The 56,313-nt window shown below is 69.2% G+C and carries 52 protein-coding genes and 5 tRNA genes (2 of these 57 only partly in view); 20 read left to right on the forward strand and 37 right to left on the reverse strand.

Going from position 1 to position 56,313, the window contains the following annotated elements; all coding sequences use genetic code 11:
- The 9 genes from cas2e to gluQRS all read right to left on the reverse strand — a co-directional run.
- Window positions 1-107 carry the start of a type I-E CRISPR-associated endoribonuclease Cas2e gene (gene cas2e, locus H7347_RS08480; protein ID WP_152823084.1) on the reverse strand. Its footprint begins 235 nt before the window's first position, so only the first 107 of its 342 coding nucleotides appear in the window; it begins with the start codon at window positions 105-107; its stop codon lies off the left edge, out of view.
- On the reverse strand, window positions 104-1,078 hold the full coding sequence (cas1e, locus tag H7347_RS08485; protein WP_152823085.1) for a type I-E CRISPR-associated endonuclease Cas1e: 975 nt from the start codon (window positions 1,076-1,078) through the stop codon (window positions 104-106). Before cas1e ends, cas2e begins: the two co-directional genes overlap by 4 nt.
- On the reverse strand, window positions 1,075-1,704 hold the full coding sequence (gene cas6e / locus H7347_RS08490) for a type I-E CRISPR-associated protein Cas6/Cse3/CasE (RefSeq protein ID WP_152823086.1): 630 nt from the start codon (window positions 1,702-1,704) through the stop codon (window positions 1,075-1,077). The genes cas1e and cas6e overlap by 4 nt, the downstream gene beginning before the upstream one ends.
- Window positions 1,701-2,402 (reverse strand): type I-E CRISPR-associated protein Cas5/CasD, encoded by a 702-nt coding sequence (gene cas5e / locus H7347_RS08495; protein WP_152823087.1) that lies wholly within the window; start codon window positions 2,400-2,402, stop codon window positions 1,701-1,703. Before cas5e ends, cas6e begins: the two co-directional genes overlap by 4 nt.
- A complete protein-coding gene (gene cas7e, locus H7347_RS08500) occupies window positions 2,402-3,550 on the reverse strand; it encodes a type I-E CRISPR-associated protein Cas7/Cse4/CasC (RefSeq protein ID WP_152823088.1) in 1,149 nt (382 codons plus the stop codon). The genes cas5e and cas7e overlap by 1 nt, the downstream gene beginning before the upstream one ends.
- Before the next feature lie 26 nt (window positions 3,551-3,576).
- A complete protein-coding gene (casB, locus tag H7347_RS08505) occupies window positions 3,577-4,176 on the reverse strand; it encodes a type I-E CRISPR-associated protein Cse2/CasB (protein ID WP_152823089.1) in 600 nt (199 codons plus the stop codon).
- Complete coding sequence (gene casA / locus H7347_RS08510) at window positions 4,177-5,841, reverse strand: type I-E CRISPR-associated protein Cse1/CasA (protein ID WP_152823090.1); 1,665 nt, start codon at window positions 5,839-5,841, stop codon at window positions 4,177-4,179.
- Window positions 5,841-8,576, reverse strand: a complete 2,736-nt coding sequence (gene cas3, locus H7347_RS08515; RefSeq protein WP_152823091.1) for a CRISPR-associated helicase Cas3' — start codon at window positions 8,574-8,576, stop codon at window positions 5,841-5,843. The genes casA and cas3 overlap by 1 nt, the downstream gene beginning before the upstream one ends.
- 186 nt (window positions 8,577-8,762) lie before the next feature.
- Window positions 8,763-9,707: a tRNA glutamyl-Q(34) synthetase GluQRS gene (gluQRS, locus tag H7347_RS08520; RefSeq protein ID WP_152823092.1), complete on the reverse strand. Its 945-nt coding sequence runs from the start codon at window positions 9,705-9,707 to the stop codon at window positions 8,763-8,765.
- Between the two features lie 115 nt (window positions 9,708-9,822).
- Here gluQRS and H7347_RS08525 point away from each other — a divergent pair, with 115 nt between their 5' ends.
- The gene (locus H7347_RS08525; protein ID WP_186337413.1) at window positions 9,823-10,482 is read left to right on the forward strand and encodes a queuosine precursor transporter; all 660 of its coding nucleotides are present in this window, start codon (window positions 9,823-9,825) and stop codon (window positions 10,480-10,482) included.
- Here H7347_RS08525 and H7347_RS08530 read toward each other — a convergent pair.
- The 8 genes from H7347_RS08530 to H7347_RS08560 all read right to left on the reverse strand — a co-directional run bounded on the left by H7347_RS08530 (window position 10,460) and on the right by H7347_RS08560 (window position 17,602).
- On the reverse strand, window positions 10,460-12,166 hold the full coding sequence (locus tag H7347_RS08530) for an MFS transporter (protein ID WP_370513947.1): 1,707 nt from the start codon (window positions 12,164-12,166) through the stop codon (window positions 10,460-10,462). The two genes, H7347_RS08525 and H7347_RS08530, sit on opposite strands and share 23 nt — an antisense overlap.
- Window positions 12,167-12,203: 37 nt before the next feature.
- Entirely contained in the window at window positions 12,204-13,451 is a 1,248-nt protein-coding gene (gene tgt, locus H7347_RS08535; protein WP_152823093.1) for a tRNA guanosine(34) transglycosylase Tgt, read from the reverse strand.
- A complete protein-coding gene (locus tag H7347_RS08540; RefSeq protein WP_186337414.1) occupies window positions 13,448-15,835 on the reverse strand; it encodes an MMPL family transporter in 2,388 nt (795 codons plus the stop codon). The genes tgt and H7347_RS08540 overlap by 4 nt, the downstream gene beginning before the upstream one ends.
- 248 nt (window positions 15,836-16,083) lie before the next feature.
- Window positions 16,084-16,171 (reverse strand) — tRNA-Ser (locus H7347_RS08545).
- Window positions 16,172-16,218: 47 nt separating this feature from the next.
- Window positions 16,219-16,419 carry a CsbD family protein gene (locus H7347_RS08550; RefSeq protein WP_152823095.1) on the reverse strand — a complete coding sequence of 67 codons (201 nt, stop codon included), beginning with the start codon at window positions 16,417-16,419 and terminating at the stop codon, window positions 16,219-16,221.
- A gap of 1 nt (window position 16,420) precedes the next feature.
- A complete protein-coding gene (locus H7347_RS10820) occupies window positions 16,421-16,555 on the reverse strand; it encodes a hypothetical protein (protein ID WP_255476854.1) in 135 nt (44 codons plus the stop codon).
- 73 nt (window positions 16,556-16,628) lie between these two features.
- Window positions 16,629-17,117, reverse strand: a complete 489-nt coding sequence (locus H7347_RS08555; RefSeq protein WP_152823096.1) for a nucleoside deaminase — start codon at window positions 17,115-17,117, stop codon at window positions 16,629-16,631.
- On the reverse strand, window positions 17,117-17,602 hold the full coding sequence (locus H7347_RS08560; protein WP_152823097.1) for a tRNA adenosine deaminase-associated protein: 486 nt from the start codon (window positions 17,600-17,602) through the stop codon (window positions 17,117-17,119). Before H7347_RS08560 ends, H7347_RS08555 begins: the two co-directional genes overlap by 1 nt.
- A 20-nt stretch (window positions 17,603-17,622) precedes the next feature.
- Between H7347_RS08560 and H7347_RS08565 the strand changes: the two genes are divergently transcribed.
- The gene (locus tag H7347_RS08565) at window positions 17,623-18,654 is read left to right on the forward strand and encodes a prephenate dehydrogenase (protein ID WP_152823098.1); all 1,032 of its coding nucleotides are present in this window, start codon (window positions 17,623-17,625) and stop codon (window positions 18,652-18,654) included.
- 102 nt (window positions 18,655-18,756) lie between these two features.
- On the opposite strand, the gene H7347_RS08570 is transcribed toward H7347_RS08565, so the two are convergent.
- The 4 genes from H7347_RS08570 to H7347_RS08585 all read right to left on the reverse strand — a co-directional run bounded on the left by H7347_RS08570 (window position 18,757) and on the right by H7347_RS08585 (window position 20,480).
- A tRNA-Arg gene (locus H7347_RS08570) sits at window positions 18,757-18,829 on the reverse strand.
- A 69-nt stretch (window positions 18,830-18,898) separates the two neighbouring features.
- Window positions 18,899-20,230, reverse strand: a complete 1,332-nt coding sequence (gene mgtE, locus H7347_RS08575; RefSeq protein WP_152823099.1) for a magnesium transporter — start codon at window positions 20,228-20,230, stop codon at window positions 18,899-18,901.
- 81 nt (window positions 20,231-20,311) lie between these two features.
- A tRNA-Arg gene (locus H7347_RS08580) sits at window positions 20,312-20,387 on the reverse strand.
- A 1-nt stretch (window position 20,388) separates the two neighbouring features.
- Window positions 20,389-20,480 (reverse strand) — tRNA-Ser (locus H7347_RS08585).
- Window positions 20,481-20,545: 65 nt separating this feature from the next.
- Here H7347_RS08585 and H7347_RS08590 point away from each other — a divergent pair.
- On the forward strand, window positions 20,546-21,625 hold the full coding sequence (locus H7347_RS08590; protein WP_152823100.1) for a histidinol-phosphate transaminase: 1,080 nt from the start codon (window positions 20,546-20,548) through the stop codon (window positions 21,623-21,625).
- Window positions 21,626-21,923: 298 nt separating this feature from the next.
- On the opposite strand, the gene H7347_RS08595 is transcribed toward H7347_RS08590, so the two are convergent.
- Window positions 21,924-22,008: transfer RNA gene (locus tag H7347_RS08595), tRNA-Ser, on the reverse strand.
- 62 nt (window positions 22,009-22,070) lie between these two features.
- Here H7347_RS08595 and H7347_RS08600 point away from each other — a divergent pair.
- The gene (locus H7347_RS08600) at window positions 22,071-23,039 is read left to right on the forward strand and encodes an NAD(P)H-quinone oxidoreductase (RefSeq protein WP_152823101.1); all 969 of its coding nucleotides are present in this window, start codon (window positions 22,071-22,073) and stop codon (window positions 23,037-23,039) included.
- On the opposite strand, the gene H7347_RS08605 is transcribed toward H7347_RS08600, so the two are convergent.
- The gene (locus tag H7347_RS08605) at window positions 23,036-24,235 is read right to left on the reverse strand and encodes an aminotransferase class V-fold PLP-dependent enzyme (protein ID WP_152823102.1); all 1,200 of its coding nucleotides are present in this window, start codon (window positions 24,233-24,235) and stop codon (window positions 23,036-23,038) included. The genes H7347_RS08600 and H7347_RS08605 overlap by 4 nt on opposite strands.
- Window positions 24,236-24,357: 122 nt before the next feature.
- On the opposite strand from H7347_RS08605, the gene H7347_RS08610 reads away from it, so the two are divergent.
- The 4 genes from H7347_RS08610 (at window position 24,358) to H7347_RS08625 (ending at window position 28,192) form a co-directional block, all read left to right on the forward strand.
- Window positions 24,358-25,233, forward strand: coding sequence for an ABC transporter permease (locus tag H7347_RS08610; protein WP_152823103.1), 876 nt, complete (start codon window positions 24,358-24,360; stop codon window positions 25,231-25,233).
- 21 nt (window positions 25,234-25,254) lie between these two features.
- A complete protein-coding gene (locus tag H7347_RS08615) occupies window positions 25,255-26,040 on the forward strand; it encodes an ABC transporter ATP-binding protein (protein WP_186337426.1) in 786 nt (261 codons plus the stop codon).
- Between the two features lie 405 nt (window positions 26,041-26,445).
- Window positions 26,446-27,309, forward strand: a complete 864-nt coding sequence (locus tag H7347_RS08620) for a DUF559 domain-containing protein (RefSeq protein WP_186337416.1) — start codon at window positions 26,446-26,448, stop codon at window positions 27,307-27,309.
- Complete coding sequence (locus H7347_RS08625) at window positions 27,284-28,192, forward strand: glycosyltransferase (RefSeq protein ID WP_152823106.1); 909 nt, start codon at window positions 27,284-27,286, stop codon at window positions 28,190-28,192. The genes H7347_RS08620 and H7347_RS08625 overlap by 26 nt, the downstream gene beginning before the upstream one ends.
- Before the next feature lie 214 nt (window positions 28,193-28,406).
- Here the strand turns inward: H7347_RS08625 and H7347_RS08630 are convergent, their stop codons facing one another.
- The 3 genes from H7347_RS08630 to H7347_RS08640 all read right to left on the reverse strand — a co-directional run bounded on the left by H7347_RS08630 (window position 28,407) and on the right by H7347_RS08640 (window position 29,760).
- Entirely contained in the window at window positions 28,407-28,808 is a 402-nt protein-coding gene (locus tag H7347_RS08630) for a GtrA family protein (RefSeq protein ID WP_370513948.1), read from the reverse strand.
- Window positions 28,809-28,894: 86 nt separating this feature from the next.
- Window positions 28,895-29,344, reverse strand: coding sequence for a hypothetical protein (locus tag H7347_RS08635; RefSeq protein WP_152823107.1), 450 nt, complete (start codon window positions 29,342-29,344; stop codon window positions 28,895-28,897).
- Complete coding sequence (locus tag H7347_RS08640; RefSeq protein WP_152823108.1) at window positions 29,341-29,760, reverse strand: hypothetical protein; 420 nt, start codon at window positions 29,758-29,760, stop codon at window positions 29,341-29,343. Before H7347_RS08640 ends, H7347_RS08635 begins: the two co-directional genes overlap by 4 nt.
- 29 nt (window positions 29,761-29,789) lie before the next feature.
- On the opposite strand from H7347_RS08640, the gene H7347_RS08645 reads away from it, so the two are divergent.
- The 5 genes from H7347_RS08645 to H7347_RS08665 all read left to right on the forward strand — a co-directional run bounded on the left by H7347_RS08645 (window position 29,790) and on the right by H7347_RS08665 (window position 37,841).
- Window positions 29,790-30,008 carry a hypothetical protein gene (locus tag H7347_RS08645; RefSeq protein ID WP_152823109.1) on the forward strand — a complete coding sequence of 73 codons (219 nt, stop codon included), beginning with the start codon at window positions 29,790-29,792 and terminating at the stop codon, window positions 30,006-30,008.
- 86 nt (window positions 30,009-30,094) lie between these two features.
- Complete coding sequence (locus H7347_RS08650) at window positions 30,095-31,510, forward strand: FAD-binding oxidoreductase (RefSeq protein WP_152823143.1); 1,416 nt, start codon at window positions 30,095-30,097, stop codon at window positions 31,508-31,510.
- Between the two features lie 19 nt (window positions 31,511-31,529).
- Window positions 31,530-32,291, forward strand: coding sequence for a decaprenylphospho-beta-D-erythro-pentofuranosid-2-ulose 2-reductase (locus H7347_RS08655; RefSeq protein ID WP_152823110.1), 762 nt, complete (start codon window positions 31,530-31,532; stop codon window positions 32,289-32,291).
- Between the two features lie 198 nt (window positions 32,292-32,489).
- Window positions 32,490-34,466, forward strand: a complete 1,977-nt coding sequence (locus H7347_RS08660) for a galactan 5-O-arabinofuranosyltransferase (RefSeq protein WP_152823111.1) — start codon at window positions 32,490-32,492, stop codon at window positions 34,464-34,466.
- 6 nt (window positions 34,467-34,472) lie between these two features.
- Complete coding sequence (locus tag H7347_RS08665; protein ID WP_186337417.1) at window positions 34,473-37,841, forward strand: arabinosyltransferase domain-containing protein; 3,369 nt, start codon at window positions 34,473-34,475, stop codon at window positions 37,839-37,841.
- A 201-nt stretch (window positions 37,842-38,042) separates the two neighbouring features.
- Here H7347_RS08665 and H7347_RS08670 read toward each other — a convergent pair whose 3' ends face one another.
- Entirely contained in the window at window positions 38,043-38,936 is an 894-nt protein-coding gene (locus tag H7347_RS08670; protein WP_152823112.1) for a MaoC/PaaZ C-terminal domain-containing protein, read from the reverse strand.
- The gene (locus H7347_RS08675; RefSeq protein WP_152823113.1) at window positions 38,937-40,271 is read right to left on the reverse strand and encodes a 3-oxoacyl-ACP reductase; all 1,335 of its coding nucleotides are present in this window, start codon (window positions 40,269-40,271) and stop codon (window positions 38,937-38,939) included. It abuts the gene before it with no gap.
- Between the two features lie 160 nt (window positions 40,272-40,431).
- Here H7347_RS08675 and H7347_RS08680 point away from each other — a divergent pair, with 160 nt between their 5' ends.
- The 3 genes from H7347_RS08680 to ybaK all read left to right on the forward strand — a co-directional run bounded on the left by H7347_RS08680 (window position 40,432) and on the right by ybaK (window position 44,583).
- Window positions 40,432-41,727 carry an acetyl-CoA C-acetyltransferase gene (locus H7347_RS08680; RefSeq protein WP_152823114.1) on the forward strand — a complete coding sequence of 432 codons (1,296 nt, stop codon included), beginning with the start codon at window positions 40,432-40,434 and terminating at the stop codon, window positions 41,725-41,727.
- Window positions 41,728-41,747: 20 nt separating this feature from the next.
- Window positions 41,748-43,796 carry an acyl-CoA dehydrogenase family protein gene (locus H7347_RS08685; protein ID WP_152823115.1) on the forward strand — a complete coding sequence of 683 codons (2,049 nt, stop codon included), beginning with the start codon at window positions 41,748-41,750 and terminating at the stop codon, window positions 43,794-43,796.
- Between the two features lie 295 nt (window positions 43,797-44,091).
- The gene (gene ybaK / locus H7347_RS08690; RefSeq protein ID WP_152823116.1) at window positions 44,092-44,583 is read left to right on the forward strand and encodes a Cys-tRNA(Pro) deacylase; all 492 of its coding nucleotides are present in this window, start codon (window positions 44,092-44,094) and stop codon (window positions 44,581-44,583) included.
- Window positions 44,584-44,592: 9 nt separating this feature from the next.
- Here the strand turns inward: ybaK and H7347_RS08695 are convergent, their stop codons facing one another.
- Window positions 44,593-45,435: a PrsW family intramembrane metalloprotease gene (locus H7347_RS08695; RefSeq protein WP_152823117.1), complete on the reverse strand. Its 843-nt coding sequence runs from the start codon at window positions 45,433-45,435 to the stop codon at window positions 44,593-44,595.
- Window positions 45,432-45,944, reverse strand: a complete 513-nt coding sequence (locus H7347_RS10890) for a hypothetical protein (protein ID WP_186337418.1) — start codon at window positions 45,942-45,944, stop codon at window positions 45,432-45,434. The genes H7347_RS08695 and H7347_RS10890 overlap by 4 nt, the downstream gene beginning before the upstream one ends.
- 23 nt (window positions 45,945-45,967) lie before the next feature.
- Here H7347_RS10890 and H7347_RS08705 point away from each other — a divergent pair, with 23 nt between their 5' ends.
- Entirely contained in the window at window positions 45,968-47,896 is a 1,929-nt protein-coding gene (locus H7347_RS08705; protein ID WP_152823120.1) for a M13 family metallopeptidase, read from the forward strand.
- A gap of 23 nt (window positions 47,897-47,919) precedes the next feature.
- Window positions 47,920-48,801, forward strand: a complete 882-nt coding sequence (locus tag H7347_RS08710; RefSeq protein ID WP_152823121.1) for an alpha/beta hydrolase — start codon at window positions 47,920-47,922, stop codon at window positions 48,799-48,801.
- A gap of 129 nt (window positions 48,802-48,930) precedes the next feature.
- Here the strand turns inward: H7347_RS08710 and H7347_RS08715 are convergent, their stop codons facing one another.
- The 5 genes from H7347_RS08715 to H7347_RS08735 are packed head-to-tail and all read right to left on the reverse strand — an operon-like array spanning window position 48,931 to window position 52,416.
- Window positions 48,931-49,809, reverse strand: a complete 879-nt coding sequence (locus H7347_RS08715) for a hypothetical protein (protein WP_186337419.1) — start codon at window positions 49,807-49,809, stop codon at window positions 48,931-48,933.
- 37 nt (window positions 49,810-49,846) lie between these two features.
- Complete coding sequence (locus H7347_RS08720; RefSeq protein ID WP_152823122.1) at window positions 49,847-50,665, reverse strand: VOC family protein; 819 nt, start codon at window positions 50,663-50,665, stop codon at window positions 49,847-49,849.
- A complete protein-coding gene (locus tag H7347_RS08725) occupies window positions 50,665-50,961 on the reverse strand; it encodes an RNA-binding S4 domain-containing protein (RefSeq protein ID WP_152823123.1) in 297 nt (98 codons plus the stop codon). The genes H7347_RS08720 and H7347_RS08725 overlap by 1 nt, the downstream gene beginning before the upstream one ends.
- Window positions 50,962-51,016: 55 nt before the next feature.
- Entirely contained in the window at window positions 51,017-51,673 is a 657-nt protein-coding gene (locus H7347_RS08730; protein ID WP_186337420.1) for a LysE family translocator, read from the reverse strand.
- Window positions 51,670-52,416 (reverse strand): SDR family oxidoreductase, encoded by a 747-nt coding sequence (locus H7347_RS08735; protein ID WP_152823125.1) that lies wholly within the window; start codon window positions 52,414-52,416, stop codon window positions 51,670-51,672. The genes H7347_RS08730 and H7347_RS08735 overlap by 4 nt, the downstream gene beginning before the upstream one ends.
- Before the next feature lie 133 nt (window positions 52,417-52,549).
- On the opposite strand from H7347_RS08735, the gene H7347_RS08740 reads away from it, so the two are divergent.
- Window positions 52,550-54,904, forward strand: a complete 2,355-nt coding sequence (locus tag H7347_RS08740) for an ATP-dependent helicase C-terminal domain-containing protein (RefSeq protein ID WP_186337421.1) — start codon at window positions 52,550-52,552, stop codon at window positions 54,902-54,904.
- Window positions 54,905-54,908: 4 nt separating this feature from the next.
- Here the strand turns inward: H7347_RS08740 and H7347_RS08745 are convergent, their stop codons facing one another.
- Window positions 54,909-55,208, reverse strand: a complete 300-nt coding sequence (locus tag H7347_RS08745) for a hypothetical protein (RefSeq protein ID WP_152823127.1) — start codon at window positions 55,206-55,208, stop codon at window positions 54,909-54,911.
- Window positions 55,209-55,227: 19 nt separating this feature from the next.
- On the reverse strand, window positions 55,228-56,022 hold the full coding sequence (locus H7347_RS08750; RefSeq protein ID WP_152823128.1) for a TSUP family transporter: 795 nt from the start codon (window positions 56,020-56,022) through the stop codon (window positions 55,228-55,230).
- 25 nt (window positions 56,023-56,047) lie between these two features.
- On the opposite strand from H7347_RS08750, the gene H7347_RS08755 reads away from it, so the two are divergent.
- Window positions 56,048-56,313 carry the start of an AbrB family transcriptional regulator gene (locus H7347_RS08755; protein WP_152823129.1) on the forward strand. 448 nt of this gene lie beyond the right edge of the window, so 266 of the gene's 714 nt are visible here — the first part of the coding sequence; the start codon lies at window positions 56,048-56,050; the stop codon falls past the right edge of the window.

Below are 56,313 nucleotides of genomic sequence, written 5' to 3' on the forward strand. Positions count from 1 at the left end.
CGCGCGGTGGGACGCCCCACAAAGACACCGGGGGAGATTTCCAGCAGCCATTTGGTGAGGTCGCCGCGCAATCCTGCGGGGCAGGCGGTGACCACGAGAACCATCATGGGTGCTCCTCGATGTCCTGACCCCAGTTCACACCGGCGGCGATGACTTCTAGTTCGCTCCACAGGTGGAGTTCTACGTCGAGGAGATCTTCTTTCTCCGTGATTCCCATGAGGGCGTAGAGATCTTTGACCATGCGTTCCATGAGGTGTAGACGCACAACACTGTCGCGTACGCGCCGTCGCACGTCGGTGCTCAGCGTGATGCCGAGCGCGGTGGGGTCGGCACCGCCCTCGCGCAGGAGGTCGGCCACGGCGTCGAAGGCGGCGGGGATGGTCACCTCGGCCTTGTACAGATCCGCGATGTCGTACACGAAGGAGCGGTCGGTGCCGGTGTGCACTACGCCCAGGCCGGGGATGAAGCCGAGGCCTACGATCACGGCGTGGGCGATACCGTACAGCGCGGCGTTGGCGGCGGTCAACGCCCGGTTGATGGGGTCACCAGAGTCAAAATCCGCAGGGTCGTAGTTGCGCCCCGTCCACGGCACGCCGGTACGCACGGCCTGGGCACCGTAGATCTTTTTCATGCGCGCGCCCTCGCGGCCACGCAGTTGCGCCATGCTCATGGTGCTCACGTCCTCGCCGGGGAATCTCATGGCGTACATGGCGCGGGCGCAGTTCAGGCGGGCGCGTTGGTTGCTCACGATGCGCGCCTGCACCTGCGCCATGCGGGCGGTCTTGGCCGGGGAACGGCCGTGCGCGTAGTAGCGCACACCGTGCTCGCCCACCCACACGACGGAACAACCGGCATCGCCAAGCAGGGCCATCGCCTTGTGCGTCACCCGGGTACCGGGCCCCAACAACACCACGGCGAGGGAAGTGGCCGGAACGTGCGCCACGCCGCGTTTGTCGGTGATGGTCAGCGCGTTATCGGCGCGGTGCAGCGTGGCCTGCTCCACGTAGAGGAAGGAAAGTCGATCCTCCATGCGGGCGAGTTCCTGGCGCTCCAGCGGCACCTCGCTGGGGTTGGTCATGGCCGGGCGAGGGTGAGCAGACCGCAGCCGTAGGCCCGGGCGCGCCCGATGCCGTGGGTGAGCGTGGCGCGCAACTTATCGACGTCCTCGACCTCCAGCACCCCGCTGAAGCGCGCGGTGCGCAGGGTCACGTGGTTGCTCCCCCGGCCGCGCCGGAAGCGCAAGGTCTCCTGGCCAGTGGTGGCGGCGTCGAGAAGCCTAAAGCCCGCTCCCGGCGCGCGTTGTGCCAACCAATCCAGCTGTCCCTCGCCCACCAGGGGGGTGATCAGGCCGCGCTTGCCCGGCACGGGGGAGGACTTCACTGGGTTGGCCACCAGCTCGAAGCGCCACTGCTGGCCGCGCATGAGCTTGCCCAGGAGAAGGGCGTAATCGGCGCTCTGCGCGGGGCGGGTGTCCCAACCCGCCTGCTCGATGATGTTCGCGGCGTCCGGCTTTTCCGACCCCACGATGTAGAGGACGTGCTCGTGACCGCGGTGATCCACGCGCCACAGCACGCGGGCGTCCTCCTCCGAGAGGTCGGGTGGGAACGCCGAGCGCACGGCGGCGTGCATGGCCTGCGGGTTGAGCAGCAGGGTGCGCGCACCCCGGCGCTGCGGGTTGAGCAGCACCTTGGTGAATGTGGTCATGCGAACATCACCGCCTCCATGTATGGGTCCGTGGCGGTGCCCTGGGGGTTATCCAGGCGCAATTCCTCTTCCACCACGGTGCGCCACCCGTAGCGGCGGTGCTCCTGGGAAAAGGAGATGGGCACGTCCTGGCGCTGCACGCCAGGCTCGGTGGGTAGGCCGTCGCGGAAGATCGGCAGGACGATCTGGGAGCCGCGCTGTTTGCGGTGGGCTTCGGTGGCCTGCCAGTCCAGCGCGCGCAGCGCCTCCACCGCGCCCGTGTCCCTGATACCGATCACCAGATCCGGCGGGGCGGGGCAGGAGCGACGTCCCAGGAACAGCGGGAAGCGTGGCCGACGCAGCGCCTCCTCCAAGCCCTCCAGCACCTCCCGGCGCGGGCTTTCCACGGCGGCGATAAAGAGAGCGTCGCTGAGGTAATAGCGGGTGACCAGGCTGGCGGCGGCGTTCGGCTTCTCCTGCCAACGCTGCGCCGTCTGATAGTCGCGCAGCAGGTTGCCGGGCTGATCTACCCGCACCGCGAAGGTCAGCTCCGCGAGGTCGGCCACCGGATCGGTGCGCCTGCGCCCCTCGGCGGCGGCCAGCAGCCCGATCACCCCGGACTTGCTGGGCACCTGGCCGGTGGCCCGAATCTTGTAGCGGCTGCGATCGCCCCAGGACTGCATGGGGCCCTTCAGCTTGAGCAACAAAGTGGAGGGCATTAAGCCCCCTCGGCGTTCAGCGCCGCGCGCAGGGAATCTCCCAGCTCCGGCAGGGAGACCTTCTGCGCGATGGCCTCGAAGGCCTCCGGCAGCGTTCCCAAACCGGTGACGAAGGCCGCCAGGGGCTTGAAGCCGTAGACCTCCTCGATCTGCTGGGCCTCCGCCGCCAGGCGCGCCGCGCCCTCCTCCCGGCGGCCTGTGGGGTTAGCCACACCCACCTGCACTGGGTTTTCGAAGGCGTTGACCAGGGACACCGAGCGGGTGTCCCGCACCGTCACGTACACCAGCTCCGGCAGGGTGTTATGGGCAAAAGTGTTCTGCTTGCCGGTGGGCAGGGCCTCCACGAAGCTCGTGAGAAACTGCACGGCACCGATCACGGCGGCCTCCCGGTCCCCCAGGTTCTCCGCCAGGGAGTCCAGGTCGATGGTGGCAAAGCGGTACAGGGTGGAGGACATCATCTGCACCGTGCCCATCATGCCCGCGCCGGTCTCCTGATCGTCCTCCACCAGGTCGTCCACGGCGGTGAAGAAGTCGAACTCCGGCTCCGAGGCGTGGATGCCCAGGGCGTGCGCCACCTGCACGGAGGCGTCCACGTTGTAGTGGGCGTCGTCGGCCACCATACGTCCGAACATGGCGATGTCCACGCTGTGCTCCTGATTGAACAGCGCCTGGGCCTTCCCCTTACGGATTTTAGTGCCCTCGGCCTCCGCCGCGATGATCGCCTCCGCGATGTTCTCCACCTGGCGCGGGCTGACAAAGAGTAGGTAGCCGGTCTCGGCCAGGCGCCGGCGCTCCTCGGGATCGGCCTCCTCCGGGTCGGCTTTGGGCTCGGTGAGCTTGATCTTCAGGGTCTTGAATACGGCCTCCACGGCGGCCGCGGCGCGTTCCTCCGGCCACTCTTCCTTACCCGCGCGCTCCTGGATGGCCGCCACGATCTTGGCCACCACGCGCTTGGTGCGGTACCCGACCTGGGAAGCGTCCCAATGCTCCTCGAAGTCCTTGCGTATGGCCCGCTTCCAAGACTGAGAGGACACCCGCTGCCGCGGCACCCCGCCGAAGATCGCGGACTTGGGCGCGCCGGTGTCATCGCGGTTGATGAGGCTGGGCGGGAGGGTGTGCAGGGCGTGAATGTCGATAGTGATGGGCATGGTTCCGGGTGCCTTTCTTGTCTTGTCTAGGAGTTGTGATCGGTGGTTTCCGGCGGGATACGGGCGAAGTCTCTACCCCAGCGCATCAGCACGCGCTGACGAACACGGGGGTTATCCAGGGCGCGCAGATCGGCGGCGAGTTGGCCGTAGTCAAAACCCAAGCCCTTCCCGCGCAACAGGGCGACGAGGCTGCGCAGGAGTTGCAACCGGGAATGGGTGGATCCGGCAAGCACCATCGCATCGAAGCGCGGCTTAAAGGAATCAGAATCCGTGTGCCGGTACAGCGTCCCGCAGGCCGTCGCGAAGGACCGCCCCGGCACGTGCATGGGTTCCCGCGCGCTCTGCATGTGCCAGGCAAACAGCGTGAGCGCGTGATACGCGGCGGTTTCCCCCGGTGTGGCGGCATCGCTTCTTCCCAGTAACCCCCGATCCAGCGGCGGGTCAAGGGTCAAAAGCACCCTGGACAGCCCCAGGGGATCGCTCTCGATGGGTCGGCCCACCCCGCGCCGCAGCTGCGCCAGCACGCCGCGGGCGCGGGCCTGGGCCCGCTCGCCGCGCCGACCCAGTACCTCGTCCTGGAGCCGCCTCACGGTGGCGCCCACGGCTTCCTGCATGTTGTTGTCCATTTATTCCTCTCCCTCTGTCGCCTTGGGCCGCGCAGTGGCAGGCAGGGCATCGTCGAGTTTTTTGTGCAGCCGACGCACCACCGTGGCCGCGGATTCGATGCGCGAAATACCGTTGTCCGTCTTTTCCCTGCCCACCAGCGCCTGCGGGCTCAGCCCCTGCAACAACACCTCGGCCTCCGTGAGCACACGGCCCCGCACGTAGCGCTGCCACCTCTCGGCGTGCTCGTGCAGTTTCCCCTCCTCCAGGCCCGCCAGCCAGCGGCTAAAGGGCTGCTCCAGGCGGGCGAGCAGCGTGTCCGTGGGGGCGGAGTGGAACTGATACTCCCCGCCCGCGGCCGTGGCCAGCTGCCCGGCGAAGGAACCAAGCGCGATGGCGGCGTCCATCGTGGCCTGGGCGTTATCCAGCAGCAGGCGACGCTGGCGGCGGGACTCCTCGCCCAGCAGGCGCACCGGGATCTCGATGGAGCCGGCCACCACCTCCGCGATGGAGGAGGCCTGGGGCCCGTAGGCCACGGACACGATCTGGATATTTGCCCACTCGGGGATCACTCCCTTGGCGCGCAGCTCAGCCAGCTGGGTCAGGGTCTGCGGGCGCTTGGGCGCCCTCTTTTTTTCCGTGAACCCGGGATCGCCCTCCAGCACGAGGAGGGGTTCCAGGGACTTCCACATCGTGCGGTCGGTGTCGAAGGGGCGCGGGTAATACACGTCGTGCCCTTTCTTCGACTTATTGGCGCTGTAGCGATACGGGGTCATGGGGTCGTCCATAATGTTGGCCCCGGCCTCCGGGATGCGATCGCCGTTGCTCACCAGCACCTCGGTGACCCGCTCGCCATCGTGAAAGAGCCGCACCCGGCGCGATTGCCAGGTGGCCAGATCGGCGGGCCCGGTGGGATAGACTGCCTCCGCACTGGGTCGGCGCTGCGCGGGGGTATCCGGGTCGCGTTCCCACACGGTCCGATCCGCTCCCGCCTCGTCCAGCAGGCAGTCCGGGGTGGTATTAAGCGCCAGGGTCTCGCGCAGGGTGGCGCCCACGATCACGGTGCCCCCGGTGCTCCCCGTCCACCCGGTGCCGATGGGATAGCCCCTGCCGCCCTTGACGCGCGGGTCGCCCACCGCACCGGATTTGATGCCGGAGTAGTCGTAGGCCTGGGCGTGGATCAACCAGCGGGCGGCCTCGGCAAAGGCCAAGGTGCCGCGCGCCGCACCCGCGCGCATGGTGAAGTATTCGTCTTCCGCCTCGGGCACGATGCGCCGGGCCTCCAGCCGAGTGTCTTTCTCCGTGTGCAGGTCCGCCACCTGCATGAACGGGCTCTGCGGGTGCAGCAGGTCAAAGCGCTCGCGGTATTCCTCCAGGTAGTCGAGCACGGTGCTATCCGCCTCGCCCACGCGGGCCACCTCCCGCTGCTCCTCGAACCAATCTGCGTGCTCGTAGTCCTCGCCCTGGTCGCGGTGGATGGCCTCGCTGTGGGCCCGCCAGTAGATCGCCAGCAGCAGCCGGAGTACGGCGTAGTCCTGCGCCGGGGAGTCCCCGCGCAGCCCCACCACGGGAGCCTCGCCGGCCTCGACGACGCTAAAAATCCGACGCAGGCTCACCAGCTCCTGCGTGCCGCCGCCGCGCACGCAAGCGATCCAGGGATCGTCGATCAACGAAAAGCTCTCCGCCATTACCCTTCCTCTCTTCCCTGCTCTAGGCCCAACTCCAGGGAGTAGCGCAGCCTAATTCCATTGATGGTCGCCTCGCAATTCTCATCGAGCAGCAAGGCCACCTGCCCCTTAAGCAGGTAACTTTGCGCCCACCCCACGGGGGTTTCCTCTTCCAGCTGGGTAATGACAGCCTCAAAGTCACTATATCGTGCGGTAAGTCTCCCCGGAAGCCTCACCGTGCTGGATGCCAAATGCAGTGCCAGGGGGTATTCGGGGGTGGCGCCCTCGGCGATCGGTGCTCCCCCGTATCCCAGGGGCCGATAGCCATACTCGCCGCCCACGATCGGGATCACCTCCACGCTCGGGTCCGCGTCGCGCACCTGCGCCGCCCCGGCCTCCTCCCCCGTGCGCGCCGCGTTGCCCTCCGAATAACGCGCGAAGAGCGAGGCGAAGCTGCCCCTCGCCCGCACCAGCCTCGGCAACTGATACGTCGCGGCCCGCCGCTCGGAGCGCTCCCGCGCCGCCGCGCTCTTCTCCCGGGCCTGCTCCCACGCCTCCCGCCAGGGCCCGGGTACCTCCCTGTCCTCCGCGTAGGCGGCGTGGACGAGCGGGGCGATGTCGTCCGGGCGGTGCAGCCCCTCGGTCAGCACCCGCTCCTCGAGCACCGCCATCGTGGCCAGCAGCACGGCGGGATCGTAGATCGCGGCGGTACCCCGCTCGAACACCGGTACCGGCTCGCGTTTCTCCACCCCGCGAATAAACACCTGCGGTTGCCGCAGGTGCGCGGGGCGGTCCTCCGGCGGGCGGCGGTGTCGGTGCAGGCGGCCCACGCGCTGAATCAACAGATCCATCGGCGCGATGTCGGTGACCAGCAGATCCACGTCAATGTCCAGGCTCTGCTCCACCACCTGCGTGGCCACCACGCAACGCCGCTCGGGCCGCCCGGCCCCCCGATGCGCCCGCGGCCCCAGCGCGGCGCGCAGGGCATCCTCCTTGGCCGCGCGATCCGAGGCCATGAAGGCCGCATGGTGCAGCTCCACCTCCCCCGGGAAGCGCCCATCAAGCAGCCGGTACGTCTCCTGCACGCGCCGGATCGTGTTGCACACCACCAGCACGCATCCGCCCCCTTCCACCAACGCCGCCAGGGCCTCCGGGGAATCGTCGAGCAGCCCCACGCTCGCGTGCAGCTCGGTGGGCCGCGCGGGCACCGGCACCTCCCGCGTGCCGCGCTCATCGACGACCGTGAGCAGCGGATAGGCCGTACCCTCCGCGCCACCGCCCCCGTAGGCCTGCGCCAGCGTGCGCTTCTGCCCCACCGGCAGGGTGGCGCTCATCAGGATCACCGAGGCCCCGTAGTGCCGCAGCCACTCCAAGGCCCTGCGCAGGTAGGAACCCATGTAGGCATCGTAGGCATGCACCTCATCCACCACGATCACCTTGCCCGCCAACCCCAGGTGGCGCAGCATGGAGTGCTTGGCCTGCAGGGCCAGCATGAGCACCTGATCCACCGTGCAGACCACGAAGTTCGAGAGCATCCCCCGCTTCACCCCGCGCAGCCACTGGGTGGCCACCACCGCACCGTGCTCCTCTCCGCGATCCTCCTGGATATGACGGTACGACGCAGACAACCCGCTCTTGGAATGCCCCAGGTACATGGAGGCCACCTCCCCCGCCGCCGCCCCTTCGGCCCACTCCAACACGCGCTCGAAGAGGCCGTTGGCGGTGGCCATCGTGGGCGCGGCGAATACCACGCCCTGCGCGCCGGTACGCCCCGCAATGATCTGGGCGGCGGCCAGCGCCGTCTCCGTCTTTCCCTCCCCCGTGGGGGCCTCGACGATCAGCAGGCTCGGCCCCTCCACCTCCCCCAGTGCCTCCACCACCGCCCGCTGAATGGGGCGCGCCCCGAACTCCTCCGGCCAGCCGAAGATCTTGCGGTAATAGGCGTCGATGAGATCCTCGGTGGCAAGGTCGCCCGGGGACTCCGGGCGCCACGGCGGGGTCAAGGCTATCTCCGCCATGCCCCGACGGGTGCGCTCCTCCTGGGTGGTGTCCGTCACCATCGGGAAAGCCTCGGCGTTAGAAGCGATCCAATCCGCCATGATCACCAGGCCGGTGAGGAGCTGCTGGGCGGGGGCCTGGATCCTCGCGACCCGCCGCAACAACTCCGTGGTCATGCCCGTGGCCTGGTTGATCATGGCGATCAGTTCCGCGTGGGCGCGGTGCCAGTGCTCGGCGTGCTCATCAAGGAGATCCTCGGCCCGGCTGAGCATCACCGGATCGGTAGCCTTGCCGTGGTGTGCGCCCGCCACCTGGGCGAGGGATAGCGCCACCCTGGGGTTGAGGCCCTGCCGCCGGAGCCAGCGGTTGAGGATCACCTCGGAGGCCAGCTCGTGGCGCAGCCTCTCCCGCGTGAGCCGCCGAGTCACCGGGAACGCCTCTCGCACGCCCGCCACGATGTGCGCGTACTCCGGGCGCGACTCGATCTGACACTGGAACTGGGTGGTGGCCTTGCCGCAATCGTGCAGACCGGCGAGCCAGGATACCAGGATCCGCGCGTCGCCCTCCCCCAGGCCGGTGGCGGAGGTGAGGTACCCCTTAACCGAATCCGCCAGCCATGTCTCCCAGAGACACTCAGCCACGCAGGCGGCATCCACCATGTGCTGCGGAAGGGAAAGCCAGCCGGTTTCGTCCCCCGATTTGGCCCAGAGCGCCGCGACCTGGGGATTCGATGTGGGGAACACGTATCCTTCCTCCATACCACGAGAGAGTATACCTTAAAAAAAAATTAAATATAGAGCTCAAGTGTTGATAATATTATATTCACGCCCGGGTCCCGACATCATTGCGCTCGTCGGGGTGAGCCTACTTGTGCTCTGTGCGAACCGCCATGGAGCACCCCTCCCCGCACCCGCGGGGTCTATCGGCTCCCCGGGCCTCCCTTTTCACTTCCACACCCACGCCTCCCTCGGCACCGCCCCCGGCTCAAACTCCTCCAGCAGCCCCGCCAGGGAGTCGCAGTCCTCCACCCCGACGGAGGCCGCGAGGCGCGCGACTACCTGGGCCACGGGGGCGTCGGCACGCATCTGGCGCAGGGTGACGGCGCCGTCGCGCTTGGCTAGCCGCCTGCCCTCGGGACCGAGCACGAGCGGCACGTGCACGTAGCCGGGGGCGGGCAGCCCCAGCGCGTGCGCGAGGTAGGCCTGTCGGGGCGCGGAGGAAGCGAGGTCGTCGCCGCGCACCACCTGGTCGATGCCTGCGGCGGCGTCGTCCACCACCACCGCGAGGTTGTAGGCCCAGTCGGGCTGCTGCCCGCCGCGGCGCAGGATGAAGTCGTCCACCTCCCCCTCGTAGTCACCCAGGAAGCCGTCGCGCACCCGCCACCGCCGCGCCTCCGCGCGCAGCCGCAGCGCGGGGACCCTGCCCTGCGCCATGAGCTCCCTGCGGCGGCGCTCGCGCTCGTCGTCGGGCAGGTCGCGGCAGGTGCCGGGGTAGCGCCCGGGGATCGCGTGCGGGGCGCGGGCGGCCTCCTGGATGTCTTTGCGCGAGCAGTAACACTCGAACACGTGCCCGCGTTCCGTGAGCGCGCGCAGCGCCGCCTCGTAGGCGCTGGTGTTATCGGACTGGTAGGTGGGCTCCCCGTCAAAATCCAGGCCCAGCGCCTCAAGGTCCTCGATCTGGCGCCGCGCGCTGTCCACCGAGGAACGCTGCGTATCAATGTCCTCCACCCTCAGGTAGAACCGCCGCCCCGTGCGCCGGGCAAAGAGCCACGCCAGCACGGCGGTGCGCAGGTTGCCAAAGTGCAGGTCCCCGCTTGGCGACGGCGCGTACCGCCCCGCACCCCGCGCATTGTGCTCCAGGGGGCTCGGCTGTGGTTTCTCTGGTCCCATATCGGATAAGGATACGTCTCCCCACCCGGCGCCCCCGCGCCCCAAGGGGTGCCACCTCCCCCGGCGCGGCCCGCCCATCCACCGGCACTGGCACCCCTATGGCAGCATGTAACCCGTGACCAGCTCCACAGAAGCCAGATTCATTCCCATCCAGCGCTCCCTGTACCCGGTGATCGTGACGCTCTTCGTGGCGGTGTTCCTCATCTCCAACATCACCGCCACCAAAGGCGTGGCGCTCGGCCCGCTGATTACGGACGGCGCGTTTTTCCTCTTCCCCGCCGCCTACATCCTGGGCGACGTGCTCGCGGAGTGTTACGGCTTCCGGGCCTCGCGGCGGGCCATCCTCACCGGTTTTGCGGTGACGCTGCTGGCGGTGGCGTCCTTTTACCTCGCCATCGCGCTGCCGGCGGCCGATTTCTACGAGAACCAGGCGGAGTTCTCCCTCGTCCTGGGCCTGGTGCCGCGGATCGTGCTCGCTTCTCTGGCCGGGTACCTGGTGGGACAGCTCCTCAATTCCTACGTGCTGGTGGCCCTGAAGCGCCGCACCGGGGAGGACCGCCTGTGGGCCCGTCTGCTCGGCTCGACCGTGGTGGGCGAGTTCGGAGATACCCTGTTGTTCTGCCTGATCGCCGCCCCGGTGATCGGCATTACCACCTGGGGCGACGGGTTGAACTACCTGATCGTGGGCTTCGCCTGGAAGACCGGCCTGGAGGTGGTGCTGCTGCCAGTGACCTACGCGGTGATCGGGTGGATCAAACACCGCGAGAATTATTGAGCCGCTGGCGGGCCCGCGCCACCAGCTCGGCGCGGTCCACGGGATGACCGGCCGCCGGGGCGAGGGCGGGAACGGGGGCCGGAACCCGAGCGGCCGGCTCGGCGGCAGGCACCTCGGCCGGTTCTTCCTCGGGCACCCGGATGTCCTTTTCCCGGATGAAGGCCAGGCAGGCCACCGCGCCCACCACGGCAAAGATCGCGGCCATGATGAAGATGCCGTGCAGGCCCTCCACGAACACCTCCCGGGCCAGCGCGCCCAGCTGGGGGGCAAAGCGATCCACGAGGTCGAAGCGGCCGCCCTCCGTGGCAGCGACGATCTGCTCGGGGGCGCCCGCCATGCCGTCCTCGACGTGGTTGGACAGGTAGGCCCCGTAGAGTGCCACGCCGAAGCTGGTGCCCAGCGGCAGGGAGGTGTTGGCGATGCCGGAGGCGGTGCCGGTCTTTTCCCGGGGCACCACGGAGACCGCGAGGTCCATCAGGTGCGGCAGCATGATGCCGGTGCCGATGCCGATGACCACGTAGGAGGGCACCAGCGCGGGCCAGCTGGAATCCGGTTGCACCATCAGGCCCAGCAACAGGCCCCCGGCCACGATGAGCATGCCGAGCGCCTGCACGAAGCTCAGGCGCATGACCTTGCCCAGGCCCAACCCCACGGCGGAGAAGAGCACGATCGGCCCGGCCAGGGTGGTGGAGACGTAACCGATCTCCAGGGCGGAGAGCCCCACGTGCCCGGAGAGCCACAGCACGATGAAGGGCATCATGCCGAAGCTAAAGAGGCGGGCGGCGAACGCGGAAAAGGTCACGGTGGAAAAGGAGGGGATACGGAAGAGGCGGATGTCGATCATCGCGTTATCGCCCTTGGCCGTCTGGATCCAGGCCAGGATCACGCCCAGCTGCAGGGCGGCGGCGAAGCTGAGCACCACCAGCCAGTCCGTCCAGCCGCGATCCGGCCCGGAGATGATGCCGTAGTTGAGGCTAAAGAGCATGCCCGCCGCGACGATCGTGGAGGGCACGTCGATGGGCGGCATCTCCGTGGCCCCGGCCTCGCGCGCCCGCTTGTGCAGGTCCGGGATGAACAGCAGCGTGGCCACCAGCACGAACAGACCGATGGGAACGTTGATGGCAAAGATCCACTCCCAGCGCCCGTTTTCCACCAGGACGCCGCCCACCAGCGGCCCCACCGCCGAGGCCGCCGCGGACAGACCCATGAGGATCGCGATGGCCTTGGTGCGCTCCTCCTTCTCGGCGGGGGTGAAGGCGTCGGACAGCAGCGGCACCGAGGTGCCAAACACCAGCGCGCCGCCGGCGCCCTGCACCGCGCGCGCCGCGATGAGCATGGACTGCGAGTCCGCGCTCAGGCAGGCGATCGACGCCCCCAGGAACAGCACGTGCCCGATCAGGAAGATCGAGCGCCGCCCGATGAGGTCGGAAATGCTGCCCACGCTGAGCATGAGGGAGGCAAACGCCAGGGAGTAGGCGTTGATGACCCACTGGCCACCGGAGAGTGTGAGGCCGAGGTCCTCCGAGATGGCGGGCAGGGCCACGAGCACGATGGTGATGTCCAGCGTCATCATCACCGCAGAGATCGTCGATACCGCGGTGGACCACTTCTTCGGCGCCTTGGCCCTCCCGTCGGCGCGGCGGTGCTTGCCGCCCTGGGCTATACTCATCTGCTGCTTGGCCACCAGCGCATTTTCTCACACGGCGCGGGGTCCTGGGTAATTAATGGTGGTAATAACGGCCCAAAAATTCGTCCCGGAAATCCTCGTAATCGCCGCGCTCCATCGCCGCCCGGATGTTATCCACCAGCCCCACCATGAACGCCAGGTTGTGCATGGTGCACAGCGTCCCGGCCAAGAACTCCTTGGCCTTGAGCAGGTGGTGGATGTAGGCCCGCGAGTAGTTGTCGGAGACGTAGCCGCCGAATTCCTCGTCGATGCCCCGGAAGTCCCGCTTGAAGCGGGCGTTGGTGAGGTTGCGCCGCCCGTCGAGGGTGTAGACGCCGCCGCGGCGGCCCAGGCGAGTGGGGGCCACGCAGTCGAAGGTGTCCGCACCCGCCTCGATGGCGGTAAAGAGGTCGTCCGGCTCGGAGATGCCCAGCAGGTGACGGGGCTTGTGCTCGGGCAACTCGTCGCACACCCACCCCACGATGGTGCCCAGGTTGTGCTTCTCCAGGGCGCCACCGATGCCGAAGCCGCCGAAGCCGCGCCGACCCTGGACCTCGGCGGCGTCGGAGAGCGCCACGAGGTCGCGGGCCGCGCGCCGCCGCAGGTCCTCGTACTGCGCGCCCTGCACCACCCCCCACAGGGACTGCTTGGGCCGGTGACCCCGCTCCCGGGTGAGCCGATCGTGCTCGTCGAGGCAGCGCCGCGCCCAGCGCGTGGTGCGCACCAGGGACTCCTCCTGGTAGGCGCGGCTATCGACCAGGGTGGTCAGCTCGTCGAAGGCGAACATGATGTCCGCGCCCAGGTGGTGCTGGATCCACATGGAGACCTCGGGGGTGAAGCGGTGCGCGGAGCCGTCGATCACGGACTTGAAATCCACGCCGTCCTCGTCCACCTTGGCCAGGCGCTCCCGCTTGGCGGCGCGGACGTCGGCGGTGGTCAGCTGCGCCACGTCCATGGCCAACACCTTCTTAAAGCCCACGCCCAGGCTCATCACCTGGAAGCCACCAGAATCGGTGTAGGTGGGGCCGTGCCAGTTCTCGAAGGCGGCCACGCCCCCCGCCTCGTCCACGATCTCCGGACCGGGCTGAAGGTAGAGGTGATAGGCGTTGGAGAGGATCGCCTGGGCGCCGGTCTGCCGGATCTGCTCCGGGGTGAGCGTCTTGACCGTGGCCTTGGTGGCCACCGGGATGAAGGCCGGGGTAGCGATGTCCCCGTGCGGGGTGCGGATCACCCCCGTGCGGCCGTGCTTGCCCGGCTGCTGGCTGCTCAGGCGGGTGCGTACGTCGAAGGAAAGATCAGTCATGCGTTACCTATTATCTTCTTTTCCAGGGCGGAGCCCTCCACGTCTAGGGAGGGCAGGATCGTATCGAGCCATCGCGGCATCCACCAGGTGGCCCGGCCCAGCACGAACATCGCCGCCGGGACGAGGGCCATGCGAACGAAGAAGGCGTCGAAGAGCACCCCCATGCCCAGCGCGAAGCCAAAGATCTGGATGAACGGCAGCGGCTGGTCGATGAACGCCACGAACACGGCGATCATAATCAGTGCCGCCGCCGTGACCACCCGCGCGCCCCGGGCGAAGCCCTCGATGACGGACTCCTCCACCGCCGTATACCGGGAACCCGCCGCCCCCGCGGAGTGGGCGTAATGCTCGCGCATGCGGGTGACCAAAAAGACCTGATAGTCCATCGCCAGGCCGAAGGTCACGCCGATGAGGAAGATCGGCATAAACGAAATCAGCGGCGCCGGGGTACCCACCAGGCCCCACAGGCCCTCCTGCCACACCAACACCGTCACCCCAAAGGCCGCCCCCACCGAGAGCAGGAAGCCCAGGCCCGCCACCAGCGGCACCATGATCGAGCGGAACACCAGGAGCAGCAGCACGATCGCCAGGCCCACCACGATCCCCAGGTACAACGGCATGGCGCCGGCCAGGGTCTCCGTGATGTCCATCTGCACCGCCGTGAGCCCGGTCAGCCCCACCGAGGTGCCCGTGACGGCCGCGATCTCGTGCGCCCGCTCGCGCAGGGCGTGGGACAGCGCCACCGTCCTTTGATCGTCCGGGCCGGTGTACGGGGTGATCATGATCTGCGCGGCCGTATAGTCCTCGTTGGCCCCCACCAGCTGGGCGTTTTTCACCCCAGCCATGCCGTCGATGGTATCCACCGCGTAGATAAAGGAGCTTAAGGCGGCCGCCCGGCGCGGATCCTGGGCCGCGGTCTCCCCCTGGGCCTCCATGAAGGTGCGCAGCGCCGGGGCTTGAGGCAGGGCCTCGTGGGCGTCTACCACCAGCAAGAACGGGGCATTCACACCCGCGCCGAAGCCCTCCGCCATGAGGTCCGCGGACTTGCGCTGCGTGGTCTCCAGGTTCGAGGTGGAATCCGAGGGCAGGGCCATCTCCAGCTTGCTCACCGGAAAAGACAGCGCGCCCAGCCCCAGCACCACCACCGCGATGGTCAGGCCGGGGATGCGATGCACCAGGAGCACCCAGTGCCGGCCCAGGGTCATCCGGCGGCGGTGGGAGGCGCGGCGGGCGGGGCGCTTGTTCCCAGCCACCCCCGGGATCGCGCCCGCAAAGGCCCGATCCCCGGCGATGCCCAGCAAGGCGGGCACCAGGGTCAGCGCCACCAGCAGCGCGACGAACACCGTGAACGCCGCCAGCAAACCCATCGCCGTGAGGAACCCAATGCCTGCCACCGCCAGGGCGGCCAGGGCCACGATCACCGTCACCGCCGCGAAGACCACGGCCGTGCCCGCCGTGCCCACGGCCATACCCGCGGCCTGCTGGGGAGCCAGGCGGGCACGCTCCGCGCGATAGCGCGCCAGGATGAACAGGGCGTAGTCGATGCCCACCGCCAGGCCGATCATCACCGCCAGGGTGGGGGTGATGTTATTGAGCTCCACGAAGCGGGTGCTCAGCAGGATACTGAGCACCCCGATACCCACGCCTACTACCGCCGTGATCAGCGGCAGCCCGGCGGCCACCAGGGAACCAAAGGTGACGATGAGCACCAGGAAGGCCACCACCAGGCCGACGACCTCGCTGGAGGTCTTAATGGCGATGGGATCGCCAAACCCCGCCCCGCCGGCCTCCACCACCAAGCCCTCGGCGCGCCCCTTGTTCATCGCGGCCGTCACGGCATCGCGCTGCTCCTGGGTGACGTCCATGGAGGTGGCCACGTCGAGGGCAAAGGTGGTGTACCCGATGGTCTCGTCCGGGGAGAGCAGGCGCAGGTTCTCGGCGTCCTTTTTCGCGGTCTCCTCCGGGAGGCCGGAGTCCACGGAGGTCTGCATCACCTGCTTTTCCAGCTCCACGGAGGTGGTCACCGGGTTGCCAAAGCGCTGGGTATCCGTGATGAGGTCGCCCAGGTCGGCGCGCAGCGCAGAGATGACGTCGTCGATGGCCGCCACATTGTGCGGATCGCTCAGCTTCTGGCCCTCCGGGGCCTGGAATACCACGTTCACCGAGGCCGCCGTGACGGGATTGCCCTGATCCGGGAAGTTGCGCACCAGCATGCGCGTGGCCTCGATCGCGGGCGAGTTATTGATGGAGAACTGGTTAGTAAACGGCCGCATGAGCGATAGCGCCGCGCCCGCCATGGCGGTCAGTACCAGCAGCCAGGTGCACAGCACCCACCACTTCCTGCGAAACGACCAGCACCCCAGCGAGTACAACAGCTCAGCCACGAACCACGTCCTCCATCCATCCTCACGACCCCACAAGTCTACAGAGGGGTGCCAGTGGCCCTCGGTGCGACGTATCGACGCCCCCAATGACACCCCTTCGCGCGACGGGGTCGCCGCAGCCCCTCGCGCCCCAAGGGGTGCCATTGCCCTCGAGATCGAGCCGGGCGGCGGGGAGGCGGCACCCCTTGGGGCGAGGGGCGGGCAGGAAAAAACCCGGCCCCTCGTCGAGGAGGAAACCGGGTTGTGAGCGGTGGCGGCGGGATTTGAACCCGCGGTTGGGGGTTACCCAACACTCGCTTTCGAGGCGAGCACCTTCGGCCGCTCGGACACGCCACCGCCAAGTAGGTTATCCGAGCCAGGGCCCAAGGCTCAAATCAAGGGGGCTAGTCCTTCTTGAAGGCGCCGAGCACCTCGTTGGCCTTGTCCTTGATGGCCTCGCCGGCCTCGGTGACTTTCTCCTTGAAGTCGGACTTCACCTGGTCGGCCTTGCCCTCGTTCTGGAGATCCTTGTTATCGGTGGCGTCGCCCACGGCCTCCTTGGCCTTGCCGGCCAGGCCCTCCGCCTTATCCTGAAGATCGCCCATCTTACTTCTTCTCCTCTACCTTGTCCTTGGCCTCGGACGCCGCATCCGCAGCCTGATCCTTCAGATCGGAGGCCACGTCGGTGGCCTTGTCCTTGGCGTCGTTCAGCTTGTCCTTGGCGTCATCTAGAAAACCCATTAATGTTTCTCCTTTCGCTCTTCACCGAGCATAGGGATCCCTCGGGCGTCTCGCCACCATTGTCATTATTCTGTTACCAAAACTTGATGGGACGGTGTTCTTCGAAGAACCGCTCCAGCAACCCCGCGCACTCCGCTTCGAGCACCCCGCCGCGCACCTGGGGGTGGTGCAGGGCCGCCCGGTCGCGCACCAGGTCAAAGGCGGAACCGCAGGCCCCCGTCTTGGGCTCGAAGGCCCCGAAGATCACCGAGCCCACGCGCGCACCCAGCAGCGCCCCGGCGCACATGGCGCATGGCTCCAGGGTCACCACCAGGGTGCAGTCGTGGAGGCGCCAGCCGTCGCTCTGGGCGCGGGCCGCCCGGCGGATCGCCACCACCTCCGCGTGCGCGGTGGGATCGCCGTCGGCCTCGCGGCGGTTGGTGGCGCGGGCCAGCTCGGTGCCGTCGGGGGCGAGGATCACGGCCCCCACCGGCACGTCGCCGGGCGGGGTGGTCAAGGCCACCTCCAGGGCGCGGCGCATGGCCTCCTCGGCGCGGCGCAGGCCCACGGGGGTGGGCAGCATCACTCGTCTAGCCCGGTAGCGTCGAGCAGCTCGGAGTCGAAGTCGAGTTCCTCGGCGATGCGGACGAGCTGCTCGGAGGGCCAGGCCTCGTCATCGTCCGCGATCACGCCCAGCACCTGCTCGGAGAGGCCGAGGTCGGCGAGGATGCCGAAGTCACCCTCGGCCCAGGCATCGTCCTCGGTGGCGTCCAAGGGGATCTCGGCGTCCATCTCGTCGAGAATGGCGGCGGCGAAGTCGTCCTCGACGGCGGCCACGGCGTCGGACAGCAGCAGCTTGACGCGCTGGGGGGTGGGACGCACGATGACGAAGTAATCGTCCTCCACGCACAGCAGCGCGAAGGCCGGCCCCTCGCTGCGCAGGGCGCGCACGGCGGCCACGGCAGTCGCGATCGTCTCGAAGTCGTCGTCGTACTCGCGCACCTGCCACCGGCCGGCCACGCGGGTAACCGTCACCGCAAAGCTCTCGCCGTAGTCCTCGGGTTCCATACCCCGTAACGGTAGTCGGAATGTGCCACACTTGTCAGGTGACTTCCACCGCTGTTTTCCGCCCCGTGTGCATCCTCGGCATCGGCCTCATCGGCGGCTCGCTGCTGCGCGATCTCCACGCCGCCGGGCACCCCGTCTACGGCTACCATCGCTCCCCCTCCGGCGCGCGCACCGCCGCCGGCGAGGGCTTCGACGTCGGCTCCGACCTGCGCGCCACCCTGCGCCGCGCCAACGAGGAAGGGGCGCTCGTGGTGCTCGCCACCCCCCTTCCCGCCTTCCCGGAGCTGCTCGATGCCCTCAACGAACACGCCCCCCGGTGCGGCTTCACCGACGTCGCCTCCGTGAAGTCGCGGGTCTACGAGCTGGTGCGCGCCCGCGGCATGGAGTCGCGCTACGTGGGCGGCCACCCCATGGCCGGCACAGCCCAATCCGGGTGGAAGGCCTCCCACCGGGGGCTTTTCGACGGCGCCGCCTGGGTCATCACCTTCGATCACGCCTGCGAGGCCACCCCCACCCCGGCGTGGGTGGCGCTGTGGGCGGACGTGGCCCGGATGATCGCCGCCGTGGGCGCCGAGGCGATCCCCGCCCGCGTGGGCAGCCACGACGCCGCCGTGGCACGGGTCAGCCACCTGCCGCACCTGCTGGCCGAGGCCCTGGCCATCACCGGCGATAACGGCGGCGCACTCGCGCTCTCGCTCGCGGCGGGCAGCTTCCGCGACGGCACCCGCGTGGCCGGCACCGCGCCCTCGCTCGTGCGCGCCATGTGCGAGACCAACTCCGAGGCCTTGGTCGGTGCCCTGGACGAGGCGCTGGCCCTGCTCGGGGAGGCCCGCGCCCAGCTCACCGGCCCCGAGCCCCAGCTCCGGGAGCTCAGCGACGCCGGACACCGCTCCCGCGTGCGCTTCGAGGCCCGCTCCGGGGCGCTCAAAGACTCGGTGAGCCCCCTGCCCATATCCCCCCGCCCGGTGCTGCGCGTCCACCCCGGCGCGCACGGCTGGGAGCGCCAGCTCGTCCAGGCGGAAGCCCTGGGGGCCCGGATCGAGGTGTTTTAACCGCGCCAAGGGGTGTCACCTCGCCCCACCCCGTCCGCACCACTACCGAATGGCACCCCTTCGTGTCGCCCGCGAGATTGACGATCCCCAGGCATAAAAAAGTGCGCCCGGAGGGATTCGAACCCCCAACCTTCTGATCCGTAGTCAGATGCTCTATCCGTTGAGCCACGGGCGCAGGCAACACTGTCGTGCCGCTCTGGGTGAAAAGGTTACCCCTCCCCCTAGAGGCCGACAAATTACCTGGTCACAGGCCCAGGATGGCCTTGGCGATGCAGAAGTACACGACCAGGCCCGTGGCGTCACAGAACGTGGAGATGAAGGGGTTGGAAAACACCGCCGGGTCGGCCCCGACCGTCTTGGCGATGATGGGCATGGCCCCGCCCACCGTGGCGGACATCGTGCACACCGCAAGCATGGTCAGCCCGATCACCATGCCGATCGGCAGGCCATACACCAGGGTCGCCAGGGTGAAGCCGAGCGCGCCCAGCAGCGCGCCCAGCGTCAATCCCACCCGAAATTCGCGCCACATCACCCGGGCGACGTCGCGCTTGCGGACGTCGCCCAGCGCGAGCGAGCGCGTGACCGTGGTGGCTGCCTGATTGCCCGTGTTGCCGCCCGTGCCGGTGAGCAGCGGGATGAACAATGAGAGCACCACGGCCTGAGAGAGCGTGGCCTCGAAGGCGTCCAACACCTTAACCGTGAGCAGCGCGGAGACCGCCAGCACCAGCAGCCACACCACGCGGGAGCGCACCAGCTTCAGCAGCGGCGTGGAAAGATAGGGCTGCTGGAGCGGCTCGGCGCCACCGGCGCGGGCGGAGTCCTCGGATTCCGCCTCCTCCGCGATGTCGGCGGCGTCGTCGAAGGTGAGGATGCCCACCAGGCGCGTGGAGTCGTCCACGATGGGAATGGCGAGGTAATCCAGCGGGAGGAACCAGCGGGCGGTCTCCTCGGCGTCGTCGTGCGCGTTGGCGTAGACCGGCTCGGCCATGAGGTCGCTCAGCGGTGTCTGTGGGGCGGCCGTGAACACCGTGCGCAGGGAGCACGCCCCCACCAGGGTGCGATCCCGGTTGGTGATGGGAATGAGGTAGATCGTCTCCACGTCGTGGGCCTGGCGACGCAGCTCGGCCAGCGCCTCCCCGGCCGTCATGTCCGCGTAGATGGTGGGCACCTCGGGCGACATGCGCCGGCCCACCGAACCCCTGGGATAGCCCAGCACCACGCCGGTGATGTCGCGCTCCGTGGCGTCCAGGTTGCGCAGCAGCTGCTCGGCGATCTCCGCGGGCAACTCGTCGAGAAGGGACACGCGATCGTCCGGGTCCATGTCCTCAAAGAAGTCGTAGGTCTCCTTGCTCTGCAGGGCCCCGATGAGGTCCGCCTGGTGGGCGGGATCGAGGGCGTCAAAGACGTCGATGGCCCGGCTGCGGGCAAGCAGTCGCAGAATCAGCGCGGCCCGGCTGGCGGAACTGCGCTCCACCAGGTCGATCACCTCGTGGATGGGGGCCTGCGCCAACTCCTGCACCACTTGCGGGGCACGGGCGGGATCGAGGTCGAGGCGCATGATCTTCTCCGAGGCCATGGGAACTCCTGTATCGCCGTGGGAATATGAAAAAGGCCCCGTCCTCCACCGCGAAAAGTGAATAAAGACAGGGCCTCTACCTGGTGCGCCCGGAGGGATTCGAACCCCCAACCTTCTGATCCGTAGTCAGATGCTCTATCCGTTGAGCCACGGGCGCGTGGCGGAGACGAGAGGATTTGAACCTCCGGTCCCCCGTTAAGAGGACAACTCATTAGCAGTGAGCCCCATTCGGCCGCTCTGGCACGTCTCCTAAACCTCTTGGCATGATAGCCGGTGCCTCACGGCAATAACAAACCGCCACGCTAGACTAGCGCTATGATTCGCCCCGACCTCTCTTCCATCCCCGCCTACGTGCCCGGCGAGAATCTTGACCACGCCATCAAGATTTCCTCCAACGAGATGGCCACTCCGCCGCTGCCCTCGGTGGCGGCGGCCATGAGCACCGCCGCGGCCGGGGCCCACCGCTACCCGGACATGGGCGTCCATGCCCTGCGCCGCCGCCTGGCCGCCCACCTCGGCGTGCCGGTGGGGCAGGTGACCACCGGATGCGGCTCCTCCGCCCTGTGCCAACAGCTCGTGCAGATCACCAGCGGCCCCGGAGACGAGGTCATCTTCCCCTGGCGCAGCTTCGAGGCCTACCCCATCTTCGCCCAGGTGGTGGGGGCCAAGCCGGTGATGGTACCCGGCGATGAGACCGGGCGCCACGACCTCGACGCCATGATCGCGGCCATCACCGAGCGCACCACGCTCATCTTCCTGTGCAACCCCAATAATCCCACCGGCGCCACCCTGACCCAGGCAGAGTTCGACTCCTTCATGCAGCGCGTCCCCGCCCACATCACCGTGGCCCTCGACGAGGCCTACTACGAGTTCAACCGCGCCGCAGACACCCCCGAGGGCACCCTGGAAATCCGCCGGTGGCCCAACCTCGTGGCCCTGCGCACCTTCTCCAAGGCCTACGGCCTGGCCGGCGCGCGCGTGGGCTACGCCTTTGGCCCCGCCGACTACATCGAAGCCCTCGATAAGGTTGGCATCCCCTTCTCCGTGTCCACCGTGGCCCAGACCGCCGCCATCGCCTCCCTGGATGCCGGCGAGGAACTCCTCGCCCGGACCGAGGAGATCGTGGAGCAACGCGAGCGCCTTGCCACCGAGATCGGTTCCCTCCCCTCGCAGGGCAACTTCCTCTGGCTCCCCACCCCAGAGGGCGACCCGGACTACCCCACCCGCGTCTCCGAGGCCCTGGCCAGCCGGCGGATCCTCGTCCGCGCCTTCCCCGACGGCGTGCGCCTCACCGTGACCACCAAGGACGAGGTGGATCAGGTCATCGCCGCCTGGCGCGAGCTCGGGCTCGGCGGGGTCAATCACCTCGACGGCGCCGACAGCAACGACGCTTAGGGGTGACACTAGGAGGGGTTGGCGGGGTTTTCGGCGCCAGTGACACCCCTTAGCGACCGGAATCTCCTCCAGCGCGCGGTGCCCGAGTGGCCGTGCAACAGCACAACAGCACCAAGGGGTGCCACCTCCCGGGTTCGGGCCCGTCGGAAGCAACAGCTGACACCCCTTAGGGACGGGGGCGGGGTGAGGCGGACGCGTCGATAGGCGCCAACAACACTAAGGGGTGCCATCGGCACCGTGCCCGGCCGCCGCGCCCAGAAGGTGGCACCCCTTAGCGCTCACACCACGCAAGAAAAAGCGGAGACGAGGGGATTTGAACCCCTGGGGCTGTGACACCCGCCGGTTTTCAAGACCGGTGCATTCGGCCGCTCTGCCACGTCTCCTCGCCGCCGCTGCGGCACTTTTCACCCTACCCAACCCAACCGGAGGCTCTACCCTGGGGGCCATGCAAGCAATCACGCTCATCGACCCCGCCGATCCCACCTCCCTGACGCTCGCCTCGACCCCACTGCCCGAACTGCGGCCGGGCGAGGTGCTCGTGAAAGTTCATACCGCGGGGGTCAATCGCGGCGACCTGCTGCAGGCCCAGGGACACTATCCTCCGCCGCCCGGAGCCTCGGAGGTCATCGGCCTGGAGTGTTCCGGCACGATCGTGGACGCCGGGGATACCGGCCGCCGTGCGGGCGAGGAAGTGGGTTGCCTGCTCGCCGGCGGGGGATACGCGGAGTTCGTGGCGGTGCCGCAGGGGCAGCTGGCCCCGGTGCCCGAAGGGCTCAGCCTGGCGGAGACCGGTTCGGTGATGGAGGTGGCCTGCACCGTGTGGTCGAACCTGGGGATGGTGGCCGGCCTGGGAGCCGGTCAGCGCCTGCTGGTTCACGGCGGCGCCGGCGGGATCGGGGCCTGCGCCATCCAGGTGGCCAAGGCCCTGGGGGCGGAGGTCGCCGTGACCGCCGGGTCCGCCGAGAAGCTAGAGTTCTGCCGACGCCTGGGCGCCGATATTCTCATTAATTATCGGGAACGGGATTTCGCGGAGGAACTGCGCGGCTCCTGCGACGTGATCCTCGACATCATGGGCGCGAAATACCTGGATCGCAACATGCGCTGCCTGGCGCTTGACGGCCGCCTCATCCTTATTGGCCTCCAGGGGGGCACCAGGGCCCAGATCGACCTGGGCGCCATGCTGCCGCGCCGCCAGAGCATTCACGCCACCACCCTGCGCGCCCGCGCCCTGGAGGACAAGGCGCGGATCGTCTCCGCCACTGTGGACGCCGTGTGGCCCATGTTCGCCAACGGCACCCTGCGCCACAGCGTGCACGCCACCTACCCGCTGGCTGAGGCCGCCCGGGCCCACGCCACCCTCAGGAACGGGGAGGTCACCGGGAAGGTGGCGCTGGCGGTCTGCGCCAATGGTTAGCCCAGGGAGGCCACCACGCGGGTGAGGTGATCCACGTCGTGGCCCTGGCTGAAGGGGGCCAGGGAGACGGTGACCGCGCCGCCGATCTCCTCGATGCCCATCGCCTCGAGCAGGGGGGTGTGCGGGGTCATGGTGGTGTAGAGATCGTTATCGAGGAGGCGCTGGTAGACGGCCCGGGCCGGGACGTCGCGCACCGCGAAAGAGATGCGGGGAACGCGATCCACGTGGGCCTCGGCCGCGGCCTCCCCGGAAACACCGACGATGTGCACGCTGGGCAGGGAACCCAGGAAGAACACGAGATCGCGGCCGAGGTCGCTGAGGTAGTAGTCCAGGTGATCCATGGAGTAGCGCAGCCGCTCCCGGCGGGAACCGCGCGCCCCCGTCGCCAGGGAGGCCAGGTGATCCACCAGCGCGGGAACCCCGCCGGCCAGGCCGGCGGAGATGGGGTCTTCCAGCCGCTCGGGCCGCTCCAGGCGGCGGATCATCCGCTCGTCGCGGAAGATCAGCGCGCCCAGCTGCGGGCCGCCCAGGGCCGCCAGGTCGAGGGCGATGATGTCCGCGTCCCACTCGCCGGCGTCGAGAAGCCGGTACGGGGCGTAGGCCGAGGCATCCACCAAAACCCACAGCCGGGCGAGCTGGTGCGCGGCGTCCACGATCTCCTTGACCGGCGTGACCACCCCCACGAGGTCGTGCGCCGCGGGGATGGTGGCCAGCCTGGTGCTGCGGTCCACCAGTTCGGTGTACTGGTAGGCGGGCAGCTCCCCGGTGGCGAGATCGGGCTCCGCCCAGCGGACGTCCGGGATAGCGTCGACGAGCGCCTGAGACAGCTCCGGGCGATCCAGGCGGGAGACCACCGCGGAGGAGCCGTGGCGCAGCATGGGCTTCATGCAGGTCAACAAGTTACGGTAGAGGACTTCCAGGCTGCTGCCCAACACCACACGCTCGGGCGTGGCGCCCACGAGGTCGGCCACCGCCACCCGCGCGGCCTGCACGTGCAGATCCCCCTCCAGGCGCGCGGCGTGACCGTGGCGGGAGGGTCCGTCGCTCCGGATGGGCGTGGGGGCCGTGCGGAAGGCGCGGGCCACGCCCGCGATCACCCGCTCCGGAATCTGAGGCTGCTCGTGCGCGTTGAGGTACGTCCAACCGTCCCCGAGCGCACTATAAAGCCCCCGAACCCCCGCAACGTCGTAGCCCATAGCCTCCTCTTTCTGACAGCGCTAATTCCTGAAGTGTATTGCCAACCCGAGACGAACTGCCACACGCGCACGTCAACGCCCCGAACCCGCCGCGGCAGCGCCCTCGATTAGGCTGGGAGACCATGCAACCCCTCAGAGCAGACATCGCCCGGATGACGCGAGAAACCGGTGATGCCGCCGCATCCCAGTCCCGGACCTTCCGGGCCGCATGGGCCGACCTGGTGCGCGGCTTCGGCCAGCGCGAACTGTGGCTGCAGCTCGGCTGGCAGGACATCAAGCAGCGCTACAAGCGCTCGGTGTTGGGGCCGCTGTGGATCACCATCGCCACCGGCGTGATGGCCCTGGCCCTGGGGCTGCTGTACTCCGTACTCTTCGCCATCCCGCTGGCGGACTTCCTCCCGCACGTGACCGTGGGCCTGATCATCTGGGGATTCATCTCCGGCTGCATCAAGGAGGGCGCGGACGTCTTCATCGACAACGAGGGGCTCATCAAGCAGCTGCCCTCCGCACTGTCCGTGCATGTGTATCGGCTGGTGTGGAAGCAGACGCTCTTCCTCGCACACAACCTGGTGATCTGGGTGGCCCTCATCCTGATCTTCCCGCGCCACCTGGGGTGGAACATCCTGCTCACGGTTCCGGCCTTCGCCCTCCTTATCCTCAACGGCGCGTGGGTGGCCATGTTCTTTGGCATCATCGCCACCAGATACCGCGACGTCTCCCCGCTTCTCGACGCCGGCACCCAGCTCCTCTTCTACGTCACCCCCATCGTGTGGATGACCTCCACCCTGCGCGACAACATCGACGGCGCCGATCAGCGCGCCCACCTGGCCCAGCTCAACCCCCTGTACCACTACCTAGAGATCGTGCGCGCGCCCATGATCGGCACGCCGCTGCCCGCCTACCACTGGTGGATCGTCCTCGGACTGACCGCCGGCGGCCTGGCCCTCACCCTGCTGGCCATGCGCCAATGGCGCTTCCGCGTCAGCTACTGGGTATAAGAGAGGAATTTGGACAAGACCGTGGTTTCCATCGATACCCACAACGCCTGCGTAGACTTCCCCATCTTCGACGCCCAATCCCGCTCCATGAAAAAGGCCTTCCTGGGGGCCGCCGGCGGGGCCATCGGCCGCAACCAGGACAACACCGTGGTGGTCGAGGCACTGCGCGACGTCAACCTGCACCTGCGCGAGGGCGACCGGGTGGGCCTCGTGGGACACAACGGCGCCGGAAAATCCACCCTCCTGCGCCTGCTCTCCGGGATCTACGAGCCCACCCGCGGCTCCGCCGCAGTCCGGGGGCGGGTGGCTCCCGTCTTCGACCTGGGCGTGGGCATGGACCCGGAGATCTCCGGGTATGAAAACATCATCATCCGCGGCCTCTTTCTCGGCCAGACCCGCCGGTCTATGCGCAAAAAAATGGACGACATCGCCGAGTTCTCCGAGCTCGGCGAGTACCTCAACATGCCGCTGCGCACCTATTCCACCGGCATGCGGGTGCGGCTGGCCCTCGGGGTGGTGACCTCCATCGAACCCGAGATCCTGCTCCTCGACGAGGGCATCGGCGCCGTGGACGCCGCCTTCATGGCCAAGGCCCGGGTGCGCCTCCAGGAGATGGTGCAGCGTTCCGGCATCCTCGTGTTTGCCTCCCATTCCAACGACTTCCTCGCCCAGCTCTGCAACACCGCCCTCTGGGTGGATCACGGCACCATCCGCCAGGCCGGACTGGTAGACGAGGTCGTCGAAGCCTACGAGGGACCCGAGGCCGGCAAGCGCATGAGAGAGATGCTGACCGATTTCCAGGGGTAGCCCTGGGATGGCGGCGCTTTGGGGTGCCCTTATGGCTTCTTCGGGGCGCCCCGGAGGTGTGGTGGCACCCCTTAGCGGGGCCGCCGTGCTCCTTAGAATCGCGCCGGTTCTTCCACCTGCCCCACGGGGTGCCACTGCGCGGCATCGCGACGCCTTTCCCCCCCACCAATGGCACCCCATCGGGGTTATCCACAGGCGCTGAGTTATCCACAAGCCCCCTCGTTTTCGAACACGCATGCCACAGCACTGGTCTAGGGTAGGAACACAGCGGATGAGAGGGGGATCACGATGGTACACATGGGGATTGACGGTATTACTATTTTCTCGACCGCCGAGCTTAGGCGCAGGGGTGAAACCCGATCTTCCCTGGCACGCCGACTGAGGGAGGGAAGCCTCCACAGGATTATGCGCGGATTGTATTCGGAAAAACAGTTAACTCCGCGCCAGCTTTGTGCCGCCTATTCCCTACTCAAACCGCAGCTCGCTTTTACCGGAGCCACCGCCATACAGTTATTCTTGGGTCAGGCGGTCACGCTGCCCCTTCGCGCGGTCGTTCCCCGAGGGAAATCGGATAAGGGGACCAAAAATCTACGCATCACGCGGAGACGCTGCCTGCCCACCACCCTTATCGAGGGCATCAAGGTGCTCTGCGCCGCGGCCGTGGTACGCGACCTTTCCCTCCTCCCGCCCACGAAGCTGGTAGCCGCGCTCGCCTCGGTTCAACGCCGACTGCACGAAAGCAGTCACGACCTCCTCAGGCGTGTTCTCGAACACCACTATGCCGGACGGAACGGACCGGCCTCTCTCACGAGCGATACCTCCCGCATGGGCACGGCCTCGCGCACGGGGCTCACCACCATTCTGAGGCGCTCCTGTATTGGGGCCGATAGCGAGACGGAACGCCGGGCCTTTCGCCCGATCAAAATGCGTGGGTGGAAAATCACGCACAACGTTAAGATTGGAAACCACTTCTGGGACGCCTATGTGGAGGGAAAACGAAAAGTGCTCATAGACATTGATGGCACGGCTTTTCACGGCAATGACGCATCCTTTGTGAAGGATCGGTGGAAAACCAACGATGCAGTCAGCCGTGGATATTACGCCTTACGCTATACCTCCGCCTGCGTGGATCACCACTGCGCAAAGGTGGTGGAGGATATCATCGCAATCGCGCGGGGACTTCATTCCCCTTTTAGGGATGATCCCGTGTGGAGATGGCATCGCAGCGTGGCAGAATGTAGACATGCTTCCACCGCTGACAAGCTCTGATTCCATCGCCGCCGTCATTGTCACGCACAACCGGGTGGAACAACTCCGCGTCTCTCTAGAGCAGGTGTGCCGACAGACCAACCCAGTGACCTGGGTCATCGTGGTGGACAACGCCGCCGAGGAATCCGTGCGCCTCCTCCTCCACGAGCTGGCGGGGAAGCGCGGCGTCTACCTCCCCAGCTGCACGAACCTCGGCGGCGCCGGCGGATTCGCGTATGGTTTCCTCACCGCGCTCTCCCTCGGTGCGGACGCAATTTGGTGCGCCGACGACGATGGCCGTCCCCGCGACCACGAGGTTCTGGCCACGCTTCTCGACACCGCCACCCGCCATAGGCTCCACGAGGTCTCCCCCGTGGTCTGCGACATCGAGGAGCCCGATCGCCTCGCCTTCCCCCTGCGCCAGGGTATGACGTGGAAACGCACGGTGGCCGAGCTGGAGGGCGGCTTCATTCCGGGCATCGCCAGCCTCTTTAACGGGGCGCTGATCTCCGCCCGGGCCCTGGAGATCATCGGCGTTCCCGATTACCGCCTCTTCATCCGCGGCGACGAGGTGGAGTATCACCGTCGGCTGGTGCGCTCCGGCCTGCGCTTCGGCACCGCCTTGACCACCGCGTATCTCCACCCGAACGGGTCGGGCGAGTTCAAGCCGATCCTAGGCGGCCGGATGCACACCCAATACCCCGACAACGACTCCAAGCGCTTCTTTACCTATCGCAACCGCGGCTACCTCATGAACCAGCCCGGCATGCGCCGACTCCTCCCTCAGGAGTACGCGCGCTTCGCCTGGTTCTTTCTCATCCAGCGGCGCGACCCCGCCGGATTCAAGGAATGGTTCTCGCTGCACCGCCTGGGCCGCCGCGAGCAATTCCGTCGCCCCGAATAGGGGTCGCGTCGACACGAAGGGGTGCCATCGGCGGGTTCGTCGGCCCGGCGGCGCGGCCACTGGCACCCCTAAGGGGAAATCAAGATCAAGGCGCGGCGGCAGGCCACACCTCGCTACAGGCAACCGCAAGGGGTGCCACCGGCACCCTGCTCACGCCGCCAACCCCCACGGTGGCACCCCTTGGAGTGGCGGGGCAGGCGAGGAGGAAGGGGCATCACCGCTCCCGGAAGATGAAGGCCCGCTGCATCACGAAGTTGATCACGGTGGCCGTGCCCTGGGAGAGGACAAAGGCCGCCACCAACGCGAGAGTATGATTCCAACCCCAGTCCTGGAAAAAGCCCTGGCCGAGGGTTTGGCCGCCCACGTTCACCCCATAGGTGATGGTGTAGAGGCCCATGACGGATAGGAATCGCCTCCAGGAGGGTTCCGCGCGGAAGGTCCATCGCCGGTTGATCATGTAGGCCACGAGCGTGCCAAAGATGAAGCCGATGGTGCGCGAGAGGGGAACGCCCATGCCCACCACCACGTTGCATACCCAGGTCAGGCCCAGATCCACCACGGCGGAGATTCCACCGCTGATAAGGAAACGGATGCCCTGGCTCTTGAGATTCTGCACGGGATCTCAGCCTACTTTAGGCCCGCGGGCGGAGCCGAAATCAATGATCGGGAACCAGGCCGCGCCCACGTCACCTGGCGGGGCGTTCAGCCCGCAGGGCGGCTAAGCGGCAGGGGCCGGACCTCGCGGCCAAAGACCTCCTGGAGATGCTTGCGGGAGCGGCGCTGGGTCTCTAGCGTGTGCCACTGCTGCACGAGCTGAGCCAGGGCGGTGGCGGTGACCCAGGCCCGCCGGGCGACGGATTCCCCGTGGTAGGCGGCGGCGAGCTGGTCGAGGTCGGGCACCATCAGGGGGTCGAGGCGCAGGCCGGTGACCGTGCCCTCGCAGGCGGCACGGATGGCGTCGCGCTCGCGGTCGATCGCGCGGGCCAGCTCGCTGACCGCCTCGGGCCCCGGGGCCACCTGCACCGCGCCGACCAACAGATCGGTGGGGTCCGCCACGATCCACGCGCCGGACATCACGGCGGTGTCGCCCACGGTGGTCTGCACGTGCCACACCACCGTGGCATCCTCCTGCTTATCGACGACCGCGATCACGCCCGCACCTCCGAGACGAGGAATACCAGGGCGGCGGCAACGGCCCCGAGCGCCGTGTGGGGGCGTCGGATCCCGCGACGGCGCAGCCGGTCCACCGCGCGGGCGCGCAGCCTGGAGCTTAAAGCCGGTAGGCAGATCAGTGCGGCCGCGCCGCAGGCGAGCCCCGCCCAGGTCTGGGCGGGGCTCAGGTCTACCTCGTCGAGCAGGGCGGCGGGATCGTTGCGGGGGTCCTCGTCGATCATGTTGAGCGCACCCACCAGGCCTGCCCCACCGACGGCGAGGACGATCTTGATCGCCGCGCGCGCCGCCCGCGAGGACACGTAATCCGGCAGCGCCTCCCATCCGCCCACGAAGGCGGCCTGGGCGAGCCGCCCGGCGCGGGTATCGTCCAGGCTGTAGTAATCCGTCTGCGTCATGCCCACCACCCTAGCTATCCTTGGGAGCCATGTTCGGAAAGAAAGGCCGGCCGGAGCAGCACGAGGCGGCGCAGCGCACCCATCTGCCCCTGGATGACTTCATGACGCGCCTGATGGCCCAGGAACTCCCGTTGCTCGACTCCACCAGCCGGGTGCTGGTGTACCAGGAGCTGCGCGAGTATCACGGCCCCGAGATCACCGCGCAAGAGGATCTTCCCGCCCGCGTGCGCGAGATCATGGATCTGTGATCCGCGCCTCGGCCTGCCCGCGCCCGCGGGGCGCTAAGGTAGGTGCCGTATCTAGTACGCCTTTTTGGAAAGATTCCTCAATGACCATGGCAGTCCAGACCAAGGAACAATCCCTCTACGGATGGGGCCGCACCGCGCCGTCCACGGCCCACGTGCTCTCCACCCCGGACGTGGACACGATCGTCAAGGCCGTGGCCCAGGTGGCGGACGAGAACTCCACCAAGCCCTCGTATGCCCGGCGCGGCGTGATCGCCCGCGGCATGGGCCGCTCCTACGGCGATCCCGCCCAAAACGGCGGCGGCCTCGTGGTGGATATGCAGCCGCTCAACCGCATCCACTCCATCGACCCGGACTCCGCTCTGGTGGACGTAGACGCCGGCGTGACCCTGGATCAGCTGATGAAGGCCGCCCTCCCCTACGGCCTGTGGGTTCCGGTGCTGCCCGGCACGCGCCAGGTGACCATCGGCGGGGCAATCGGGCCGGATATTCACGGCAAGAACCACCACTCGGCGGGTTCCTTTGGCAACCACGTGGTGTCCATGGAGCTCCTGGTGGCCGACGGCCGCGTGCTGCACCTGGAGCCGGAGGGTTCCCCGGATGACCCCACGGGCGAGCTGTTCTGGGCCACCGTGGGCGGCATGGGCCTGACCGGCATCATCCTGCGCGCCACGATCCGCATGACCAAGACGGAGACGGCCTTTTTCATCGCGGACACCGACCGCACCGAGACCCTGGACGAGACGATCGCCTTCCACTCGGACGGCTCCGAGGTCAATTACACCTATTCCTCTGCGTGGTTCGACGCCATCTCCCCCGCCCCCAAGCTCGGCCGCGCCACCATCTCCCGCGGCTCCCTGGCCACCCTGGATCAGCTGCGCGAGCTGGCCCCCAAGCTGGCCAAGGACCCCCTGAAGTTCCGCGCCCCCCAGCTGATGACGGTGCCGGACGTCTTCCCCTCCTGGACGCTGAATAAGCTCACCCTCTCCGCCGTGGGCCAGGCCTACTATCTGATGGGTGCCCCGGCGCGCAACCAGGTGAAGAACCTCACGCAGTTCTATCAGCCGCTGGACCTCATCGGGGAGTGGAATCGCGGCTACGGCGCCAAGGGCTTCCTGCAATATCAGTTCGTGGTGCCCGTGGAGGCCGTGGAGCCCTTCAAGGACATCATCAAGCAGATCCAGGCCTCCGGGCACTACTCCGCCCTCAACGTGTTCAAGCTCTTCGGCCCCGGCAACCGGGCCCCACTGTCCTACCCCATGCCGGGCTGGAACGTGTGCGTGGACTTCCCCATCCGCCCCGGCTTGGGTGCGCTCCTCGACGACCTCGACCGCCAGGTCATGGAGTTCGGCGGGCGGCTCTACCTGGCCAAGGAGTCCCGCACCTCGGCCGAGAACTTCCACGCCATGTACCCCGGCATGGAGGGGTGGCTGCGCACCCGCAACGCCATCGACCCGACCGGCGTCTTTGCCTCCGATATGTCCCGCCGTCTCGAATTGCGCTAACTACCTCAAGGAGCACGTCATGTTGAACGCAGTGGGCCAAGCCCAAAACATCCTCTTGCTCGGCGGTACCTCGGAGATTGGCCTGGCCATCGTCTCCGAGTTCCTCCGCCGCGGCCCCGCCCGCGTCACCCTGGCCGCCCGCGCCGCCAGCCCACGCATCGACGCCGCCGTGGCGCAGCTCACCCGGGCCGGCGCCGCGGAGGTGGAGGTGCTCGACTTCGACGCCACCGCCTTCGAAACCCATCCCGAGGTGGTGGAGCGGGCCTTCTCCCACGGCGACGTGGACGTGGCGATCGTGGCCTTTGGCACCCTGGGCGACCAGGAGGAACTCTGGCAGGATCAGGCCCAGGCCGTGAGCTGCGCCCAGGTGAACTACACCGGGCCGGTCTCCGTGGGCGTGCTGCTGGGCCAGGCCATGAGGAAGCAGGGGCACGGCACAATCGTGGCGCTGTCCTCCGTGGCCGGGGTGCGGGTACGCCGCTCGAACTTCGTCTACGGCGCGGCCAAGGCCGGCCTGGATGGCTTCTATACCCAATTGGGCGAGACCCTGCGGGGATCCGGCGTGCGGGTTCTCACCGTGCGGCCGGGCCAGGTGCGCACCAAGATGTCCGCCGGGCTGAAGGAAGCACCCCTGACGGTCTCCGCCGAGCGCGTGGCCAAGGACACCGTGGCCGCCGTGGCGGACGGCAAGGACATCATCTTTGTCCACCCGGCCTTCCGGCTGGTCACCGCGGCGTTTAACTTCATCCCCCGCCGGATCTTCCGCCTTCTTCCCTTCTAGCCCCGTTTTTACGGCGCTAAGGGGTGCCGGTGGCGGGGTTTCCACCCCGGCCGCCCGCCCACTGGCACCCCTTCGGGGCGGTGCGCGCGGATGCCGACGCCGCGGGAGGGACGGCGTCGCGCGGCGTGCGCATGGGGTGCCACCTCGCGGCGCCGGTCGTATCCGCCCGCCCCACTGGCACCCCCTAGACTGTTGGCCATGAGTTCTACAGACCGTTTGGGGCGGCGCGGCACCCTGCTGGCGATGGCCGCGGCCCCCACCGCGGGAGCCGCGTTCACCCTGGTCATCTGGTTCCTCGTCAAGCAGGTGACTCTGCCGGCGTTTAGCACCTCCATGGTCACGCGCGCCCTCGCCGCGGCGGGCAGCGCGGCCGTGATCGTGGTAGTGGGCGTGATGATGGCCTGGTGGATGCGCGGGGGGTGGATACCGCGGTGGCGGCGCACGCTGACCTATGCCGCGGCCTACCTCGCCCCGGCGGGGCTGGTGGTGAGCACCACGGGCCTACCGCTGGCCGCCACCCGCCTCTACATCGACGGCCTGCAGGTGGATCAGGCGTTCCGCACGCAGTTTTTGGGCCGCATGGCGCAGACCGCCTCGCTGTCGGACATGAACTACATCGACATGCCCACCTACTACCCACCCGCCTGGTTCTGGGTGGGTGGCCGGCTGGCCAACCTGCTGGGGATGCCGGGCTGGGAGGTGTATCAGCCGTGGGCGTTGATATCCATCGCGGCGGCGGCCTGCCTGTTGGTGCCGGTGTGGCAGCGGCTGCTGGGTTCCCTGCCCGCCGCCGCGGCGATCGCCCTAGTGAGCACCTGTCTCATACTGCAATTGGGCCCGCAGGAGCCCTACGCCACCATCGTGGCCCTGGGGGTGCCGGCCGCGTCGCTGATCGCGCGGCGGGCGCTGTCCGGCTCATGGTTCGCCACCGCGGGGGTGGCGGTGTTCCTGGGGTGCTCGGCCACCATGTACACGCTCTTTACCGCCTTAACGGCCGGCTCGGTGGTGGTCATGGCGCTGGTGCTGGCCGCCGTACGGCGCAGCTGGCGCCCGATCCTGCACCTGGTGGCGGCGGGGCTTGGCTCGGCCCTGTTGGCGCTGGTGACCTGGGGGCCGTACCTGTGGGCCAGCCTGCACCGGCGGGAGCGTTCGGGGGCGACCGCCATGCATTATCTCCCCGGCGAGGGCGCGGAGTTCCCCGTCCCCTTCCTCGCGGCCTCCATCGTGGGGGTCGTGTGCATGGTGGGGCTGGTGTACCTGGTGTTACATTGGCGACGCCCCGCCGAGGGGGCGCTCCTCCTGGTGCTGCTGTGCCAATACGCCTGGTGTCTGGCCTCGATGGTGCTCACCGTGGCCGGGGTGACCCTGCTGGGATTCCGGGTGGAGATGCTGGTGGCGTTGCAGCTGGCTACCGCCGGGGTGATGGGCCTTGGCTGGATGCGCCGCCGGGGGCTGCGCGCACTCTACCCGGAGCGCTTCTCCGCCGCCTGGCAGCGGCGGATCACCGTGGTGCTGGTGGTGGTGCTCAGCCTGGCCGGGGTGAAGTACACCCAGGACATCCCCACCCACCACCAGGAGAACCTGGACTACGCCTACTCGGACACGGACGGGTACGGCCAGCGCGCGGATCGCTTTGCCCCCAACGCCGCCCAGTATTACGCCCGGATCGACGAGGAGATCCGCCGCCACGGCCACGACCCGGCCGACACCGTGGTGCTGGCCGACGAGAACAGGTTCATGAGCTTCCACCCCTACTACGGTTTCCAGGCCTTTACCAGCCATTACGCCAATCCGCTGGGACAGTTCGACCAGCGCAACGCCGCCATCGAAGACTGGGCGCGGCGCTCCTGGGAGGAACTGGCCGATCCCGCGGCCTTTGCCGCGGCGGTGGACGAGGAATCCCGGGCGCACGCCTGGCGCGCCCCGGACGCGATGATCTTCCGCGGCGACCTGGAGGCAGAGCGCGAGGCGAAGCCGGGGGCCACCACCTCCGGCTTCAAGATTCACCTGGCGGAGGACATTTACCCCAATCACCCCAACATTCGCTACCGGGGCGTGTTCTTCAACCCCGCCTCCTTCGCGGACCCGCAGCGCTGGGCGCTGGCGCAGGTCGGTCCTTTCGTGGTGGTCACCCGAGTCTCGGGGGGAGCCGGCCCCGCCGGTGCCGTAGACTAACGGGCTGTGTCTGTCACCTCAGAAGCGTCTCCCGCTCCCCCGCAGCAGGCCCCCGGATGGCTCACGTCCCTCGCCATCGTCACCGGCCTGCTCGGCTTCCTTCTCTTCGTGGCCACCCCCTTCCTGCCCGTCCGGCAGGTGCAGTCCAGCCTGGACTGGCCGCAAAACGGGAGCGTGAACTCGGTCAATGCCCCGCTCATCTCCTATTCCCCGCAGGAGATGGAGGCCCGGATTCCCGTCTCGGCCCTCGAGGATCTACGCGAGGGGGAGTCACTGTTGCTGGGCACCCTGCCCGCCGACTCCACGGAGGCGGCCCACCGCGGACTCTTCATCCGCTCCTTCGACGGCGCCCTCGACGTCTCGGTGCGCGGCGAGGCCTTCTTCGACCTCACCGCCGATCAGGTGCGCGACCTGCCCGCCCGGGCGGTGCTCTCCGTGCGCTCCACGGAGGAACAGACCCGGGCCTGGATCGAGGGCACCGACTACTCCGCCACCCCGGACACCGCCGCCAAGGACGACGTCCGCCCCCAGGTCAGCGGCCTGTACACGGAGCTCGACGGCGACGCCGCGCAGCGGCTCATCGACGCCGGCCTGGGCGTCCACGTGGAGATCAACTCCCGCTTCACCTCCTCGCCCACGCCGCTCAAGCAGTCCGCCACCTGGCTGGGGCTGGCGATGATGGCGGTCTCCCTGTGGTGCCTGCTGCGCCTGGATCGCCTGGACGGCCGGGGGCGCATCCCGGTGCTGCCCGCCCGCTGGTGGCGCCCGCGCGGGCTGGACGGACTGGTGGCATCCGTCCTGGCCCTCTGGCACGTCGTCGGGGCCAACACCGCCGATGACGGCTATATCCTCTCCATGGCCCGCCTGGCGGAACGCTCCGGCTACATGGCCAACTACTACCGCTGGTTCGGGGTGCCCGAGGCGCCGTTCGGCTGGCCCTATTACGACGTCCTGGGGTGGATGAGCCGCGTGTCCACGGCCTCCATGTGGATGCGGCTGCCCGCTTTGCTCTCCGGGCTGATCGTCTGGTTCGTGCTGTCCCGCTACCTGCTGCCCCGCCTGGGCGACCGGGTCGGGGGGCGTCACCTGGCCCAGTGGACCGCCGCCCTGGTGCTGCTCGCGTTCTGGCTGCCCTACAACAACGGCACCCGCCCGGAGCCCATCATCGCGATGGGAGCGATCCTGGCCTGGGCCTCCTTCGAGCGGGCGATCGAGACCCGGCGGCTGCTTCCCGGCGCGATCGGCGTGCTGCTGGCCGCGCTCTCCCTGGCCACCGGCCCCACCGGCCTGATGGCGGTGGCGGCGCTGTTCGCGGCGCTCTCCCCGTTGCTGCGCATCGTCTACGACCGCCTGCCACTGCTCGGTGGCGGCGAGCGGGCGTCGCTGCGCAGCAACGCGGTGGCGGCCCTGGCGATGCTGGCCCCGGTGCTGGCCACCGGCACCGCCGTGCTGGTGGGGATGTTCGGCGATCAGACCTTCGCCGCCGTGCTGGAGGCCACCCGGGTGCGCTCGGAGATCGGCCCAGCGCTGCCGTGGAACGAGGAGTTCGCGCGCTACCAGTCGTTGCTTTCGACCTCCTCGGTCGACGGCTCGGTCACGCGCCGGTTCCCTATGTTTATGTTCTTTGCCTCCCTGGCGATCGTGGCGATCGCGCTGCTGCGCGGCAAAAAGATCGCGGGCACGGCCTCCGGGCCCACGGTGCGACTGCTCATCACCGTGGTGGGCACGTTCTTCTTCCTCATGTTCACCCCCACCAAGTGGACACACCACTTCGGCGCCAATGCCGGCACCGCCGCCGCACTGGCCGCCGTGGCCTCCGTGGCGCTCAGCACGGTGGCCGTGCGCTCGGCGCGCACCCGGGCCATGATCATCGGGGGGTTCCTGCTGGTCTTTGCCCTGGCCCTGGCCGGTATGAACGGCTGGTGGTACGTGTCCAGCTTCCGCATCCCGTGGTGGGATAAGTCCGTGCAGCTCCACGGGATCGAGGCCTCCTCGGTGGTGCTCTACCTCGCCATCACCATCCTGGTCATCGGCGTGGTGCTCTCCTTCCTGAGCGATATACGCCGCGCCCGCGCCGAGGCGGCGCCCCGGCGCGCCGGTGTTTCCTCCCGCTGGGCGGGACTGGCCACCGCGCCCATCGCGGTGCTCAGCGCCATAGTGCTGGCCTTCTCCCTGCTGAGCTTCGGCAAGGCCTTTGCCAGCCAGTACCCGGCCTACACCGTGGGCCTGGGTAACCTGCGCAACCTCGGGGGCAACAGCTGTGGCCTGGCCGCCGACGCCCTGGTGGAGACCAATACCAACGCCGCCTTCCTCACCCCCGTGGACGGCGTCCCCTTGGCCGAGTCCCTGGAGACCGGGGACAACCGGGGCTTCGGCCCCAATAACCTGCCCGACAGCGTGGAGAAGGAGAAGGCCGATACCACCAGCCCGGGCGCGGCGATCTCCGATCAGGTGGATTCCGACGACGCCGCGGGGAGCTCCGATTCCGGCCAGGACAACGGCAATTCCGGCGGCCTGCGCACCACCAGCCAACGCAGCGCCAACGGCTCCACCCACGAGCTGCCCTTCAACCTGGACTACACGGTGGTCCCGGTGCTCGGTTCCTACCAGGAGGAGGAGCAACGGCCCGCCAGGGTCACCACGGCCTGGTATGAACTGCCCGCGGCCCGCGAGGAGGCGCCCCTGGTGGTGGTGTCCGCCTTCGGCAGGATCAAGCATCACGACATCAACGGCATCGAGCAGGACGGCCAGAACCTGGTGCTCCAATACGGCACCCGCCAGGCCGACGGCTCCGTCACCGATACCGGCTCCGTGGAGATGTACGACGCCGGCCCCACCCCCAACTGGCGCAATCTGCGCTACCCGCTGGCCGACCTACCCGAGGGGGCGAACGTGGTGCGCATCAAGGCCGAGGACATCAACCTCAACGAGAACGAGTGGCTGGGCATCACCCCACCCCGCGTACCCACCCTGGACAGCCTCAATAGCGTGATCGGTTCCGAGCAACCCGGGCTGCTCGATTGGCCGGTGCCCCTGCAATTCCCCTGCCAGCGCACCTTCGGCCACTACGCGGGGGTGACCGAGATTCCCACCTATCGGATCTCACCGGATTATCCCGGCAAGTCCACCCTCACCCCGGTGCAAAACTACACCGGCGGCGGTCCGATGGGCACCGTGGAGGCCGTCAACGAGTCCTACGAGCTGCCCAGCTACCTGCGCGACGACTGGCGCCGCGACTGGGGCTCCATCGAGATCTACGAGCCGCGCACTAACTCCGAGGATCAAGCCCCCGACACCGCGGAGATCACCCAGAAGGAGGTCACCCGCTCCGGCCTGTGGAACCCCGGCGAGATGAACATCGACACCAAGGGGTAAGTCTCGCGGGGCCATCGACGCGAAGGGGTGCCACCGGCGGGGCTCGGATCCGATTCGAGCGCGCAGTGGCACCCCTTAGCGTTAGTGGTGAGCCACGGATGGCACACCCCGTGCTGGCCTACCCCCCACGCACGAAGGGGTGCCACCAGGAAGGCCGCCGCCCCGCGACCGCACCCGGTGGCACCCCTTCGCGTCGAAGAATCAGAGCCGTTCCAGCTTGGCCACCGCGTGCAGCGTGGTCGGCTTGGTGGCCTTGCGGAGTTGGAAGGCCCAGCCCTCCTCGGAGCGCTCGGCGTAGTAGCCGACCCGCGCGGGCAACACCACCGGTTTGACGAACTCCACGCCGTAGCGCGCGGAGTCGGGTACCTGGCCCTCCACGCCCGCCAGGATCGCGGCCGCGGACCACATGCCGTGGGCGATCGTGGCGGGGAAGCCGAAGGCCTTGGCCCCCAGCGCGGAGACGTGGATGGGGTTCTTATCCCCGGAGGCCTGCGCGTACTTCTTAATCTGCGCCGGGGTAACCCGCCACTGGCCGGTGGGGGTGCCCGTGGGCACCGGGGGATGCTCGCCGAAGAGGGAACCGCTGTCTTCTGCCGCGTCGGTGGGGCCCGCCAGCCGAGCGCCCTTGGCCAAAAAGCCCGAGGTCTGGCGCCAGACGGGCTCACCGGCTACCTCGATCTCGGTGATCATATCGATGAGCAGGCCCTTGCGGTGCGGGCGAAGGTTGTCCGCCCGCACCGCAATGTCCAGGCTATCGGTCATGGTGATCGGTCGGTACTGCTCGATCACGTTGGTCAGGTGCACCGCTCCCACGGCGTTGAATGGGAAATCCGGCGCCCCCATCACCTTGATGGCCAGGGGGAAAGAGAGCACATAAGGATAAGTCAGCGGCACGACATGACCCAGCCGCAGGCCCGTGGCCTGGGCATAGGCCGCCACGTGGGCGGGGTCCAGGGTCACCCCGCGCACCCCGTAGGAGGTGGTGGGGTTGCCGGTAACGCGTCGCTTAGTGCCCACGACGGGCAGCAGGTCGCGCGCCGCGTTCCCGTACTCACTCATGAGATTGGGGATGGTGGGGAGGTCGTGGTGCGTCATCTAGGCCCCCAGGAGGTTCTGGCCGCACACGCGCACGGTGTTGCCCGTGACCGCGCCGGAGGCATTGCCCGCGAGGTAGGCGATGGTCTCGGCGACGTCGATGGTCTGGCCCGCCTGGGAGAGGGAGTTGAGGCGGCGTCCCACCTCGCGCGGGCCGAACGGCATGGCGGCGGTCATCGCAGTCTCGATGAACCCGGGCGCCACGGCATTGACGGTGATGCCGCGCTCGGACAGCTCCTCGGAGAAGGTGTCCACCAGGCCCACCACGCCGGCCTTGGTGGTGGCGTAGTTGGTCTGGCCGCGGTTGCCCGCGATGCCGGCCATGGAGGACACGCCCACCACGCGACCGCCATCGGCTAGGCCGCCGTTGGCCAGCAGGCCCTCGGTGATGCGCACGGGGGCCACGAGGTTGATGTTCTGCACCATCGCCCACTGGCCCTCGTTCATGTTGGCCAGCAGCTTGTCCCGGGTGACGCCGGCGTTGTGCACGACGATGTCGATGGCGCCGCCGTGGCGCTCGGCGGCGTGCTTGTGCAGCTGGTCGGCCGCGTCCGGGGCGGTCACGTCGAGCGGCAGGGCGGTGCCCTTGACCCGGTTGGCGGTCTGGGCCAGGCCCTCGCCGGCCTGGGGGATGTCCACGCAGATGACCTTCGCGCCGTCGCGGGCCAGCACCTCCGCGATGGTGGCGCCGATGCCGCGCGCGGCCCCGGTGACGGCCGCGATCTTACCTTCGAGGGGTTTATTCCAGTCGGCGGTGCCCACGGCGTTCGCGGTCACCCGGATCACCTGGCCGTCCACGTAGGCGGACTTGCCGGAGAGGAGGAAGCGCAGGGTGGACTCGGCGGCGGTGAGGTCGGCTTCGGGTGCGACGTAGACCAGCTGCGCGGTGGCCCCGCGGCGCAGCTCCTTGGCCAGGGAACGGGTGAAGCCCTCGAGGGCTCGCTGGCAGATGTGCTCGTCGCGGTCGGCTACCAGCTCGGGCGTGGTGCCCAGCACCACCACGCGGGCGCAGGGGGCGAGCTTGCGCATCTGGGGCTGGAGGAAGTCGTAGAGCTCGTGGAGATCCTCGGGGCGGGCGATGCCGGTGGCGTCGAAGACGATGGCGCCGCGCTTGGTGTCGGCCTCCGGGCCCACGTACTGGTAGTCGCCGCCGAGGAGGTTCTTGATCCCCCCCTCGAAGCGGCTGCCGGGGGCACCCCCGGTGACCACGGGGGCGTCGAGAAGCGGCTCGCCGGGGGTGTATCGCCGCAACGGCTCACCCTGCGGCACCCCCGCTTTTCCCGCGAGGGGGGAGTTGATGAGCTGTTCTAGCAGGCCTTTGTGGGGAGAGGGCATGAGGTGATCTCCTAACGTCGTGGGGGTCGGCGCTTTGCTTGCGCCAGATCTTTGTCTACCGTAGCAGCCAAGTTAGTGATTCACATTATAGATTTTCACACGCTATGCTTTGAGTCACGTTAAACTGTCGCGCAGAGATCCCTACTAGGACGGAGCACACATGACTAACCCCCGCAAGGTCGCGATCCTCGGTGGAAACCGCATCCCCTTCGCGCGCTCCAACAAGGAGTACGCCAACGCCTCCAATCAGGACATGCTCACCGCGGCCATCGACGGCGCCGTGGCGCGCTACGGCCTCCAGGACGAGGACCTGGGCCTGGTGGCCGCCGGCGCCGTGCTCAAGCACTCGCGCGATTTCAACCTCACCCGCGAGTGCGTTCTCGGCTCCGCGCTGGGGTCGCGCACCCCCGCCTTCGACGTGCAGCACGCCTGCGGCACCGGGCTCACCAGCGCCATCCAGGTGGCCGACGCCATCGCCCTGGGGCGCATCGACTCCGGCCTGGCCGGCGGCGTGGACACCACCTCGGACGCCCCCCTGGCCGTGGGCGACGACCTGCGCCGCACCCTCATCAAGCTCAGCACCGCCAAGACGGCCGGCGACCGCCTCAAGCTGCTGGGCTCCATCCGCCCCTCGCAGCTGGCCCCCGAGCAGCCGCGCAACGGCGAGCCGCGCACCGGGCTTTCCATGGGCGAGCACGCCGCCATCACCGCCCGCGAGTTCGGCATCAGCCGCGCCGACCAGGACGAGCTGGCCGTGCAGTCCCACCGCAACCTGGCCGCCGCCTACGAGGCCGGGTTCTTCTCCGACCTGCTCACCCCCTTCCTCGGGGTGCAGCGCGACACGAACCTGCGGCCGGACACCAGCGCGGAAAAGCTCGCCAAGCTCAAGCCCGTCTTCGGGCGCAAGGACGCCGAGCAGCACGGCGCCCAGGCCACCATGACCGCCGGCAACTCCACCCCGCTGACCGACGGCGCCTCCGTGGCCCTGCTCTCCTCCGAGGATTGGGCCCGCGAGCACAACATCCTCGTGCGGGCCTGGCTCGTGGACTCCGAGACCGCCTCCGTGGACTTCGTGCACGGCCCCGACGGCCTGCTCATGGCCCCCACCTACGCCGTCCCGCGGCTGCTGGCCCGCCACGGTCTGAGCCTCCAGGACTTCGACTTCTACGAGATCCACGAGGCCTTTGCCTCCCAGGTGCTCGCCACCCTGGCTGCCTGGGAATCCACCGACTACTGCCGCGACCGCCTCGGCCTCGACGCGCCGCTGGGCACCATCGACCGCAGCAAGCTCAACGTCAAGGGATCCTCGCTGGCCGCCGGGCACCCCTTCGCCGCCACCGGCGGGCGCATCCTCGCCACCGCCGCCAAGACCCTGGAGGAAAACGGCGGCGGCCGCACCCTCGTGAGCATCTGCGCCGCCGGCGGCCAGGGCGTCGTCGCCATCATCGAGCGTTAATCATTTCCTAGGAGTTCATCATGACCGATAAGAACCGCCCCACCCCGGAAAAGGGCAGCCCCCGCACCCTGCCCACCACCCCCGACCCCGCCGCCGCCAAGGATCTGCGCAAGCTCCTCGACGGCCGCTGGGCCAGCTCCCGCGAAATCTTCCGCGAGGCCGTCAGCGACCGCGGCAAGGAGCTGCTGCACGATCCCACCCTGAGCATGGACGAGGCCCGCGAGGCAATGCTCGATAAGCTGTCCATCCTGGCGGAAACCGGCATGCAAAAAGGCGTATTCGCCCCGGAAAACGGCGGGTTCGGAGACACCGGCGCCACCCTCACCGGCCTGGAGATGGTGGGCTACGCCGACCTGTCCACCATGGTCAAGGGCGGCGTCCAGTGGGGCCTGTGGGGCGGGGCCGTGGATGCCCTGGGCACCGAGCGTCACTCCCACTACGTGCGCGACATCATGGATCTCAAGCTCCTGGGCTGCTTCGGCATGACCGAGCGCGGCCACGGCTCCGACGTGCAAAACATCGAGACCACCGCCACCTACGACCCCGAGACCAAGGAGTTCATCGTGGACTCCCCCACCCCCTCGGCGGAGAAGGTCTACATCGGCAACGCCGCCAAGCACGGCACCATGGCCGCGGTCTTTGCCCAGCTCTACACCCCCGGCACGAAGGAATCGCACGGCGTTCACTGCCTGCTGGTCCCCATCCGCGGCGAGGACGGCAACCCCCTGCCCGGCGTGACCATTGGCGATCACGGCCACAAGGGCGGCCTGCTCGGCGTGGATAACGGCACCCTGAGCTTCGATAAGGTCCGCGTCCCGCGCGAGGCCCTGCTCAACCGCTTCGGCGATGTCTCCGAAGACGGCGTATACTCCTCCCCCATCGAGTCTCGCAACCGCCGCTTCTTCACCATGCTCGGCACCCTGATCCGCGGCCGCGTGGCCGTGGGCGCCGCCGCGGGCGCCGCCACCCGCGCCTCCCTGACCATCGCGGTGCGCTACGCCCTGCGCCGCCGCCAGTTCGAGGGCCTACCCGGCAAGGAAAAGCGCCTGATCGACCACCGCGCCCACCGGCTGCGCCTGCTGCCCCGCCTGGCCCGCTCCTACGCCCTGGCCATGCTGCAAAACCAGATGATCGAGCGACTGCACGATCAGACCGCCGCCATCAACCGCGGCGAGTGGGACGTGGCCACCCCCACTGAGGAGCAGCTGCGCAAGCAGCGCGAGACGGAATCCCGGGCCGCCGCCGTCAAGGTGGCCGCCACCGCGCACGCCACCGACACCATCCAGGAGTGCCGCGAGGCCTGCGGCGGCGCCGGATACATGGCGGAGAACCGTCTGACCATCTTCAAGGGCGACTCCGACGTGTTCACCACCTTCGAGGGCGATAACACGGTGCTCCTGCAGCTGGTGGGCAAGGAGATCATCACCGCCTACGCCCGCGATCTCTCCGACCTCTCGCCCATCGACATGGTGAAGTTCAGCGTGGAAAGCATCAGCGATGTCCTGCGCCAGCGCACCTCCATCCCGCTGGCGGTCCAGAGCCTCATCGACCGCGTGGGCGACCGCGAGGAGAGCTCTCTCTTCGACGCCGGCTACCAGGCCAAGATCATCCAGGAGCGCGAACAGAACCTGCTGAAGTCCCTGGCCCGCCGCCTCAAGGACGCCAAGAAGATGGAACCCGCCGACGCCGTGAAGCTCGTGGACCGCGCCCAGGATCACCTCATCGACCTGGCGTGGGCCCGGATCGACACCATGCTCATCGAGGCCCTCATCGAGGCCGAGACCGAGCTGCCCACGGACTCCCCAGCCTTCCCGCTGCTGGAGCAGGTGCGCCACCTTTTCGCCCTCTCCACCATCCTCAAGCACGCGGGCTGGTACCAGGAGAAGAACATCCTGTCCGGCAACCGCACCAAGGCCGCCCGCGCGGCCGTGAACGACCTCGTGGATTCCATCGGGCCGTGGTCCGGCGTGCTGGTGGACGCCTTTGGCATCCCCGACGTCCTGGTGGACGTGCCCATGCTCAACGACTCCGGCGTGGATCCGCTGCCTACCGCGGGAGCCAAGGAGTAGGCTCCCCCGAGTTTCTCCCAGGCCGGTGCGCTTCCCGCGCGCCGGCCCTTTTTGTGCTTGCGGGTCGAGGTTCGGCCCACGCCTCCCCTCTGCGTGGCACCTCCGCGGCGCTAAAGGGTGCCACCACGAGTGTTCGAGGCGTGAACCCGGGGCCAGTGGCACCCCTTGGGTAAGAGAGGGGTACAGGGCCGCAGCCCCCATCGACGCCAAGGGGTGCCATCTCGCCCTCACCCCGCCCGCGCCACCGCCCACTGGCACCCCTTGGTGTTGGTGGGGGCGCTCTAGACTCGACCCCATGCCAAAGAAGAACGCGCACGCCACCCCCGCCACGCTGGCCCTGGAGAAAGCGGGCCTGCCCTTCAAAACCGTGACCTTCGAGCACGACCCCGCCAATCGCCACTTCGGCCAGGAGGCCGCCGCGGCGCTCGATAGGCCGCCGGAGCAGATCGCCAAGACGCTGCTGGTGGAGTCGGATCAGGGCCTGGCGGTGGCAGTGCTTCCCGTGACGCATCAGCTGAGTCTCAAGGCGATGGCGGCCGCGCTGCACGCCAAGAAGGTCACCATGTGCGATCCGGCAGTGGCGCAGCGGGTGACGGGGTATGTGGTGGGCGGAATCAGCCCGATCGGGCAGAAAAGGCGCCTGCCCACAGTGGTGGACGCCTCCCTGAACAACCGGGAAGAAATATTAGTTTCCGGCGGCAGAAGGGGCTTCGACCTGGTGCTCAGCCCGGAGACCCTGGTGCGGGCCACCGGGGCGGCGTTCGCCCCGATCGCGCGCCACGACTAAAACGCACCGCTAAAGCGTCACCACCGGTTCCTTGCTGTAGGCGTAGGTATCGTCCCCGCGCGCCTGCCGGTTTCCTCGGATAAAGAGCCATCCGGCCAGCGGGTACATCACCAGGCCCACCGCGATCATGTTGAGCACCTGGTGCAGCTGCGCATCGGGTAGGAGGTTCCAGGAAAAGTGCAGCCCGAAGGCCACGAGGAACCAGCCCAGGCCCCGGGCGATCCGCCAGCGCGGGGAGGCCTCGGCGGTGTAGAGGGCCACCCCGATGCCCCAGCCGGCAATGCCGGTAAACACGATGTGGAGGAAGGGGCCGGCGAGCAGCCGCAGCACCCAGAGGCGGAGGGCGCCGGTGGCGTCCGAGTTGGGGTCGAGGATCGCGCCGTTGGCACCGTAGAGGAGATTTTCCACGGTCTCGAAGCCCAGGCCCACCACGGCCCCCACGATGAGGCCGTGCCAGGGGCGGTTGAGTCGGCGGAAGCTGAGCAGGATTAGCATCACGCCCAGGGCCTTGAGGCATTCCTCGGGGTAGGCCCCGCCGAGGGAGGCCTCCACGAGGTCCCAGCCGAGTTTCTCGGGGATCTCGCTCAGCGGCGTGGCCAGGATCATCACGAGGCCGAGCGAGGTTCCGGCGCCCCAGATCAGGGCCGGGAGCACCCAGAGGTGCGCCCCCGCGGGCCACATGGGGCTCAAGCGCAGCAGCCCCACGATGAGCAGGACGTAGCACAGCCCCAGGCCCACCCCGATGCCCAGCGCCGCGGGGCTCAGGATCAGGTCGTTGGCGAGCTGGAGCAGGAGGCACAGCAAGCCCAGCGCGGTGCCGATGCCCAGGGTGATGGCAAAGAGTCGATTCATCGCTGCCGCGCCTCCTCGGTCAGGGCATCGAGGATCGTGTCGATAATCCCCTGCTGGGGCCCCTCGAGGACCACGCCCAGGTATTGCCCGTCCGGGCCCTCGTGCAGGAGGGCGACGCGGGAGCCGTCGATAAGCAGGGGGATGCCCTCGTGCTCGGTGCGGGAGGCCTCCGGCCCGGGGTAGGCCAGGTCCGCGCTGACGCCGCGCAGGAGGCGGCGCAGGGTGAGATCCGGGTCCTCCACCCCCTCCATCACGGTGGAGCTGAGCACGCTTTCGCCGCAGATCCACGTCTCGACGAGGGAGAAGCCGCTGCTGCGACACGTCAGCCCCGGCACGGGGATCTTCCAGTCGGAGCCGAGCGCGCCGAGTTCCACGGCGTCGGCGGTGGCGGAGCGCTGCGGGATGGCGGCGTTGAGGGCCGCGGGCGCGCCGAAGTACACGGCGAGCGCGGCCAGCAGACCCCACCACAGCGGCAACGGCCTGTCCGGTTGGAGACGGTATCGCGGCATGCCACCACAGTACAGTGGGGCCCATGCAGAATCTGTACGAATTTATCAACGGCCCCTGGCTGGCCTCGCACACCATTCCCGCCGATCGCGGCGTGGACGGCACCTTCCACGCGTTGCGCGACGCCGCCGAGGCCGACGTCCACCGCATCCTTCAGGACGACGACGGTCGCGGCGGCGCCCTCTACGCCGCCTTCATGGACACCGAGGCGCTTGACCTGGCCGGGGTGGAGCCGCTGCGCGACGACCTGGAGCGGATCGCCGCCGCGCGCAGCCCGGAGGATCTGGCGCGCCTGCTGGGCGAATTAGACCGGGAGGGCGTGGGTGCCCCGGTGGGATTCTGGGTGGCCAAGGATTCCGGGGGCGACACGGACGTGGCCTACCTGGTGCAGTCCGGGCTGGGGCTGCCCGACGAGGCCTACTACCGCGCCGAGGAGCACGCCGAGACCCTGGCCGCCTACCGCGCCCATGTGGAGCGGATGCTCGGCTTCCTTTCCCTCGACGACCCGGCCGGGGCCGCCGAGGCCGTTGTGGGGTTGGAGACCCGCTTGGCCCGGGGCCACTGGGACGTGGTGGACAGCCGCGACGCCCTCAAGACCAACAATCCCACCGAGTTCGCGGACCTGCCCGGCATCGTGCAAACTCTGCTGCGCGGCGCCCGCCTCCCGGAGCGCCGCCTCATCGTGCGCGAACCCTCCTACGTGGCCCACCTGGCCGACCTGCTCGCCCCGGAGCACCTGGAGGAGTGGCGGCTGTGGGCCACCTGGCACCTGCTCAGCGCCCGCGCGAGCGTGCTCAGCCCGGAGATCTCCGAGGCCAACTTCGACTTCTTCGGCCGCCGCCTCTCCGGCGCCACCGAGCAGCGCGACCGATGGAAGCGCGCGGTGGGGCTGGCGGAATCCCTGGTGGGCTACGAGATCGGGCGCGCGTACGTGGAGCGCCACTTCCCCGCCAGCTCCAAGGAACAGATGCTCACCCTGGTGGATTACCTCACGGCGGCCTACCGGGAGCGGATTGCCGCCCTGGATTGGATGACGCAGGAGACCAAGCAGCGCGCCCTAGACAAGCTCGGCCTGTTTCAGGCCAAGATCGGTTACCCGGCCGCCTGGCGCTCCTACGAGGGCCTCGATTTCTCCCCCCGGGGCGAGGACCTGGTGGCCAACGTGCGCGCGGGCTCGGCCTTCCTGCACGACTACGAGGTGAACAAGGTGGGCAGGCCCACCGACCGCGCCGAGTGGGTGAGCACGCCGCAGACGGTCAATGCCTTCTACAACCCCACCGTCAATGACATCACCTTCCCCGCCGCCATCCTGCAACCGCCGTTCTTCGACCCCCAGGCGGACGCCGCCGAGAACTTCGGCGCCATCGGCGCGGTGATCGGCCACGAGATCGGCCACGGCTTCGACGACCAGGGCTCGCAGTACGACGGCCACGGCAACCTCCGCAGCTGGTGGAGCGACGAGGATCGCGTAGCCTTCAGCGCGCTCACGGAGAAACTGGTCGGGCAGTTCGACGGCCTGGTGCCCACCGTGCTGCGCGGGCAGGACGAGACGGAGGGCGCGCCCGGCGTGAACGGGCGCTTCACCCTGGGGGAAAACATCGGGGACCTCGGCGGCCTGGGCATCGCCGTGGTGGCCTACAAGAATTGGCTGGCCGATCACGGCCAAGACGGCTCCGAGACCGCCCCCTTCGACGTCGAGGGCGCCGACCCCCGCGTGGCAGACACCGAGTTCACCGGCTTGCAGCGCCTCTTCCTGGCGTGGGCGCGGGTGTGGCGCACCGCGATCCGCCCAGAGATGGCCACCCAATACCTGGCCATCGACCCCCACTCCCCGGCGGAATTCCGATGCAACGTCATCGCCGCCAACGTGGCGGAGTTCTACGAGGCCTTCCCGGAGACCGGCCCGGATTCCCCCATGTGGGTGGCCCCGGAGGATCGCGTGCGCATCTGGTAGCGCGCTGCCCTACCCTGGTGGCCATGAGTGAGGACAACACCGAGCGCCAGGCCTTCCGGGTGGGCGGCATCGACCGCGAGTTCACCGAGCAGCAGCAGCTAGAGCAGCTGGGCGCCTACATCGACGCCCACTATCCCCTCCCCTCCTTTACCCCGCCGTGGGCCGGGGGCACGGGCGATCCCCGCCCCGCCGACCGATGGACGGCGCTGCTGCCCGATCGCCTCACCCACGCCGCCATGCTCATGCTGGGCGCGGGCCTCGATCATTCCATGCCCGGCGTGGCCTTTGGCTCCGATACCACCACGCGCGAGGTTCCCGAGGTGGGCGGGCGCGTGTTCCAACCGCCGCGGCCCACCGGCCGATGGGCCGTCTCCCTGCACTCCGGGGGATGGTGGCGCGGCTCCGGGGAGGCCCTGGAGCATCAGTGGCGGCCCGAGGTGGCCGCCGCGGCCGCCCTGTCCGGCACCACCATCCTGGATCTGGACTACCCGCTGGCCCCCGCCCACGACCTGCCCCGGATCGTCGCGGCCGTGCGCGATGGCGCGGACTACGCCCGCCACCAAGGGGCGCTGCACGTCACCGGCTGGGGCTATTCCTCCGGCGCGGCGCTGGCGGTACTCGCCGCCTCCTTCTTCGACGCCCTCGCGCTCACCTTCCCCGACCTCGGATCGGTGGCCGCGCTGCCGGAGGAGGTGCGCGCGGGCGTGGAACTGCCGCCCGTGGCCCGCTGGCCGCGCACCCTCGTGCAGATCGCCTCGCGCGACGAGATAGCCGAGGTTCCCGCGAGCCTGGAGGGAGCCGACCACGTGGAGGTGCGCAGGCTCACCGCGCGCCACCGCATCTCCACCCCCGAGGTGGCCCGCGCCAAGATTCGCGGCGTGGCGGAGTTTCTCTCCCGGCGCTAACTCGCAGCGCTAAGGGGTGCCAGTAGGACTGCCGTGGGGCGCGTGGGGCAGCGATGGCACCCCTTGGGGTTGTTGGCCCGGCACCCCGCCCAGTGACACCCCTTCGGGTTGGTGCGGGGCCGTAATCCCCTAGCCGCAGATCGGCAGCGCGCGGAGCAGGGCACCGGGTACGGCGGCGTCGTCGCTGATGAAGACGTCGCGCACCCCGAACGGGTCGAGGCAGGCCACCTTCTGCTTGATCTCCTCGCCGGTGGCCATCTCGCTGGTCTCGGTCGTGGTGCTGCCCTCATTGACGGGGGCATCGGGCAGGGCCGGGGTCGCGGGAAGGGCCGGGGCATCGGGAACCACGGCGCCCATCACGTCCTGGGTGTGCTGGTCGCGGGAGCCGTAGGTGTTAGCGGCGAGGCTAAAACCGGGGCCGTAGGAGGCCGTGGCGTGCACGGTGTGGTCGTCGGCCCAGCCGAACTTGGTGCCCAACACGCCCGGCACGCGGGAAGTGCCGTAATCCTGGGGATAGCCATCAGCGCCGCGCGGGGCGGCGGTGCGCATCCCCTCGAAGAGGGGCTGGGCCACGGGGTCGTGCCGGATGGCCTGAAGGAAGGAGGTGACGTCGTTGGTGCTGGTGGTGGTGTTGCCCCAGAAGCCGTTGTGCCGGGTATCGGCCAGGCCAAACTGGGCGATGACCTCGGGAATGGCCTGGGGATACCGGGACTCCAGGGCGGAGGCGGTGGCGTCCTCGGAGTAGCGGATCATGTTTTCCACCCGGGCGGCGTCCTCGGGCGCACCGTGCGCCAGCACCCAATACCCCAGGTAGAGCTTGGACAGCGAGAGGGCCGGGCGGGATTCCGAGGCGTTCGCGGTAGCGATGGCGGGGCGGCCCGCGATATTCAGCGTCATCTGGGTGCGCGCGGGCACGAACGCGGGCTCGATGGTGAGGGCCTGGGCGGCGGGGGCGCAGGCCAGCAGCACACCGGCGGCCGCCAGGGCCCGCAGGGAAATAGTACGCATATTGCTAATACTTATAGTACGTGCACGCGCAGTGCAACTATATTTTCCCCAGTTGTTCCTCGGCGGCGGCGAAAATATCGTCTCCCTCCGCGATGTCCGGCTCCGTGTAGGCCGCCACCTGGCACAGCATCACGGTGGCCCCGGTGGAGTCCGCGATGATCGCCAGCCGCCCGAAAGGGCTCTCCCAGCCCGGCCGGATCACCTGGCCACCCAGTTCCGGCACCCGCGCCACCGCCGCGTCCACATCCTCGACCCCCAGGTAGCTCTGCCAAAAACTGGGCACCTGCGGGGGAAACTGCCCCTGAGCATCGGCCAGGCCAGCGAAGGCGGCCCCATCGGCGAGCGCCGTAGTGTAGCCCTGCCCCTCCTCGAGCGTCCAACCCAGCAGCCGCCGGTAAAACTCCCCCGCCTGGGCGTAGCGCGCGGTGGCGGTGAGCTCGTGCCACACCGGCGTGCCCGGCTCCCCGGCGGCCACGAAGGCCTCCCCCCGCGGCGGCTCCACCAGGCCAAACAACGCCCCGGTGGCGTCCGCCAGGACTACCAGTCGGCCCGCCTGGGTGGGTTGCGGCTCGCTCAGCACCCGCCCACCGAGCCTCTCGACGTCTCCCATCTGTTCATCGAGGTCGCGGGCCGCAAAGGAGGTGACCCAGGTATCCGGCAGGGCGGAATCCTCCGGCTGGGGCAGCAGGCCCGCCACCGGCAGGCCCTGCACCCGGGCGCGAAGCTGCCCGTCCTCGCTGACCTGCTCGAACTCCCAGCCGAGGAGTTCGGAATAAAAATGCTGGCTGCGGCGGGGATCGGAGGTATTGAGGTCGATCCAGTAGGGCATTCCCGGCTCGGCGTGGAAAGCGGGCATCAGAGGTTCCTCCACTTCTCGGGATCGAAGTCATCGTCGGCGGTGGCCTCGTCGAAGTAATCGTCCTCCGGGGCCGCACCGGCCGCGATCACCCGGGCGCACCGGCCGCCCACGCACACCACGTCCCCGGAAACCAGGGTGCGCCCGCGGCGCGCCTCCTGCTGCTCATTGACGGTCACCGCACCGGCGGCGATGGCCTCCTTGGCCTCGCCCCCGGTGGCCACCAGGCTCGCCAGCTTGATGAACTGCCCCAGCTTGATGCTTTCTTCCCTGATGGGTACCTCAGCTACCTGCATGAGGATCCAGTGTAGCGGGGGTCAAGAAACCAACCCCGCCGCGCACGGAGGCTCCTCACCCCACCGCCCGCACCCCCTCTACCGCCATGTACAGCGCGAGCAGGAGGAAGATCACCCCGGTGGCGGCGTCGATGACCGCGCCGTTGCGGGCGATCCGCGCGGAGAGGGTCCGCACGGCCAGGGCGAAACCGACGAACCAGGCCAGCCCCACAACGATGAGCACGGCGGCCACGATGAGCGTCCAGTGGGCGCCCATGTCCGGGCGGATGAACTGGGAGAACACGGCGCCGAAGAACACGATGGCCTTGGGGTTGGCCATGTTGGTGGCCAGGCCGGAGCGCCAGGCCCGGGCTGGACTCATCGCGGGCCCACCGGAGAGCCCGGGGTCAGGGGCCGCACCGGCGCTGGCGCCACCGGAGGATAACCCGGCGATCCCGGCGCGCAGCGCCTTCCACCCCAGCCACCCGAGGTAGGAGCCGCCGAGGAGTTGCAGCCACCCCAGGATCGCGGGGTAGGCCTGTAACAGTGCGGCCAGCCCGGCCAGGGAGGCCGCGATCCAGATGGCGTTGCCGGTCATGATGCCCACGGCGCACCACACCCCGGCGCGGCGGCCACGGGAGCCGACGCGGGTGATCTGCACTATGTCCGGGCCGGGGCTGGCGATGGCGGCGCACCAGGTGAGCAGCAGCGCGAGGAGGGATTCAATCGTCACGTTTGGTCTTTGGGCATGAGGTGCAGGTGATCCACGTTGACGTGGGCGGGCAGGGAGGCCACCCAGCGCACGGCCTCCGCGATGTCCTCGGCGGTGAGGCTGAGCACGCCCTCGTAGACGGCGGCGGCGCGCTGGGCGTCGCCACCAAAGCGGTTGAGGGAGAACTCCTCGGTGTGCACGCGGCCGGGGTCGATCTGGGTGACGCGCAGCCCCTCGGGGGCGGTGGAGGCCTCCTCGATGCGCTGCACCCTGGTCAGGGCGCGCAGCCCAAACTTGGCGGCGTTGTATCCGGCCCCGCCGGGGTAGGGGTTGAGCCCGGCCACGGAGCCGATGTTAATGATGAGTCCGCCGCGGGGTGAGGCCGCCAGCACCCCGTGCAGGGCGTTGCTCACGCGCAGGGTGCCCAGCACGTTGACCTCGTACATCCAGCGCCACTGGTCGATGTCGGCCTCCACCACGGGGTCGAGCCCCTTGGCACCGCCGGCGTTGTTGACCAGCAGGTCACAGCCGCCGTGGTCCCGCACCGCCTGCGCCAACTGCGCCACGGAGTCCTCGTCGGTGACGTCGAGGCGGTGGGCCTGGCCGCCGATGTCGGCGGCGAGGGCGGCCACCCGCTCGTAGCGACGGGCAGCGGCGATGACGTGCCAGCCGTCGGCGGCCAGGGCGCGGGCGGCGGCCTCCCCGATCCCGGAGGACGCCCCGGTGACCACCGCCGTCTTCAATATGTGATGGTGCTCGCTCATGTCCACCTACTATAGCGAGGGAGACAGCGCACGGATCAGTCACAATGGTAGGCATGACTGAACCCGCCGATCCCCTGGTTCTCCTGGCCCCCGGCCGCCCAGGGCCGCGCCTTAGCGGGGAGAATTGATCCCCGTGCGCACCTTCGATCTCTCCCGCATCGGCTCCGGCCTGCCCTTCGCCGCCGCGCTGTCCGACCTCGCGGAGGCCTGCGCCGAACACCGCCGCGCCGTGGTGCAGGCCCCGCCCGGGACGGGCAAGACCACGCTGGTTCCCCCGGCGCTGGCCAACCTCGCCCTGGGTGGTTCGCCCGCCACCGGCAAGGTACTCGTGTGCGCGCCTCGCCGGGTGGCGGTGCGGGCGGCAGCCCGGCGGCTAGCGGGCCTCGACGGCAGCGCCCTGGGGGATCGGGTGGGCCACCGGATGCGCGGGGGGAGCCTGCCCGGCGCGCTGGTGGAGTTCGTCACCCCCGGGGTGCTGCTGCGGATGGTGCTGCGCGATCCGTCGCTGGACGGCGTGGCGGCCGTGGTGGTCGATGAGGTGCACGAGCGGCACCTGGACACGGACGTGGTGCTGGGCATGCTCATCGAGGTGGCGCAGCTGCGCGAGGACCTGGTGCTGGTGGCGATGTCCGCCACGGTGCAGGCGGCCCGCTACGCGGAGTTGCTGGGCGGGGCGCCCGTGGTGGATAGCCCGGCGGCGATCCACCCCCTGGAAATCTCCTACGCCCCGCACCCCGGGCGCGTGGGCGGCGAGCCGGCCTTCTACGAGCACCTGGCCCGCCTGGCGCGCCGCGACGTGGCGGAGCACGGCCAGTCCGTTCTGGTCTTTGTGCCGGGGGTGCGCGAGGTGGAGCGGGTGCTCGGCCATCTGGGCGGGCTGGGGGTGCCCCTGCACGGGCGGCTGGGCGCGGCCCAGACCCAGGCGGCCCTGCAACCGGGGGCGGGGCCGCGGGTGGTGGTGGCGACGTCGATAGCCGAGTCTTCGCTCACCGTGCCGGGGGTGCGGGCGGTGGTGGACTCCGGGTTGTCGCGCGAGCCTCGGCGCGACGCCGCGCGCCGGATGAACGGCCTGGTCACGGTCTCGGCGGCGCGGCCCACCGTCGAGCAGCGCGCGGGGCGGGCCGGGCGCGAGGGGCCCGGCCGGGTGATCCGGGCGCTGTCCGAGCAGGAGTTTCAGCGCCTTCCCGCCGAGGTCACCCCGGAGATCGCAGTGAGCGACCTCACCCAGGCCGCGCTGTGGCTGGCGTGCTGGGGCACCCCGCGCGGGGCGGGGCTGCCGCTGCTTCAGGCTCCCCCGGCCGCGGCCCTCGACGCCGCCGAGGAGACCCTGCGCGGCCTCGGGGCGCTGGACGCCCAGGGGGCCGCCACCGAGACCGGGCGCGCCCTGGCCGCCCTGCCGCTCGACCCGCGCCTGGGTCGGGCGCTGCGGGAGCTGGGCCCCGGCGCGGCGGAGACGGTGGCAGCGTTGGCTTCCTCCCCCGGCGGGGACATCGCGGAGGCCGCCGCGCCCCGTAAGGAGGTGGAGCGGTTGCGCCGGCTGGTCTCCGGCGCGGGGCAGCCGGCAAGCCCCGGGGCGGTCACGGCCCGCGCCTACCCCGGCCAGGTGGCTCGCCGCCGGGGCACCGAGTACCTGCTGGCTTCGGGCACGCGGGCGCGCCTGCCGCAGGCCTCCCCGCTGACCGACGCCCCCTGGCTCGCCGTGGCGGAGGTCTCCCGCTCGGGTGCGGGGGCGGTGATTCGGGCGGCCGCGCACCTGACCGAGCAGGAGGCCGTCGAGGCCGTAGGCATCACCGAGGAGCACCGCGCCGAGGTGATCCAGGGGCGGGTGCGCGGGCGGCTGGTGCGACGCCTCGGTGCGATCGAGCTGTCCGCCACCCCGGTGGCGGTGCCCGCCGAGCGGGCCGTGGAAGCCCTGGCCGCCACCGTGCGCGCCGAGGGGTTGGGCATGTTCCGGCTTTCCGACGCCGCCTCCCACCTCCTCGACCGCCTCGCCTTCCTGCGCACGCGAGTGGGCGAACCCTGGCCGGATCCGGCCGCCGCCGACCCCGAGGTGTGGCTGCGCCCGGAGCTGGAGGCCATCGCCGCCGGCACCCCCGTGACGCGGGTGGATCTCTCCCCCGCCGTGCGCCGCCTGCTCCCCTGGCCGGAGGCCGCCCGGCTCGACGAGCTAGCCCCCGAGCGCCTGGCCGTGCCCAGCGGCTCGCGCCCCCGCGTGGACTATTCCGAGGGCCGCCCGGTGGTGCGCGTGAAGCTCCAGGAGTGCTTCGGCCTGGCGGAATCCCCCGTGTGCGCCGGGGTTCCGGTGCAGTTTCGCCTGCTCTCCCCGGCGGGGCGCGACCTCGCTATCACGGACGACCTCGCCAGCTTCTGGGCCGGGCCCTACGCCCAGGTGCGCGCGGAGATGCGCGGCCGCTATCCCAAGCACCCCTGGCCGGAAGACCCGTGGAGCACCCCGGCCACGGCGCGGACGAAGAAGGGGATGCCTTAAGGCCTTACACCGCTACCGCGCCCTCCACCCGGGCGAGCCGCAGCAGGAAGGCGGCGTCGAGGAGCACGCCGGGCTGCGCACAGCTGCCGCGCTGGCAGAGCTGGAACCCGGCGGGTAGCTCGGAGCCGTGGTGCGCGGCGGCCACGGCCAGGGCGGGCAGGTCGCTGGCCTCGGCCACCAGGTGAGCGCGGCTCAGCCCCAGCAGGCGGGAGGCGCGGCAGAGCCCCCGAACGATCGCGTCCCCCCGCGCCTCGGCCCAGCCCTGCGGCACGTGCGCCACGAGGGCGTCGGTACTGTGCTTCATGCTTGCCCAGGCTAGGGTGCTACCCTGCCGCCTGGCTGCCAAGGAACTGTTGGTATGCCAGGTATGCGCTCATCACCACCACGAGGGCCAGCAGGGCATAGCGCACCAGGCGGGTGCCGCCGCCGAGCACGGTGCGCGCCCCCAGTTGCGCACCACAGATATTCGCCGCGGCCAGCACCAGCCCCAGGGACCACCACACGTGCCCGCCCAGCAGGAAGACGCACAGGGCGCCGAGGTTGGTGGCGGTGTTGATCACCTTGGCCATCGCGGCGGAGGCCACGAAGTTCTGCCCCAGCAGCGCGGTGAAGGCCATGATGAGGAACATGCCGGTGCCGGGGCCAAAGAAGCCGTCGTAGGCGGCGATCGCGCCGACTACCACCAGCACCGCCGCCGCGCGCCACCCCGTCCAGGGGCGCGGGCGGGCCCGCGCACCGAAGTCCGGGCGCAGCGCCACGAAGATCCCCACCCCTACCAGCAGCGCGATGGTGATCGGGCGCATGATCGCGGCGTTCATCCCGGCCGCCAGCAGCGCGCCCGCCGCCGCGCAGGCCAGCGCCAGCGGCACCGCGAAGCACAGGACGCGCCCCGGTGGTCGCACCCGACGCACCAGGGTCGCGGCGGCCGACGCCGTCCCGCTCACTGAGGCCAGCTTGTTGCTGGCCAGCACCGTGGCGTAGGGCACCTGCGGCGCGGCCGCGAGCAGCAGCGGGATGAGGATCAGCCCGCCGCCGCCCACCAGGGCGTCCACCCACCCCGCCAGGGCCGCCCCGCCGGCCAGGAGCGCCCAGGTGCCCGCGCCGAGTTCCACTGTCATGTGAGTCACTCTATAGGGTGAGGTCATGGTGAGCCTCCCCGATCGCAGCACGGCCGGTGCCTGGGCACTGGTGGTACCCCTTTCCACGGCCCTCGGGGTGGTGCTCAGCCGGGCCCACGTCCCGGCGGCGTGGATCGTGGCGGCCATCGCGGTATCGGGGGCCTTCGCCCTGGGTCGAGGCCAGGAGCTGCGCGTGAACACCCATTATTACCGCTTCGGGCGCGGCATCATCGGGATCATGGCGGGGCTGCCGCTGGTGAGCATGGCGCCTGCCACCCTGGCCTCCTTTAC

It is taken from the genome of Corynebacterium sp. zg-331 (assembly GCF_014267345.1).
GTDB lineage: Bacteria > Actinomycetota > Actinomycetes > Mycobacteriales > Mycobacteriaceae > Corynebacterium.

Coding starts and splice junctions, on each gene's coding strand:
- cas1e (WP_152823085.1), bottom strand. CDS start 1,078: ATGACCAACCCCAGCGAGGTGCCGCTGGAGCGCCAGGAACTCGCCCGC.
- cas6e (WP_152823086.1), bottom strand. CDS start 1,704: ATGACCACATTCACCAAGGTGCTGCTCAACCCGCAGCGCCGGGGTGCG.
- cas5e (WP_152823087.1), bottom strand. CDS start 2,402: ATGCCCTCCACTTTGTTGCTCAAGCTGAAGGGCCCCATGCAGTCCTGG.
- cas7e (WP_152823088.1), bottom strand. CDS start 3,550: ATGCCCATCACTATCGACATTCACGCCCTGCACACCCTCCCGCCCAGC.
- casB (WP_152823089.1), bottom strand. CDS start 4,176: ATGGACAACAACATGCAGGAAGCCGTGGGCGCCACCGTGAGGCGGCTC.
- casA (WP_152823090.1), bottom strand. CDS start 5,841: ATGGCGGAGAGCTTTTCGTTGATCGACGATCCCTGGATCGCTTGCGTG.
- cas3 (WP_152823091.1), bottom strand. CDS start 8,576: ATGGAGGAAGGATACGTGTTCCCCACATCGAATCCCCAGGTCGCGGCG.
- gluQRS (WP_152823092.1), bottom strand. CDS start 9,707: ATGGGACCAGAGAAACCACAGCCGAGCCCCCTGGAGCACAATGCGCGG.
- tgt (WP_152823093.1), bottom strand. CDS start 13,451: ATGACTGATCTTTCCTTCGACGTACGCACCCGCCTGAGCAGCCAGCAG.
- H7347_RS08550 (WP_152823095.1), bottom strand. CDS start 16,419: ATGGGCGATCTTCAGGATAAGGCGGAGGGCCTGGCCGGCAAGGCCAAG.
- H7347_RS10820 (WP_255476854.1), bottom strand. CDS start 16,555: ATGGGTTTTCTAGATGACGCCAAGGACAAGCTGAACGACGCCAAGGAC.
- H7347_RS08555 (WP_152823096.1), bottom strand. CDS start 17,117: ATGCTGCCCACCCCCGTGGGCCTGCGCCGCGCCGAGGAGGCCATGCGC.
- H7347_RS08560 (WP_152823097.1), bottom strand. CDS start 17,602: ATGGAACCCGAGGACTACGGCGAGAGCTTTGCGGTGACGGTTACCCGC.
- H7347_RS08565 (WP_152823098.1), top strand. CDS start 17,623: ATGTGCCACACTTGTCAGGTGACTTCCACCGCTGTTTTCCGCCCCGTG.
- mgtE (WP_152823099.1), bottom strand. CDS start 20,230: ATGGCCTCGGAGAAGATCATGCGCCTCGACCTCGATCCCGCCCGTGCC.
- H7347_RS08590 (WP_152823100.1), top strand. CDS start 20,546: ATGATTCGCCCCGACCTCTCTTCCATCCCCGCCTACGTGCCCGGCGAG.
- H7347_RS08600 (WP_152823101.1), top strand. CDS start 22,071: ATGCAAGCAATCACGCTCATCGACCCCGCCGATCCCACCTCCCTGACG.
- H7347_RS08605 (WP_152823102.1), bottom strand. CDS start 24,235: ATGGGCTACGACGTTGCGGGGGTTCGGGGGCTTTATAGTGCGCTCGGG.
- H7347_RS08610 (WP_152823103.1), top strand. CDS start 24,358: ATGCAACCCCTCAGAGCAGACATCGCCCGGATGACGCGAGAAACCGGT.
- H7347_RS08620 (WP_186337416.1), top strand. CDS start 26,446: ATGCGCGGATTGTATTCGGAAAAACAGTTAACTCCGCGCCAGCTTTGT.
- H7347_RS08625 (WP_152823106.1), top strand. CDS start 27,284: ATGCTTCCACCGCTGACAAGCTCTGATTCCATCGCCGCCGTCATTGTC.
- H7347_RS08640 (WP_152823108.1), bottom strand. CDS start 29,760: ATGACGCAGACGGATTACTACAGCCTGGACGATACCCGCGCCGGGCGG.
- H7347_RS08645 (WP_152823109.1), top strand. CDS start 29,790: ATGTTCGGAAAGAAAGGCCGGCCGGAGCAGCACGAGGCGGCGCAGCGC.
- H7347_RS08650 (WP_152823143.1), top strand. CDS start 30,095: ATGGCAGTCCAGACCAAGGAACAATCCCTCTACGGATGGGGCCGCACC.
- H7347_RS08655 (WP_152823110.1), top strand. CDS start 31,530: ATGTTGAACGCAGTGGGCCAAGCCCAAAACATCCTCTTGCTCGGCGGT.
- H7347_RS08660 (WP_152823111.1), top strand. CDS start 32,490: ATGAGTTCTACAGACCGTTTGGGGCGGCGCGGCACCCTGCTGGCGATG.
- H7347_RS08670 (WP_152823112.1), bottom strand. CDS start 38,936: ATGACGCACCACGACCTCCCCACCATCCCCAATCTCATGAGTGAGTAC.
- H7347_RS08675 (WP_152823113.1), bottom strand. CDS start 40,271: ATGCCCTCTCCCCACAAAGGCCTGCTAGAACAGCTCATCAACTCCCCC.
- H7347_RS08680 (WP_152823114.1), top strand. CDS start 40,432: ATGACTAACCCCCGCAAGGTCGCGATCCTCGGTGGAAACCGCATCCCC.
- H7347_RS08685 (WP_152823115.1), top strand. CDS start 41,748: ATGACCGATAAGAACCGCCCCACCCCGGAAAAGGGCAGCCCCCGCACC.
- ybaK (WP_152823116.1), top strand. CDS start 44,092: ATGCCAAAGAAGAACGCGCACGCCACCCCCGCCACGCTGGCCCTGGAG.
- H7347_RS08695 (WP_152823117.1), bottom strand. CDS start 45,435: ATGAATCGACTCTTTGCCATCACCCTGGGCATCGGCACCGCGCTGGGC.
- H7347_RS10890 (WP_186337418.1), bottom strand. CDS start 45,944: ATGCCGCGATACCGTCTCCAACCGGACAGGCCGTTGCCGCTGTGGTGG.
- H7347_RS08705 (WP_152823120.1), top strand. CDS start 45,968: ATGCAGAATCTGTACGAATTTATCAACGGCCCCTGGCTGGCCTCGCAC.
- H7347_RS08710 (WP_152823121.1), top strand. CDS start 47,920: ATGAGTGAGGACAACACCGAGCGCCAGGCCTTCCGGGTGGGCGGCATC.
- H7347_RS08715 (WP_186337419.1), bottom strand. CDS start 49,809: ATGCGTACTATTTCCCTGCGGGCCCTGGCGGCCGCCGGTGTGCTGCTG.
- H7347_RS08720 (WP_152823122.1), bottom strand. CDS start 50,665: ATGCCCGCTTTCCACGCCGAGCCGGGAATGCCCTACTGGATCGACCTC.
- H7347_RS08725 (WP_152823123.1), bottom strand. CDS start 50,961: ATGCAGGTAGCTGAGGTACCCATCAGGGAAGAAAGCATCAAGCTGGGG.
- H7347_RS08735 (WP_152823125.1), bottom strand. CDS start 52,416: ATGAGCGAGCACCATCACATATTGAAGACGGCGGTGGTCACCGGGGCG.
- H7347_RS08745 (WP_152823127.1), bottom strand. CDS start 55,208: ATGAAGCACAGTACCGACGCCCTCGTGGCGCACGTGCCGCAGGGCTGG.
- H7347_RS08750 (WP_152823128.1), bottom strand. CDS start 56,022: ATGACAGTGGAACTCGGCGCGGGCACCTGGGCGCTCCTGGCCGGCGGG.